The sequence below is a fragment of the Roseovarius sp. MMSF_3298 genome (assembly GCF_030733705.1).
GTDB lineage: Bacteria > Pseudomonadota > Alphaproteobacteria > Rhodobacterales > Rhodobacteraceae > Roseovarius > Roseovarius confluentis.
In genome coordinates this window covers 1-49,414 of the sequence record NZ_JASHIN010000030.1, presented here as the reverse complement: position 1 = coordinate 49,414, position 49,414 = coordinate 1, and the positions used below count along the sequence as shown (strand labels likewise).

Annotated in this window: 46 protein-coding genes and 1 tRNA gene; 10 read left to right on the top strand and 37 right to left on the bottom strand. The window is 63.6% G+C overall.

Annotation, left to right across the window (positions count from 1 at the left end):
- Nucleotides 1-161: 161 nt before the first annotated feature.
- The 3 genes from fusA to rpsL are packed head-to-tail and all read right to left on the bottom strand — an operon-like array spanning nucleotide 162 to nucleotide 3,161.
- Nucleotides 162-2,285, bottom strand: a complete 2,124-nt coding sequence (fusA, locus tag RBB18_RS19890) for an elongation factor G (RefSeq protein ID WP_103762133.1) — start codon at nucleotides 2,283-2,285, stop codon at nucleotides 162-164.
- 21 nt (nucleotides 2,286-2,306) lie between these two features.
- On the bottom strand, nucleotides 2,307-2,777 hold the full coding sequence (rpsG, locus tag RBB18_RS19885; protein WP_057796812.1) for a 30S ribosomal protein S7: 471 nt from the start codon (nucleotides 2,775-2,777) through the stop codon (nucleotides 2,307-2,309).
- Between the two features lie 12 nt (nucleotides 2,778-2,789).
- Nucleotides 2,790-3,161: a 30S ribosomal protein S12 gene (rpsL, locus tag RBB18_RS19880; protein WP_103762132.1), complete on the bottom strand. Its 372-nt coding sequence runs from the start codon at nucleotides 3,159-3,161 to the stop codon at nucleotides 2,790-2,792.
- A gap of 457 nt (nucleotides 3,162-3,618) precedes the next feature.
- Between rpsL and RBB18_RS19875 the strand changes: the two genes are divergently transcribed.
- Nucleotides 3,619-4,446, top strand: coding sequence for a glycosyltransferase (locus RBB18_RS19875; protein ID WP_306112176.1), 828 nt, complete (start codon nucleotides 3,619-3,621; stop codon nucleotides 4,444-4,446).
- Here RBB18_RS19875 and RBB18_RS19870 read toward each other — a convergent pair.
- The 7 genes from RBB18_RS19870 to RBB18_RS19840 all read right to left on the bottom strand — a co-directional run bounded on the left by RBB18_RS19870 (nucleotide 4,379) and on the right by RBB18_RS19840 (nucleotide 12,667).
- Nucleotides 4,379-5,281: a DMT family transporter gene (locus RBB18_RS19870; RefSeq protein WP_103762130.1), complete on the bottom strand. Its 903-nt coding sequence runs from the start codon at nucleotides 5,279-5,281 to the stop codon at nucleotides 4,379-4,381. The two genes, RBB18_RS19875 and RBB18_RS19870, sit on opposite strands and share 68 nt — an antisense overlap.
- Before the next feature lie 47 nt (nucleotides 5,282-5,328).
- Nucleotides 5,329-5,598, bottom strand: a complete 270-nt coding sequence (locus tag RBB18_RS19865) for a hypothetical protein (RefSeq protein WP_103762129.1) — start codon at nucleotides 5,596-5,598, stop codon at nucleotides 5,329-5,331.
- A gap of 157 nt (nucleotides 5,599-5,755) precedes the next feature.
- Nucleotides 5,756-6,547: a 3'(2'),5'-bisphosphate nucleotidase CysQ gene (locus RBB18_RS19860; RefSeq protein ID WP_306112175.1), complete on the bottom strand. Its 792-nt coding sequence runs from the start codon at nucleotides 6,545-6,547 to the stop codon at nucleotides 5,756-5,758.
- On the bottom strand, nucleotides 6,534-7,877 hold the full coding sequence (locus RBB18_RS19855; protein WP_306112174.1) for a TldD/PmbA family protein: 1,344 nt from the start codon (nucleotides 7,875-7,877) through the stop codon (nucleotides 6,534-6,536). The genes RBB18_RS19860 and RBB18_RS19855 overlap by 14 nt, the downstream gene beginning before the upstream one ends.
- 111 nt (nucleotides 7,878-7,988) lie before the next feature.
- Complete coding sequence (locus RBB18_RS19850) at nucleotides 7,989-9,506, bottom strand: hypothetical protein (RefSeq protein ID WP_306112173.1); 1,518 nt, start codon at nucleotides 9,504-9,506, stop codon at nucleotides 7,989-7,991.
- Between the two features lie 10 nt (nucleotides 9,507-9,516).
- Nucleotides 9,517-11,037 (bottom strand): DUF2125 domain-containing protein, encoded by a 1,521-nt coding sequence (locus tag RBB18_RS19845; RefSeq protein ID WP_306112172.1) that lies wholly within the window; start codon nucleotides 11,035-11,037, stop codon nucleotides 9,517-9,519.
- An 88-nt stretch (nucleotides 11,038-11,125) separates the two neighbouring features.
- Entirely contained in the window at nucleotides 11,126-12,667 is a 1,542-nt protein-coding gene (locus tag RBB18_RS19840) for a DUF2125 domain-containing protein (RefSeq protein WP_306112171.1), read from the bottom strand.
- Nucleotides 12,668-12,831: 164 nt separating this feature from the next.
- Between RBB18_RS19840 and RBB18_RS19835 the strand changes: the two genes are divergently transcribed.
- Both RBB18_RS19835 and RBB18_RS19830 read left to right on the top strand, forming a co-directional pair.
- A complete protein-coding gene (locus tag RBB18_RS19835) occupies nucleotides 12,832-13,575 on the top strand; it encodes an SDR family oxidoreductase (RefSeq protein ID WP_306112170.1) in 744 nt (247 codons plus the stop codon).
- Complete coding sequence (locus tag RBB18_RS19830; protein WP_103762122.1) at nucleotides 13,572-14,186, top strand: enoyl-CoA hydratase/isomerase family protein; 615 nt, start codon at nucleotides 13,572-13,574, stop codon at nucleotides 14,184-14,186. Before RBB18_RS19835 ends, RBB18_RS19830 begins: the two co-directional genes overlap by 4 nt.
- 76 nt (nucleotides 14,187-14,262) lie before the next feature.
- On the opposite strand, the gene RBB18_RS19825 is transcribed toward RBB18_RS19830, so the two are convergent.
- The 3 genes from RBB18_RS19825 to RBB18_RS19815 are packed head-to-tail and all read right to left on the bottom strand — an operon-like array spanning nucleotide 14,263 to nucleotide 16,417.
- Nucleotides 14,263-15,645, bottom strand: coding sequence for a multicopper oxidase family protein (locus RBB18_RS19825; protein WP_306112169.1), 1,383 nt, complete (start codon nucleotides 15,643-15,645; stop codon nucleotides 14,263-14,265).
- Nucleotides 15,646-15,702: 57 nt separating this feature from the next.
- A complete protein-coding gene (locus RBB18_RS19820; RefSeq protein ID WP_306112168.1) occupies nucleotides 15,703-16,065 on the bottom strand; it encodes an STAS/SEC14 domain-containing protein in 363 nt (120 codons plus the stop codon).
- A gap of 58 nt (nucleotides 16,066-16,123) precedes the next feature.
- Nucleotides 16,124-16,417 carry an HNH endonuclease gene (locus RBB18_RS19815; protein ID WP_306112167.1) on the bottom strand — a complete coding sequence of 98 codons (294 nt, stop codon included), beginning with the start codon at nucleotides 16,415-16,417 and terminating at the stop codon, nucleotides 16,124-16,126.
- 73 nt (nucleotides 16,418-16,490) lie between these two features.
- Between RBB18_RS19815 and RBB18_RS19810 the strand changes: the two genes are divergently transcribed.
- A complete protein-coding gene (locus tag RBB18_RS19810) occupies nucleotides 16,491-16,673 on the top strand; it encodes a hypothetical protein (RefSeq protein WP_338020418.1) in 183 nt (60 codons plus the stop codon).
- Nucleotides 16,670-17,842, top strand: coding sequence for a TIGR03862 family flavoprotein (locus tag RBB18_RS19805; protein WP_306112166.1), 1,173 nt, complete (start codon nucleotides 16,670-16,672; stop codon nucleotides 17,840-17,842). Before RBB18_RS19810 ends, RBB18_RS19805 begins: the two co-directional genes overlap by 4 nt.
- A gap of 22 nt (nucleotides 17,843-17,864) precedes the next feature.
- On the opposite strand, the gene RBB18_RS19800 is transcribed toward RBB18_RS19805, so the two are convergent.
- Nucleotides 17,865-18,788: a sulfite exporter TauE/SafE family protein gene (locus RBB18_RS19800; protein WP_274592610.1), complete on the bottom strand. Its 924-nt coding sequence runs from the start codon at nucleotides 18,786-18,788 to the stop codon at nucleotides 17,865-17,867.
- A 147-nt stretch (nucleotides 18,789-18,935) separates the two neighbouring features.
- Nucleotides 18,936-19,523, bottom strand: a complete 588-nt coding sequence (locus RBB18_RS19795; protein WP_103762116.1) for a glutathione S-transferase family protein — start codon at nucleotides 19,521-19,523, stop codon at nucleotides 18,936-18,938.
- Between the two features lie 132 nt (nucleotides 19,524-19,655).
- Here RBB18_RS19795 and RBB18_RS19790 point away from each other — a divergent pair, with 132 nt between their 5' ends.
- On the top strand, nucleotides 19,656-20,084 hold the full coding sequence (locus RBB18_RS19790; RefSeq protein ID WP_103762115.1) for a GFA family protein: 429 nt from the start codon (nucleotides 19,656-19,658) through the stop codon (nucleotides 20,082-20,084).
- 6 nt (nucleotides 20,085-20,090) lie between these two features.
- Here RBB18_RS19790 and holA read toward each other — a convergent pair whose 3' ends face one another.
- Genes holA through RBB18_RS19770 form a run of 4 tightly spaced genes read right to left on the bottom strand, consistent with a single transcriptional unit; the run spans nucleotide 20,091 to nucleotide 24,363 of the window.
- Nucleotides 20,091-21,116, bottom strand: coding sequence for a DNA polymerase III subunit delta (gene holA, locus RBB18_RS19785; RefSeq protein ID WP_103762114.1), 1,026 nt, complete (start codon nucleotides 21,114-21,116; stop codon nucleotides 20,091-20,093).
- Nucleotides 21,113-21,604 carry an LPS assembly lipoprotein LptE gene (lptE, locus tag RBB18_RS19780; protein ID WP_103762113.1) on the bottom strand — a complete coding sequence of 164 codons (492 nt, stop codon included), beginning with the start codon at nucleotides 21,602-21,604 and terminating at the stop codon, nucleotides 21,113-21,115. Before lptE ends, holA begins: the two co-directional genes overlap by 4 nt.
- Nucleotides 21,591-24,143: a leucine--tRNA ligase gene (gene leuS / locus RBB18_RS19775; RefSeq protein ID WP_306112165.1), complete on the bottom strand. Its 2,553-nt coding sequence runs from the start codon at nucleotides 24,141-24,143 to the stop codon at nucleotides 21,591-21,593. Before leuS ends, lptE begins: the two co-directional genes overlap by 14 nt.
- A 22-nt stretch (nucleotides 24,144-24,165) precedes the next feature.
- Nucleotides 24,166-24,363 (bottom strand): hypothetical protein, encoded by a 198-nt coding sequence (locus RBB18_RS19770; protein WP_306112164.1) that lies wholly within the window; start codon nucleotides 24,361-24,363, stop codon nucleotides 24,166-24,168.
- On the opposite strand from RBB18_RS19770, the gene RBB18_RS19765 reads away from it, so the two are divergent.
- Complete coding sequence (locus RBB18_RS19765; protein WP_103762111.1) at nucleotides 24,343-25,590, top strand: glycosyltransferase; 1,248 nt, start codon at nucleotides 24,343-24,345, stop codon at nucleotides 25,588-25,590. The two genes, RBB18_RS19770 and RBB18_RS19765, sit on opposite strands and share 21 nt — an antisense overlap.
- A 19-nt stretch (nucleotides 25,591-25,609) precedes the next feature.
- On the opposite strand, the gene RBB18_RS19760 is transcribed toward RBB18_RS19765, so the two are convergent.
- Nucleotides 25,610-26,098 (bottom strand): DUF3576 domain-containing protein, encoded by a 489-nt coding sequence (locus RBB18_RS19760; protein ID WP_103762110.1) that lies wholly within the window; start codon nucleotides 26,096-26,098, stop codon nucleotides 25,610-25,612.
- Between the two features lie 173 nt (nucleotides 26,099-26,271).
- Between RBB18_RS19760 and RBB18_RS19755 the strand changes: the two genes are divergently transcribed.
- Entirely contained in the window at nucleotides 26,272-26,925 is a 654-nt protein-coding gene (locus tag RBB18_RS19755; RefSeq protein ID WP_306112163.1) for a YggS family pyridoxal phosphate-dependent enzyme, read from the top strand.
- Between the two features lie 112 nt (nucleotides 26,926-27,037).
- Entirely contained in the window at nucleotides 27,038-27,193 is a 156-nt protein-coding gene (locus tag RBB18_RS19750) for a hypothetical protein (protein ID WP_306112162.1), read from the top strand.
- Between the two features lie 123 nt (nucleotides 27,194-27,316).
- On the opposite strand, the gene RBB18_RS19745 is transcribed toward RBB18_RS19750, so the two are convergent.
- The 6 genes from RBB18_RS19745 to rplJ form a co-directional block, all read right to left on the bottom strand.
- On the bottom strand, nucleotides 27,317-27,814 hold the full coding sequence (locus RBB18_RS19745; protein WP_306112161.1) for a L,D-transpeptidase: 498 nt from the start codon (nucleotides 27,812-27,814) through the stop codon (nucleotides 27,317-27,319).
- Nucleotides 27,811-29,244 carry an amidase gene (locus tag RBB18_RS19740; RefSeq protein ID WP_306112160.1) on the bottom strand — a complete coding sequence of 478 codons (1,434 nt, stop codon included), beginning with the start codon at nucleotides 29,242-29,244 and terminating at the stop codon, nucleotides 27,811-27,813. Before RBB18_RS19740 ends, RBB18_RS19745 begins: the two co-directional genes overlap by 4 nt.
- Before the next feature lie 126 nt (nucleotides 29,245-29,370).
- On the bottom strand, nucleotides 29,371-33,612 hold the full coding sequence (gene rpoC / locus RBB18_RS19735) for a DNA-directed RNA polymerase subunit beta' (protein WP_306112159.1): 4,242 nt from the start codon (nucleotides 33,610-33,612) through the stop codon (nucleotides 29,371-29,373).
- 91 nt (nucleotides 33,613-33,703) lie between these two features.
- Nucleotides 33,704-37,870: a DNA-directed RNA polymerase subunit beta gene (gene rpoB / locus RBB18_RS19730; protein ID WP_306112158.1), complete on the bottom strand. Its 4,167-nt coding sequence runs from the start codon at nucleotides 37,868-37,870 to the stop codon at nucleotides 33,704-33,706.
- 324 nt (nucleotides 37,871-38,194) lie between these two features.
- Complete coding sequence (rplL, locus tag RBB18_RS19725) at nucleotides 38,195-38,575, bottom strand: 50S ribosomal protein L7/L12 (protein WP_103762105.1); 381 nt, start codon at nucleotides 38,573-38,575, stop codon at nucleotides 38,195-38,197.
- Nucleotides 38,576-38,647: 72 nt separating this feature from the next.
- The gene (gene rplJ, locus RBB18_RS19720) at nucleotides 38,648-39,166 is read right to left on the bottom strand and encodes a 50S ribosomal protein L10 (protein ID WP_103762104.1); all 519 of its coding nucleotides are present in this window, start codon (nucleotides 39,164-39,166) and stop codon (nucleotides 38,648-38,650) included.
- 541 nt (nucleotides 39,167-39,707) lie between these two features.
- On the opposite strand from rplJ, the gene RBB18_RS19715 reads away from it, so the two are divergent.
- Complete coding sequence (locus RBB18_RS19715) at nucleotides 39,708-40,694, top strand: PleD family two-component system response regulator (RefSeq protein ID WP_306112157.1); 987 nt, start codon at nucleotides 39,708-39,710, stop codon at nucleotides 40,692-40,694.
- Nucleotides 40,695-40,763: 69 nt separating this feature from the next.
- On the opposite strand, the gene rplA is transcribed toward RBB18_RS19715, so the two are convergent.
- From rplA to RBB18_RS19660, 11 genes are all read right to left on the bottom strand, one after another.
- Nucleotides 40,764-41,462: a 50S ribosomal protein L1 gene (rplA, locus tag RBB18_RS19710; protein WP_103762102.1), complete on the bottom strand. Its 699-nt coding sequence runs from the start codon at nucleotides 41,460-41,462 to the stop codon at nucleotides 40,764-40,766.
- Between the two features lies 1 nt (nucleotide 41,463).
- Nucleotides 41,464-41,889: a 50S ribosomal protein L11 gene (rplK, locus tag RBB18_RS19705; protein ID WP_103762101.1), complete on the bottom strand. Its 426-nt coding sequence runs from the start codon at nucleotides 41,887-41,889 to the stop codon at nucleotides 41,464-41,466.
- A gap of 283 nt (nucleotides 41,890-42,172) precedes the next feature.
- Nucleotides 42,173-42,706, bottom strand: a complete 534-nt coding sequence (gene nusG / locus RBB18_RS19700; RefSeq protein WP_306112156.1) for a transcription termination/antitermination protein NusG — start codon at nucleotides 42,704-42,706, stop codon at nucleotides 42,173-42,175.
- 191 nt (nucleotides 42,707-42,897) lie between these two features.
- Nucleotides 42,898-43,095 (bottom strand): preprotein translocase subunit SecE, encoded by a 198-nt coding sequence (secE, locus tag RBB18_RS19695; RefSeq protein ID WP_057796846.1) that lies wholly within the window; start codon nucleotides 43,093-43,095, stop codon nucleotides 42,898-42,900.
- Nucleotides 43,096-43,228: 133 nt separating this feature from the next.
- Nucleotides 43,229-44,086: a hypothetical protein gene (locus RBB18_RS19690; protein WP_306112155.1), complete on the bottom strand. Its 858-nt coding sequence runs from the start codon at nucleotides 44,084-44,086 to the stop codon at nucleotides 43,229-43,231.
- Nucleotides 44,087-44,296: 210 nt separating this feature from the next.
- Nucleotides 44,297-45,298 carry a PleD family two-component system response regulator gene (locus RBB18_RS19685; protein ID WP_306112154.1) on the bottom strand — a complete coding sequence of 334 codons (1,002 nt, stop codon included), beginning with the start codon at nucleotides 45,296-45,298 and terminating at the stop codon, nucleotides 44,297-44,299.
- 181 nt (nucleotides 45,299-45,479) lie between these two features.
- A tRNA-Trp gene (locus RBB18_RS19680) sits at nucleotides 45,480-45,555 on the bottom strand.
- A gap of 91 nt (nucleotides 45,556-45,646) precedes the next feature.
- Entirely contained in the window at nucleotides 45,647-46,885 is a 1,239-nt protein-coding gene (locus tag RBB18_RS19675) for a CoA transferase (RefSeq protein ID WP_306112153.1), read from the bottom strand.
- Complete coding sequence (locus RBB18_RS19670) at nucleotides 46,882-47,736, bottom strand: MaoC family dehydratase N-terminal domain-containing protein (RefSeq protein WP_245890441.1); 855 nt, start codon at nucleotides 47,734-47,736, stop codon at nucleotides 46,882-46,884. Before RBB18_RS19670 ends, RBB18_RS19675 begins: the two co-directional genes overlap by 4 nt.
- Before the next feature lie 255 nt (nucleotides 47,737-47,991).
- A complete protein-coding gene (locus tag RBB18_RS19665) occupies nucleotides 47,992-48,648 on the bottom strand; it encodes a CatB-related O-acetyltransferase (protein WP_306112152.1) in 657 nt (218 codons plus the stop codon).
- A 120-nt stretch (nucleotides 48,649-48,768) separates the two neighbouring features.
- Nucleotides 48,769-49,245: a thermonuclease family protein gene (locus RBB18_RS19660; protein WP_146049975.1), complete on the bottom strand. Its 477-nt coding sequence runs from the start codon at nucleotides 49,243-49,245 to the stop codon at nucleotides 48,769-48,771.
- Between the last annotated feature and the right edge of the window lie 169 nt (nucleotides 49,246-49,414).

Below are 49,414 nucleotides of genomic sequence, written 5' to 3'. Positions count from 1 at the left end.
GTCTTGCCGTGGTCAACGTGACCAACGGTCCCGATGTTCACGTGCGGTTTCGAACGGTCAAACTTTTCCTTTGCCATGATGGCCTCCTGTTCCTTTGCGGATGGTGGGTTATCACCCACCCTACGATGATGGGTAGGGCGGGGTTCACCCCGCCACCCGGGTTATGCGTATTTTGCCTGGATCTCTTCCGAGATGTTCGACGGCACGGGTTCGTAATGCGAGAACTGCATGGTGAACTGGGCGCGGCCCGACGACATCGAACGCAGCGTGTTGATGTAGCCGAACATGTTGGCCAGTGGCACGTTCGCGTTGATCGCGATGGCGTTGCCGCGCGGTTCTTGTCCCGAAACCTGCCCACGACGCGACGTCAGGTCGCCGATCACGTTGCCGGTGTATTCTTCCGGCGAGATCACTTCGACCTTCATGACCGGCTCCAGCAGTTTCGCGCCGGCCTTGCGCAGACCTTCGCGCATGCCCATCCGTGCCGCGATCTCAAAGGCCATGACCGAGGAGTCCACGTCGTGGAACTTGCCGTCGATCAGTGCGACCTTGAAGTCGATGACCGGGAAGCCGGCCAGCGGGCCGCTGTCCATCACGCTCTCGATGCCTTTCTCGACGCCGGGGATGTATTCCTTCGGCACGGCACCACCGACGATGCGGCTTTCGAACGAATAGCCTTCGCCCGGCTCGGTCGGCGAGATGATCATCTTGACCTCGGCGAACTGACCCGAACCACCCGACTGTTTCTTGTGGGTGTAGGTGTGTTCGATCTCGTGGCTGATGGTCTCGCGATAGGCCACCTGCGGCGCACCGATGTTGGCCTCGACCTTGAACTCGCGCTTCAGACGGTCGACCAGGATGTCGAGGTGAAGTTCGCCCATGCCCTTCATGATGGTCTGACCGCTCTCCATGTCGGTTTCGACGCGGAAGGACGGGTCCTCGGCGGCCAGACGGGCCAGGCCCTGGCTCATCTTTTCCTGGTCGTTCTTGGTCTTCGGCTCGACCGCGATCTCGATCACCGGATCGGGGAAGGTCATGGTTTCCAGAACCACCAGTTCCTTGGGATCGCTCAGCGTGTCACCCGTGGTGGTGTCCTTCAGACCAGCCAGCGCGATGATGTCGCCGGCAAATGCCTCTTCGATCTCTTCGCGGTTGTTCGAGTGCATCATCATCATACGGCCGATGCGCTCTTTCTTGCCCTTGGTCGAGTTCTGGATCGTGTCGCCCTTGTTCAGCACACCCGAATAGATGCGCGTGAAGGTCAGCGAACCGACGAACGGGTCGTTCATGATCTTGAACGCCAGGCCCGAGAACGGCATGGAATCGTCCGCGCGGCGGGCGATGTTCCGGGTCTCGGTCTCGTCATCGGGGGCAAAGCCCATGTAGTCCACAACGTCGAGCGGGCTCGGCAGGTAATCGACCACGGCGTTCAGCAGCGGCTGCACACCCTTGTTCTTGAACGCGGAACCGCCCAGGACCGGAACAAAGCTCAGCGACAGGGTGCCCTTGCGGATCAGTTGCCGCAGGGTCGGGATGTCGGGCTCGTTGCCCTCGAGGTATTCCATCATCGCGTCGTCGTCCATTTCGACGGCGTTCTCGATCAGCTTGGCGCGCCAGTCGTCGGCCAGCTGCTTGAGGTCGTCGCGAATGGGCTGACGGGTCCAGGACGCGCCCAGGTCTTCACCTTTCCAGGTCCATTCTTCCATGGTCACCAGGTCGATGATGCCTTCCAGCTCGTTCTCGGCACCGATCGGCATGGCGATCGGCACGGCTTTCGCGCCGGTGCGGTCTTCGATCATCGCGACACAGTTGAAGAAGTCGGCACCGATCTTGTCCATCTTGTTGACGAAGACGATGCGCGGCACCTTGTAGCGGTCGGCCTGGCGCCAGACGGTCTCGGTCTGGGGCTCGACACCCGCGTTGGCGTCCAGCACGCAGATCGCACCGTCAAGCACCGCCAGCGAACGCTCGACTTCGATGGTGAAGTCGACGTGACCGGGCGTGTCGATGATGTTCATCCGGAACTTGGTGTCGTCGGTGCCCTCTTTCGTCGGGTCTTCCTGCCACTGCCAGAAGGTAGTGGTAGCCGCCGACGTGATGGTGATCCCGCGTTCCTGCTCCTGCTCCATCCAGTCCATGGTGGCTGCACCATCGTGCACCTCACCGATGTTGTGGGATTTGCCGGTGTAAAACAGGATCCGTTCCGAGCAGGTGGTCTTGCCTGCGTCGATATGGGCCATGATGCCGAAGTTGCGGTAGCGTTCGAGCGGATAATCGCGTGCCATGATGCAAATGCCTCTAGGGTTTTACCAGCGGTAATGGCTGAAGGCTTTGTTCGCCTCGGCCATCTTGTGGGTGTCTTCACGTTTCTTGACGGCGGTCCCGCGCGAGTTCACGGCGTCCAGAAGTTCGCCGGCCAGGCGTTCTTCCATCGTGTTCTCGTTGCGGCCACGGCAAGCGGTGATCAGCCAGCGGATCGCCAGCGCTTCGCGGCGCTCGGGGCGAACTTCGACCGGCACCTGGTAGGTGGCACCACCGACACGGCGCGAGCGGACCTCGACCGACGGTTTGATGTTGTCCAGCGCTTCGTGGAAGATTTCCACGGGGGCGCGCTTGACCTTGTCTTCGACGCGATCGAGCGCGTTGTAGACGATTTTCTCCGCGACCGACTTCTTGCCGTCGATCATCAGGTTGTTCATGAACTTGGTCAGAACCCGGTCGCCATACTTGGCGTCGGGCAGAATTTCACGTTTTTCAGCGGCGTGACGACGAGACATCTCGAATTCCTCTTACTTGGGACGCTTGGCGCCGTATTTCGAACGACGCTGCTTGCGGTCCTTGACGCCTTGGGTATCCAGGACACCGCGCAGGATGTGGTAACGCACACCGGGAAGGTCTTTCACACGGCCGCCACGGATCAGGACCACCGAGTGCTCCTGAAGGTTGTGGCTTTCGCCGGGGATATAGCTGATGACCTCGAAACCATTGGTCAGGCGCACCTTGGCAACCTTCCGCATGGCCGAGTTCGGCTTCTTGGGCGTGGTGGTGTAGACGCGCGTGCAAACGCCGCGCTTCTGCGGGCACCCTTGCAGGTGCATCGACTTCTGGCTTCTTGTTTTCGGCTGCCGCGGCTTGCGGATCAGCTGTTGGATCGTTGGCATAGGGTCTCTTTCCCGTCTCTCAACACATGTGTTTGCACCGGGTCACCCCCGCGCGGTTTCAGTTCCTCGCACATCACGCGTCCGCAATGCGCAAATACCGCAATCGTTTCCATTCCGAGGTAAACGACGCGGCGGGTTCCCAGAGGATCGGGGCACTCAAATGGCCCGGATCTTGTCCACTAGAATTTTGAGTTCGACATTCAGGGCGGCCCCCGAGGTCGAGATGAGCGGCGTATAGGGGGAGTCGGGACGGCTGTCAACACTCCCATCCGCCCGGGATGACGACGCGGTATACCCCTAACAGAAAAGCCCGGATGCGCGGAACAGGAAACCTGTCACCCCGCCGCCGCCTCGGCCTAACGCCCGGCACCGCCTCGGGCAACCCCGGTTTCGCGCTTGCCCGCCTCACGCGCATTTGCAACCATGCGGCCACCACGTCTCGAAGGTGCCCCGCTTCATGCGCGCAATCGGTATATGCCGCTTTTCCTATCCCGCGCTCGGCGGCTTCAAACGCATGCACGACACCGTCGAGGAGCGCGAGGCCTACCTTTACGCGCCCGCGCGGATGGAGCTGCGCTTTCGCCACTTCGAGACGCTCACCCTGCCCTCCATAGCGGCGCAGAAGGACAAGCGGTTCACCTTCATCGTCCTGACCGGAGAGCGGATGCCCAAGCCCTGGTGGGACCGGCTCAACGACATCTGCGCCCCCGTCGAGCAGATCAAGATCGTCACGGCCGAACCGATGAAGCACCGCACGGCCATGCAACTGGCGATCCAGCACGAGCTTGCCCAGGGCGACGACGACGAATCCCTGCAGTTCCGCCTCGATGACGACGACGCCGTCGGCACCAACTTCATTCGCGGCATCCGCCGCACTGCCCGGCTGGCCGGCAAGCTACGCGCCGGGTGGCAGAACATGGTGATCGAATATTCCCGCGGCTATTCGGTCAAGCTGACCCCGGACGGCATCCTCGCCCGCGAGATCCAGGGCCAGTTCCTGGCCTGCGGTCTGGCCGTGCTCTTCCGCCCCGGTGACCCCAAGACGGTGATGAATTACGGCCATCACAAGCTGCACCATTCCATGCCGACCCTGATCGAGCCCGAGACCCACATGTACCTGCGCGCCCTGCACGACGACAACGACAGCCATGCGCGCACCAGCACCAAGGGCCTTGCCCCCCTGACCGCGGATCAGCGCGCCTTTTTCAAGGAACGGTTCAATGTCGACGAGGCGGCTGTGCAAGCGGCCTTTTCCGCCCCAGCTGCGATTCCCGGTAAAGCGTGAACAGCCCGCTGCCCACCACGATCGCAGCACCCAGCAGGGTCAGCGTCGCGGGCCATTCCCCGAACACCACGAAGCCCAGCAGCATCGCCCACAGCAGCCCGGTATAACGGAAGGGGGCGACGAAACTGATCTCGCCCACACGCATCACCATGATCGAAAAGAGATACCCGCCGATGATGAACAACGAGGCGGTTCCGACCAGCCCGGCTTCTCGCATTCCCATCGGCGCCCAGTCGACGCCAAGGCTCAAAAGCCCGAAGATCGTCATCGTCGCGATGGATGTCAGCAACGTGACGAACATCGACGGTGTGTCCTTCGACAGCCGCCGCGTCGACAGGTCCCGCACAGTGACACAGCCCACCGCCAGCAGCGCGTAGACCGCATAGAAGTTGAAGTCGTCCGTCCCGGGCCGCACGATCAGCAGCACACCGGCAAAGCCTATCAGGATCGCCACCATCCGCCGCCATCCCACCGGCTCGCGCAGGAACAGCGCGGCGGCCAGCGTGATGGTCAGTGGCAGGGCCTGCAATATCGCCGTCACGTTGGCCAACGGCATGTTGAACAGCGCCGTCAGAAAGAAATAGGCCGCGCCCACCTCGGCCCCTGTGCGCAGGCCCATCAACCCCCAGTCCCGGCGCGGCAGGCGGGCGCGCAACGCGCCCATGCGCCACGCGATACAGGCCACCAGCACCGTCGTGACCATCCCGCGCAGCAGCAGCAGTTGAAACAGCGGCACGTCCCCCGCCATCGCCTTCATCGCGGTGTCGTTGAACGTGAAGCACGCCATCGACGCCATCATCAGCAAGGCGCCGGTCAGGTTGTCGGAACGGGTCATACCCCGGCTCTAGACCGGCGCCGCACCCGGTACAAGCGCCAAGCGCGTCAGTCCGCCAGCATCAGGATCATCGCCAGGTTCGGCAACACCGCCACGAAGGTGATGAGTGCATATTTCGACGCCGTCACGGCCTTGCCCAGCCGGGTCTCCTTCCGGCTCGCACCCTCAAGGCTGTAGGCCACGGCCATAACCGCATGCCCCCCCGCCTCTCGCCTGCGCCGCTCCAGCCGCAGGCCCGCCATGCTGCGCTCGTAAATCTCCTTCTGACGCAGGTATTCCGCGTTCCGCGCGTCGTGCTCGATCGTCTGTCCGTCCATATCCCGTCTCCCATCTTGGAAACGGGAACCTAGGTCGTGCCGAGCGCGGTTCGATTGCAAGCGGCGAAACGCGCCAATCTGTCGCTCAGCTGGCGTTTCATCGTTCCAAAAATACTCGAACAAAACCAAACCTGCGCGGCGCAGCCGCACACTCGGATCAGATCGCAGCCCCGGGCGCCAGCGCCTCCAGAAGCGCACCATGCACCACCGGGTTGGCCGCCAGAACACCGTCGAGCTTCGGCATCGGGTTGTTGAACCGCAGCGGCCGCCCCGCGCGGTCCGACGTCACGGCACCCGCTTCGCGCAGGATCAAGTCACCCGCGGCGATGTCCCATTCCCACGCGCCGCGCAGGGTCATCATCGCGTCGAACCGCCCCTCGGCCACCAGCGCCAGCCGGTACGCCAGCGACGGGCGGAACCCTCGATCCATCCCGGGCGGCTGTCCCGCGCGCCAGTGCCGCGCGTCGAAATTCGGTTTCGCCGCCAACATGCTGCTGCCGTCCAGCGCCCCGGCATCACTGACTTTCAGGCGTTTGCCGTTCAGTGTCGCCCCCTGCCCGGCCGCGGCGGCATACATCATGTCCCGCATCGGCAGGTAGACCACGCCCGCCACCACCTCGCCCCGCTCGACCACCGCCAGCGCGTGCGCCCAGGTCCGCGTGCCCTCGATGAAGCTGCGCGTGCCGTCGATGGGGTCGATGATGAAAACCCGGTCGCGCGCCAGCCGCTCGGGCGTGTCGGCGCTTTCCTCCGACAGCCAGCCATACTCGGGCCGGGCGCCGCGCAACTGCTCGGCCAATACCTCGTTCACGGCCAGGTCGGCCTCGGTCACCGGCCCCGCGCCTCCCGGCTTGTCCCAGACCCGCGCCTCGGGCCCGGTATATCGGCAGGCAACCTCGCCCGCCGCCCGCGCCGCCGCGATCAGAAGGTCCAGCTCAGTTGCCGGCAAGGGTCAACCCTTCGACCAGCAGCGACGGCACCACACGCGACTTCCAGGGACGCGCGTCGTTCGCCGGGATAATCCCGCGCAGCATGTCCGGCAGGCTGCCCGCGATGGTGCATTCGTTCACCGGGAACGCGATCTCGCCGTTCTCGACCCAGAACCCCGACGCCCCGCGCGAATAGTCGCCCGTGTTGGGATTGATCGTCGAGCCGATCATCGACGTCACCAACAGGCCCGTGCCCATCTCCGCCATCAACTCTTCGCGGCTCTTGTCGCCCTGCGTCAGCGCCACGTTGGTCGACAGCGGCGACGGCACCGAGGACGGCGCCCGCCGCGCATGACCCGTGGACGGCAGCCCCAGCTTGCGCCCCGTCGACAGATCGAGAATCCAGGATTTCAGCACGCCGTTCTCGACCAACGCCCGTTTTGCCACCGGCAATCCTTCGGCATCGAAAGGCTGCGAGCCAAGCGCGCGCGGGCGCAGAGGATCGTCGATCAGCGACAGCGCCTCGGGCAGCACGGGCTCGCCCATCCGGTTCATCAGCCACGACGCCCCGCGCGACACCGCGCCGCCGTTGATTGCCGCCAGAAGGTGTCCGATCAGGCTCGCGGCCACGCGCTCGTCATACAGCACCGGATAGGACCCGGTATAAGGCTTCTTGGCGTCCAGCATCGCAGCGGCACGTTCCCCCGCCCGCGTCCCGATCTCCTCTGGCGTCCGCAGGTCGGCGGCGAACACGCGCGTATCCGCGTCATAGTCGCGCTGCATCCCCGTGCCCTGCCCCGCGATCGCAACCGCGCTCAGGCTGCGGGCGCTGCTGGTGAACCCGCCGGAAAAGCCGTTGGTCGCCGCCATGTGCATATGCTCGACCTCGTGATCGGCCGACGCCTGAACCTGCGTCACGCCATCCACGGCCATCGCGGCGGCCTCCAGCGCCAACGCGGCCTCCTGCATGTCGGGCGCTGCCGGTTCCGAACCGGGGTCGTGCAGTTCCAGCGCCGCGACGTCCCAGCTCTGCGCCAGCTGGTCCGGGTCCGCCAGCCCGGCGAACGGATCCTGGGGTGCCTCGCGGGCCATGGCCACCGCGCGCTCCGCCAGCATCACGAGGGTTTCCTCCCGCGTGTCCGACGCACCGACGCAGGCCTGCCGCTGCCCCACGAAGACACGCAGTCCGACTTCGACGCTTTCCGACCGCTCCGCCTGTTCCAAGGTTCCGGCCCGGACACCGATGCTCTGGGATCGCCGCTCGACGGCCACCGTATCCGCCGCGTCGGCCCCGGCCTTGTGCGCCGCCGCCAAAAGCGCTTCGGTCAGATTTTCCGGTGTCACGGGCATAAAGCTCTCCTGTGTGCTGCGCGGGTCTGACGCCGCGCAGGCGTGTGGATTTTTGTCAGGGTCCGATCTACTGCGCTGCCGAAACGGGCGCAAGCCATGGGCGCAAGGCGTTCAGCGCAAGCGCTGCCCGTTCACAGTCACCTGTCCGTCCGGCTTGATCTCGAATTCGGCGCGCACCGCGTCGTCCTCGCCATCCACCGGTGCGGTGAACATGCCCATCATCATCCGCGCCGACATCGCGTCATCGGTCGTCAGAACGCCGGCCTCTGTCAGACGGTCAAGCAACCCATGGACGCCGGTCAGTTCGAACGTGGCGTCCCCTTCGGTCGCCGGGAACCCGTCGAAGGTGCGTCGCGCGCCGTGATCGAACCGCACCGCAGCCTTTCCCGTCAGTTCCGCATCCCAGAACCGGGCTTCCAGCGCCCTGAGGTCCAGCGTTTCGATCGACACCGGCAAGGGCCCGTTGAATGATTGGCCCAACGCGGCAAGGTCGAACAAAGTCTCCAGAAGAATCGCCTTGCCGCCCAGATCGACCTTCAGGTCCGCCGTCTGCCGCGAAAGCGCGTCGGATATGAAGAAAGCGGACCAGGTTTCTTCGGACAAACTCAGCCCGTCCAACTCGAATCGCAGCGCGTAATCCTGCGGTTCGATCGCGCGCAAGACCGGCACCGCCAAATCCATCAGGACCCTTGCCGCTTCCACATCCACTGTCAGTCCCAACAGTTCGTCCGTTATCTGCATCTCGGCCGCGTCCGAATCCGAAACGACACGCAAACCATCGCCCGATAGCGTGAAGATGCCCGTGATGTTGGTCCACCGGGTCTCACCGGAAGAGATCAACTCGCCGGCATACCATTCGTCGTCTTCGTCGTGTCCTGACTTGGCCGCTGCCTCGTGCCGGAACATCATGCCGGCCTCTGCAAGCTCCGGCAGGCCGTCCAGCGTAGGCCCGCCACGCGGCAGCCGCAGCTCGGTCAGGGTTTCGACCTCGTCGCGTCTCAACGTACCGGCGAGGCCCTCCGTGCTGGTGTCATCTCCATATCCGTAATCGATCACCACCTGCCCGGCCACGCCGCGGCGCGTGAAGTCCAGCCAAGCATCGTCGATCCGGCTGGTCTGCGTGATGTCGAAACCGGATTGAACGTACCGGTACTCAGCCGGAAAAGGCTGACCGCCAATACCGAACTCGGTCATGTCGATCTCGAAGCTTGTCCCGCTCCAGCGGGTCTCAACGCCGGCGTCGGTCTGCCGCATCCGCACGCCGACATCCTCCATCCGCCAGGCGAACGCACCGGACGAGGTGAATCCCTCTTCCGCGTCGCCAATCGCGGCCACGCTGAAGGGCATGGCCTCGGAGGTGGGCAGCTGCACCGCTACCTCCCCGGCATCGGGCACGAAACGCGGGCCGGGCAGTTGCAGGTTCATCTCCAGCGGAAGCCCGGGAAACTGCATCGACAGAAAGATCGGCCCCACCGCCAGCGCATCGCCCTCGGGCACCGCTTCGGCCTCCCAGTCGAGGCCCAGAGCCTCGAACTGGGCCGTCCAGACACCCCACGCCTCCTCGACCGTCAACTCGGCAAGCGCGGCCTGCGGCGCACACAGCGCCGCCACCGCAAGGACCTGCCGCATCCTCATCGGCTCACCGCAGCCGCTGGCCGTTGGCAAGCACCTGGCCATCCTCGGTCACCTCGATGGTCGAGGTGATCACGTCCTCGCCCTCGCCCGGCGTGCCGAACATGCCCAGCATCATGCGGGTGCCCATGGCCTGCTCCTCGGGAACAAGGCCCATCGCGACCAGCGTGTCGATCAGGCCATTGGCACCGTCGACGCGCAAATCGACGCTGCCATTCGGCGCGGGCATGCCGGGGAAGGTCTCGTAATCCTCGTTATCGATCTCGAAAGCTCCGCTGCCGGTGACCTCCGCGCCCACGGCGCGCACCGCCAGTTCGTTCAGCTGAACGTTCTCGATCCGCCCAAGTGCCTCCTCGGTCGGGGAGACTTCCATCATCCGCATGATATCCAGCGGATCACGGCTCAGCGCGGCTTCGCCAGACAGATCCAGCACCACCGTCATCGGGTCACGCGGCAGTTGTTCCTGCGCATCGAACAGGGCCCAGATCGCCTCGTCCAGCGTCACCTCTTCCAGCGTCATGCGCAGTTCCACCGGCACCGCGCCATCGGTTTCGGTCACCGGCGCGGTGATCTGGCCTTCACTGCGTGCGATCTGCCCCGCGATGGGAAAGGGCATCTCCGATGGCATCACGAACTCGAACCCGAAATCGGTATAGACGCCGCCTACCGACAGCCCGTCTTCGCTCAGCGCGACATCGCTGCTCTCCATGGTATAGGCGGTGGTCTGGCGCATCTCCATGTCCTCGACCTTGGTCACCGTGGTGCCGTCCACCTGCATGCCGCCGGTCTTGGCCACAAGCATCAGCCCGGCGCGCAGCGCGTCGTCCAGGTTCAGCAGGTCAACCTGCCCGGCCGGGATCGCCATTTCCACTTCCGAAGTCCCGCCCGTCATCTTTTGCTGCCCGCTCGACACCGCGCCTTGCGGATCGCTGAATTTCGTATCGAAGGTCATGCTGTCCGACGTGGTGGACATCGACACCTTCACGATATCCCCCTCGATGATCTCGTATTGGCTGGTCCCGGTCAAAGTGCCTTTGACCGACACGTCCAGCACGCCTTCGTCCGGCACGGTGAAGTCGGTCAAGGCGAACCGCGCATTCTCGAACGACCCGTCATAGGTCACCTGGCCCGGCGTTCCGGTCGCAACGGTTGGCGTGTCGAAGCCTTCGTAGGACAGCGTCGCGGACATCACCTCGCCCTCGTCGGGCAAAGTGAAGGTGACCTCGGCCGTCATCCCGTCGGAATAGTTCAACGCGACGCTGCCGTCGCCCTGTTCGGTCAAGGTGAACCCGTCCGTGCTCAGCCGCGCCACACCCGCATCCATCGGCAGCGCATAGGTCATGACCATGCTGTCGACCCGCAGGCTGTCGCCTTCGCGCACCGGCTCGGCAGTGACCTCGAAGCCAAAGGCCCGGGCCGGGGCCATCATGTTGGTCAGCACGTCCTCGGCCGTCACATCGGCCAACGCCGCCACCGGCGCGACGGCCGAAGCACTCAGGATCACGGGGAAAACACGGGAATACGTCATCAGGCTCACCTTTCATCAGAGCTCAATCGTCAAAAGCACGAAGGGCCGGATCATCCGGCCCCCGCAAATGTCCTCGCCTCGGTCGGGTTCAGCGCAGACGCTGCCCGTTCGCCAGGACCTGTCCGTCGCTCTTGACCTCGATCGTCGAGTTCAGCGCGTCCTCTCCCTCGCCGGGAACCGCGAACATGCCCATCATCATCCGCACGCCCATAGCCTGTTCCTCGGGGACAAGCCCCATGGCGATCAGCTGGTCCAGAAGCCCGTTCGCGCCGGTCAGACTCAGGTCGACCGACCCCTCCGGTGCCGGCATCCCGTTGAAAGTCTCCAGATCGGAATTGTCGAAGGTGAACGCGCCTTCACCGGTCAATTCCGCACCTGCGGCACTGACCGTCAGGGTGTTGATGTCCAGCGTGTTAAGCTCGCCCGGCACACCCAGCTCGCCGGTTTCCGCCGCTTCCATCTGCTCGGGGTCGAACAGGTCGAAGAACAGCTTGGCCGTCCCGGTCAGATCGAGGTCGATCGTCGCCGGGTCATGCGGCAACTGGCCGGCGGGGTCGAAAATGCCCCAGATCATGTCCGACATGGTGAAATCGCCCAGCGTCAGGCCCATGGCGAAATCCTGTTCGTCCTCGCTCTTGGCGACAGGCATGGTCAGGTTGAACGCGGCGGTGCCAAAGGCGACCTCGACCGGCAGCGGGATGTCGCCCCCGGCCATGTTCAGGTTCATGTTGCTGGCCGACAGGTCATAGGTCAGCCCATCGGCGCCCAGCGCAACGGTAATCTCGCCCCCGTCCGAACTGGTGGTGCCTTCGGTGGTTTGCGGCGGATCGACGAACGTGAACTCGCTCGACCCCTCGGAATAGGTGACCGTCGCGTCCACGTCGAAGCCGTTCTCGATCGACGCCCCCATGTTGGCGGGGTCCATTTCCAGCGGCAGCGCCCCGTTGGCCGCGACCGTCATGCCGGCGAACTGACCTTTCAGCATCATCTCGCCGCCACCGCCTTCGGGCTCGTCGATATCGACGGTATAGGTCACCGGCCCCGTGGTCATCTTCTGTTCGGAGGTGCGCAGGTCGCCGATTTTCATCGTCGTCGTGCCGCTGACGTCGGCGATCCGGAACTCGACAGTGCCAAGGTCCATCGTCTCGCCTTCGACCGTAACGTCGTTCAGGATCACGGCGACTTCATCTGCCGTGTAATTGTAAAGCAGGTCGTCGGGGTTGCCGGACGCCGTCATTTCCAGACTTGTCGTGTCGTATTGCATACCAACGCTGAAATCTTCCGCAGCGGGCGACGAGACCATCACGTTCATCGGCATCGACGCCGGCAATGCGATCGAAACCGTGCCATCGCCGTTATCGGTAAACGTCAGCTCGCCCATGTTGACCGAAATCGTCGTGTCTTCCTCGGGGATCGCCATCGACATCGTGATATTGGACACCGTCAGCGCGTCGCCGGACTGGTTTTCTTCGCCGCTGACCTCGTAACCCGATGCGGCCAGATATCCTTGCCAGTCCGCCCAGACATCCGCCGGCGTCACATCCGCCTGCGCGCTGCCTGCCGCAAGCGCAAGCCCGATCGCCGTCGCGGTTCCAAACCGTGCGCCGTCCGTCATGCCAAAAACTTTCATGCAGAATCCTTTCGTGTTCAAATTCCCAGCTTTGCTCCAGCTTCCGCCGTCGCGCAATCGGGGTCAAGGGGGGGAATCCCGGCCTTGCGCTGGACCTCGCCAGTTCAAGGCGATAGCTCTGGCGTGAACATACGTCACTGCAGAGCTGAAAAAGGTTCAATCCCATGCAAGACAAGACTGTCCTCGTCACCGGCGCCAGCCGCGGCATGGGCGCCGCCGCCGCCCGCCATTTCGCGTCGCTGGGGGCCAATGTGGTGCTCGCCGCCCGCAGCGCCGATGCGATACAGGAGATCGCCTCGGAAATCGGTGATCGTGCGCTGGCCGTGACCTGCGACGTCAGCCGCTACGACGACGTCAGCGCCGCCGTGGCCGCCGCCCACGACCGCTTCGGCGGGCTCGACGTGCTGATCGGCAACGCCGGCGTGATCGAGCCCATTGCCCATCTCGCCGACGTCGATCCCGACGCATGGGACGAGGTGATCGACATCAATCTCAAGGGCGTTTTCCACGGCATGCGCGCCGCCCTGCCGGTCATGAAACAGGCCGGATCGGGCACCATCATCACCATCAGTTCCGGCGCCGCAACCAGCGCGCTCGAAGGCTGGAGCCACTACTGCGCGTCCAAGGCCGCGGCACTGATGCTGACCCGCGCCGCCGACAAGGAAAACCGCGATCACGGCATTCGCGTCATGGGCTTGTCGCCCGGCACGGTGGCCACCGACATGCAACACCAGATCAAGGCCAGCGGCATGAACCCCGTGGCTCAGCTCGACTGGTCCGACCATATCCCGCCCGACTGGCCCGCCCGGGCGCTGGCCTGGATGTGCACGGCGGAGGCCGATGGGTGGCTCGGCCAAGACATAAGCCTGCGCAACGAGGATATCCGTCTCGCGGTAGGGCTCAAATGATCGAGCTCGACAAATCCGACGACGGCCTCTGGACCGTCACCCTGAACCGGCCCGACAAGGCCAATTCCCTGACCTACGCCATGCTGACCGAGTTGGCCGATATCGCCGAGGGCGCCACCGAGGCCCGCGCACTGGTCCTGACCGGCCGCGGCAAGGCGTTCTCGGCGGGCATGGATCTCGAGGCCGCCAAGTCCGGCCTGCCGACCGACCCGGTGTGGGAACGCCTCTCGGCCGCCCTCTCGGCGCTGCCCTGCCTGACCATTGCCGCGCTCAACGGCACCGTCGCGGGCGGGGCCATGGGCATGGTGCTGGCCTGCGATCTGCGCATCGCCGTGCCGGGCACCAGGATGTTCTATCCGGTGATGAAACTGGGCTTCCTGCCGCAACCTTCCGATCCGGGGCGGCTGACGCGGCTGATCGGCCCGTCGCGGGCCAAGATGATCCTGATGGCGGGACAGAAGATCGACACGGAAACCGCGCATCACTGGGGCCTCATCGACGAGGTGACCGAGCCCGATGCCCTGCTCGACACCGCGCGCACCCTGGCCGCCGACGTGCTCGGCGCAGCCCCCGACCACACGGCAGGCATAAAGCACCTCTGCCGCTCCTGATCGGGCCGGAATTTTTGAAAATTCCGGGCTAGAAAATACGTATTTTCTATTCCGTTTTCCGCGTGGAAAACGGCGCCTACGTGATCCGTATCCAGTTCATCATGCCCGACATCTGGTGCGCGGCCATGTGGCAATGAAACATCCAGTCGCCCGGGTTCTCGGCGACAAAGGCGATCTCTCGTGTTTCGTCTGGATGGATCACCAACGTATCACGCCACGGACCCACACGGCCCTCAGGCAGTACTTCGCGGAAATGCTGCCCATGCAGATGCATCGAATGGGAGAAAGCCGTCCGGTTTTCCATCGGCACCCGCACCGTTTCGCCCAATGCAGCCTGGATCAGCGGCTCCCCGTCCATCCCGGCCTGCCCGTTAAAGGCCCAGAACTGCCCCGCCTCATAGAGCGCCCGCGCCTCCATCTTCGATCCTTGCCACATGACGCGCTCCGGCAGGCCCCGCATCGCGCCGCCCTCCATGACGAGCGGCACCTGCCGCGCGCCCTCGGCCTCAAGCACGGGCAGGTCGTTGGGGGGCAATGCTTGCGGCGCCTCCCGCACGGCCTGTTCCGCGCCGTCGACCGACACGGACACCGTCGCATAGGTGCCGTCCCGCTCCACCGATCCGATGATCGCCTCTTCGCCCGTCTCGGCAGTGATATCGACGATCAGGCCCACCCGCTGCGCCGGCCCGATCTCGACCTGTTCGATCCGCTCCGGCGCCTCGAGTGGCATCGCGTCCAGCGCCACCACCGAGGCGTTCATCCCCTGGAACACCAGCCGGAACACCCGTGCCGTCGCCGCATTCACCAGCCGCACCCGCAGCCGCGCGCCCTTCGGATAGCTGCGCCGCAACTCGCCCGCGCCGTTCACGGTGATATAATTCCCCAGCCGCCCGGCATGGGACATGTCGTGCCGGTTGCCGAATTCCGGATGCAGTTGCGCGTCCTCGGTCAGCCGCCAGTCGTCCAGCACCAGGATCTCCTCGGCATCCACCTCCGGCGGCTCCGCCTCGTCCACCACCAGCACCCCGGCCAGCCCGCGCGAGATCTGCTCCAGCGAGTTGGCGTGCGGGTGATACCAGAACGTCCCGGCATCCCGCAGGGCAAAGCGATAGTCGAAGCTCTCGCCGCGTCGCACCGCCGCCTGCGTCATGCCCGGCACACCGTCCATTTCGTTGGGCAGGCGCACCCCGTGCCAATGCACGGTCGTCTCTTGCTCCAACCCGTTGACCAGCCGTGCCTCGAACATCTCACCCTGCCGCTGGCGCAACACCGGCCCCGGCACCTGCCCGCCGTAGGACCAAACGCGCGTCTTCGGGAAATCACCGGGCGCCAGCTGCACTTCGGCTGGCGCCGCGGTCAGAACGCGACCCGGCTCACCGGCCCACACCGGCCCCGGCACTACCTGCGCCCCGGCCAGTCCGCCCGCCAGCGCCAACACCTCCCGCCGTGTCAGATCCATCTTGCCCTCGCAGTTTGCCACGCCCGCAAGAGTGGCCCATCCCGCCCCGTGGTCAAGTCACTCTGCCGCGATCCATTCCCGCGCCTCGTCCAGATCGTCCAGATCATAGGTCCGCAGCTTGGTCGACATCAGCGCCCCCGCCGCCTTGGAGACCGGCCCGATCCAGCCGATATCCGACACCACCGCCACATGGCTGATATGGCGCAGGTTCCTGAAATCGAACTTGATCCCCGGCCAGATCACCGAGGGCTCGAACCCGTCGAGGCTCTCGATCACCTCGATCAGCTTCACCGTCCCATGGGCGTCGATAAAGCCCTGCATCCGGTCGACGATCCGGTCGTAATCCTCCCGCGTGACCTTTCCCGACACCGTCAACTCGACGGTCTTCGTATCGGCATCTTCGATATATTTGACTGTCATGGTAAAATCCTCCCGCACCAAGCATTCCGCATCCCGGCACGCCCCGCCTTGCGCAGGATCAACGTTTCCGTCGCCCACCCGGTGTTTTCGAATGAAACCCGGGCGGGCGCTTGGCGACCCATCGGATGAACTTCTCCAAGCGCGGATGTGCCCGCAACGCCTCGACCGTGGCATAGTCCCGCGCCAGCTCCGCCTCTGTCAGCGTGGCGTGGATCTCGTTATGGCAGATCTGGTGCAACAGCACGACCGGCCCGCCCTTGCCGCCTTTCAGCTTGGGCACCAGGTGATGCAGGCTCTGCTTGGCTTCGGGCGGGATGGACCGCCCACACAGCGGACAAACCGGATCGTCCATCGCTTTTCCTTGATCTTTTTGCCACGACAGGCAAGAGGATGGAGGCACCACGAAGAATGGCAAGGGAGCTGCCATGGATTGGGACAACCCGCCCGCGTTTGTCGCGCAAGGCATCGACGACGGCAAGAACCGCTTCACCCCGCAGGTCCTCTTCGCCATCTGGAACGCGCTCAAGGCGCATGACATCGAAATTCCCTTCCCGCAGCAGGTCGTGCACCACAAAGGCCTTGGCGCGGCGACACCCCCCGGCGCATGACCGACGCGCTGGTCATCGGCGCGGGGCCGGCCGGTCTCATGGCCGCCGACGCACTCGCCTCGGCCGGTGTGCCCGTCACCATGGCCGAGGCCAAGCCGTCCCCGGCCCGCAAATTTCTCATGGCGGGCAAATCCGGCCTCAACCTCACCAAGGCCGAGGATATGGAAACCTGCCTCGCCGCCTATGCCGAAGCCGCGCCACAGCTGCGCCCGATGCTTACTGCCTTCGGGCCGGACGATGTCATCCGCTGGGCCGAGGCGCTGGGCCAGCCCACCTTCATCGGCACAACCGGCCGCGTCTTTCCCACCGCGATGAAGGCCTCGCCGCTCCTGCGCACGTGGCTCTCCCGCCTCGAAGGGCTGGGTGTGACGCTGCACCGCCGCTGGCGCTGGACAGGCTGGAATGGCGATGCGGTAGAGTTCGACACGCCGGATGGCCCGCACCGGCTGACACCCACGGTCACCGTGCTGGCCTGCGGTGGCGCCAGCTGGGCGCGCCTCGGCTCCGATGGCGCGTGGGTGGCCCGTCTGCCGGGCCAGACCGCTCCGTTCCAACCCGCCAACATGGGCTTCACCGTCGACTGGTCTTCCCATATGCAGCGCCATTTCGGCCAGCCATTGAAGAACATCGCGCTCCAAGCCGGCACGCATGTGTCTCGTGGCGAGATCGTCCTGTCCGCCAAGGGCATCGAAGGCGGCGGACTCTACGCCCTCTCCCGCCCGCTACGCGAAGGCGCGGCACTCACGATCGACCTGCGCCCGGATCTATCACTAGAAGCTCTCCGAAAACGCCTGAGCCGTCCGCGCGGCAAAGCCAGCCTGTCGAACCACCTGCGCAAAACCCTGCGCCTCGCACCCGTGGAACAAGCCCTCCTGAACGAATGCGCCCGGCCCCTGCCCGACGACCTCGCCCCGCTGATCAAGGCCCTGCCGGTCCCGCTCAAGGCCCCACGCCCCATGGACGAAGCGATCTCGACCGCCGGCGGCCTGCGCTTCGACGCCCTCGATGAAGACTTGATGCTGACATCCCACCCCGGCACCTTCGCCGCCGGTGAAATGCTGGACTGGGAGGCACCCACCGGCGGCTACCTACTGACCGCGTGCCTGGCGACAGGGCTTTGGGCGGGCCGCGCCGCCGCACGTTTCGCAGAAGGCGTAACCGGTTCTTAGGCCAGCCGCGTCTCCACGGCGCTCAGCCCTCGCGCACGCTGGCGATCGAGAAAACGTTCGACGGCTCCAGCACCAGATCAAGGCCCAGCTTCAGACCGACGGCCAGCACCAGCAGGGCCAAAAGAATGCGCAATTGTTCCGCCTTCAGGGCCTGCCCGATCATGCTGCCGAACTGCGCGCCGACCACGCCACCGACGATCAGCAGCGCGGCCAGCACCGTGTCCACCGTCTGCGTGGTATAGGCGTGCATCATCGTCGTATAAGCCGACACGAAGATGATCTGAAACAGCGAGGTGCCGATCACCACCTTCGTCGGCATTCCCAGGATATAGATCATCGCCGGCACCACGACGAAACCGCCACCGACCCCCATGATCGCCGACAGAACGCCGACGCCGAACCCGACCATGAGCGGCGGGAAGACCGAGATATAAAGGCCCGAGGTCCGGAACCGCACGCGCAGCGGCATGGAATGCACCCAGTCGCGCCGCGTGCGCTGCGGCCGTCGCTTCGGCCCCTGGACCTTGGCGCTGCGCATGGCGCGCAGGCTTTCGATGAACATCAGCGTTCCGATCAGGCCCAGGAAGACGACGTAGAACAGGTTGACCAGCAGATCGACCTGACCCAGCTGCCGCAGCAGGCTGAAAATATAGACCCCCACGGTCGACCCCACGAGCCCCCCGGCCATAAGCGCGCTTCCCATGCGGAAATCGACGGTGCGGCGTCGCATATGCGCGAAGATGCCCGAAAACGACGAGGCGACGATCTGATTTGCGGATGTCGCGACCGCGACCGCTGGCGGAATGCCCAGGAAGAACAAAAGTGGTGTGATCAGGAACCCGCCGCCCACTCCGAAAATTCCCGACAGCAGCCCCACGACAAGACCGACCGACAAGAGCAGCGGGCCATTGACCGAGACCTCGGCGATAGGCAGGTAAAGTTGCATGGCGCGGGGTTTCCTAACCGGGCATGATCCGCACTTACGCCCATCCCCCGAGACCTGCAAGGCGGCGGCCTGTGATCCCACCCCCGCAACATTGCGTTCCACGGCCCGTAGGGTGGGTGAAACCCACCACTCGAACCGGCCGCTCTCTTACCCCATCTCCGAAACCTTGCGGAACGCCTCACGCGCTTCCAGCCGCGCCCGATACGCCCCAAGCAGCTCGCCGGGGCCGGGAAACTTCGCGATCTCCGCCCAGCGCAAACAGTGTACCAGCAGAATATCCGGCACCGTCATCTCCCCGCCCATCAAAAATGGTCCCTCCAGTGCCTCGGACAGTCGCGCGATATTGGCCGCGTACTCCCATTTCAGCGTATCCTTGACCGCCGCCACCCGCTTGTCCTCGGGCAGGACAAACGTATGCCGCGCCGCCATCCACAGGCTGCAATCAACGTCATCGAGGATCTGGTGCGTCAGCGCATCCTGCCGCGCCCGCTCCAGCGTGCCCGCCGGATGGGTCAGCGCCCCGTGCCGGTCGGCCAGATACGTCATGATCGCCACCGACTCGGTCACGACCGCCCCGTCCACCCGCAACGCGGGGATCTTGCCCGACGGGTTCGCCGCCACCGCCTCGGCGCTGCGCGGCCCGGCAGGCGTGTGGTCGTAATCGACGCCCAACTCCTCCAGCATCCACAGCACGCGGAACGCCCGGCTGGCCTTCGATCCGATCACTTCGTACATCTCGCGTCTCCCTCGTATGTTGCCTCACGCTCGCCCGCGTTCAGGCTCTGCGCAACGAAATTCCACTCCACTGCTGACATTTGCGGTCATACTGATCGCCTATCTTGCCCCAGCCTGGAGTGGAGACCCATCATGCACAAATCCGGAACCTGCCTTTGCGGCGCCGTGACCCTCGACATCGCCAACGCCCCCGACGCGACCGGCGCCTGCCATTGCGGGATGTGCCGCAAATGGTCCGGCGGCGTCTACCTGGGACTGCACGTCAAGGCAGGCGATGCCACGATCACCGGCGCGGACAACATCACCGCCTACACCTCGTCCGACTGGGCCGAGCGCTGCTTTTGTGCCACCTGCGGTACGAACCTCTTCTACCGCGTCACCGCACCGGGCCCGATGCAGGGTGATATGCATGTGGGTCTTGGCCTTCTGGACGATCCCTCCGGCATCAGCCTGTCCGAGGAAATCTTCATCGACCGCAAGCCCGACGCCTACGCGCTGGCGGGCGACCACAAGCGCATGACCGAGGCCGAAACGCTGGCCATGTTCGCAGAGATCTCCTGAAACAACCTACCGCTGCGCCAGCGTCGCCAGCCGGATAAGCGCGCGCTCCACCAGCGCCATGTCCGGCGCCGTCTGCCCCGCCGAGCGCAGGCGCAGGTCCGTGTCGGTCAGCACGCCCAGCGCCTCTTCAAGCTTGGCCGCACCCCAATGCGCCGCCTGCCGTTGCATCCGGTCACGCCGGGGGCCAAAGACCGGCGGGCGCACCCGCGCGATGCCCTGCCCCGGCCCACCCGGATCGCTGGCCGCCGCGAACAGCGTTCGGAAATGACGGTTCGCCGCCATGCACAGGCCGACCGGCTGCACCCCCTGCGCCCGCAGCCGCTTCATCACCGGCCCGATCTCGCCCGGCTTGGCCTCGGCCACAAGATGCAGCACGTCATCCAGATCCGCCTCGACCGACACCGGCGCACAGGCGGCGATGTCTGCGGCGCTCAAGGGCGTGTCATCGCCCCGCTTGTACAGCGCCAGCTTGTCCATCGTCTGGCGGAAATCGCCCGGGTCCAGCGCGCGGGCCAGCGCATTCAGGTCCGCCATCGCCTCGCGCGGGATATCCCGCAAACCCGCCTTCGACAGGATCGCCTCGATCTCGGCCCGGCCCGGCGGCTCGTCATAGATGGCTGCCGCATAGGCGTTCCTGTGCCCCTCGAACAGCTTGCGCAGCTTCGATGTCGCCTTCAGGCTCCCGGCGGTCACCACCACCTGCGCATCCCCCGGCTGCCAATCCTCCAGCGCCGCCGTCACCACCGGCGCCACGGTCTCGTTGGCGTCCTCGACAAAGGCCACGCGCGGGCCGGGAAAGAACCCCTGCGCCTTGACGGCATCCATCAGCATCGCCGGGTCCTTGCGCAAATCGCCCGCCGGGATACGCGTCAGCCGCATCTCTTCCTCGCCCTGCGGTCCGATAAGGGCCGCAATCACCTCCTGCCGCTTCAGCGCCACGCGCATCGCGTCGGTGCCATAAATCAGCAGGCCGGTCTTGTCGGGATCGGGCCGTGCGAAATAGGCCGGCGCATCGCGGGGCGACAGCTTCATGCCGGCAGCTTGCCGGCCTCGGCCGTCAGCCGGTTCAGGATCTGGTCCGCCAGGATCACCATCAGCCGCGCCTCGGCATCGCGCTGCGCCGCCTGCGTCGCCACGGTGGTGCCCGAGGCCGAGTACGAGGTAAAGCTGTCCGCCTGCCCGCTCAGGACGACCGCATTGCTGCGAAGATCGCGCAGCGCGTATTTCACGTTGCCCAGCAGGTTGTACCGCGTCGTCACGTTGCTGCGCGAGATCGCCACGGCCTCTTCCGTCAGATTGATTGAATAGCCCAGCCCGTAAACCTGCCGCTCGCCGCGCCCCAGCCGTTCCTCGATGTGGCGGGTCAGCAGATAGCCCGGCCGACTGTCCGGCGCATCCACCAGGACGGCATCCTGCAACCCCTGCGCCGCACCCCCCGGGCCATAAGCCGGCGCAAAGCCGCAGGCGGCCAGCCCGGCGGGCAGGCCCAGCAACACGAAACGACGGTTAAACGACGACATTCACGATCCGCCCGGGGACGACGATGACCTTCTTGGGCTGGGCCCCATCCAGCGACCTTGCCACAGCTTCGTGCGACAGAGCAATTTTTTCAACCTCTGCCTTGTCCATGTCCTTGGGCACGCTGATCTCGGCCCGGCGCTTGCCGTTGATCTGGATCGGCAGGGTCACGTTGTCATCGGTCAGCATCGCCTCGTCGGCCACCGGCCACGGCGCCTGCGCCACCAGCCCCTCGCCGCCCAGCGCGGACCAAAGCTCTTCGGACAGGTGCGGCGTCATCGGCGACATCAGCTGCGCCAGAACTTTCGCCGCTTCCTTCTTCGCCTCCGCACCCGCGCCGGACTTGGCCAGCGTATTGGTAAAGCCATAAAGCTTGGCAATCGCCGCGTTGAAGCCAAAGCTTTCCACGCCACCCGTCACGTCATGAATCGCCCGGTGCATTTCTTTTGCCAGTGCCTCATCCTCGGACGCATTGGCCGGGCTGGTATCCCCGGCAATCTCCGACACGATCCGGTACACCCGCGCCAGGTGTTTGTAAGTCGCCTCGGCCCCGGCGGCGGTCCATTCCACGTCCCGCTCCGGCGGGCTGTCGGACAGGACGAACCACCGCGCGGTGTCGGCACCGAAGGCCTCGATAATGTTGACAGGGTCGACCACATTCTTCTTCGACTTCGACATCTTGGCCGAGGGGATGATCTGAACCTCGGTGCCATCGGCCAGCTTGCCGTCGGTCACGTCCTCCGGCAGGTGATAGACCGGGCGGCCGTTGGCGTCCTTCGTCTGGTAAATCTCGTGCGTCACCATCCCTTGCGTGAACAGCGCGTCAAACGGCTCGATCGCCTTTTCCGGCAGGTGCCCGCAGATATGCATCGCCCGCGCGAAGAACCGGCTATACAGCAGGTGCAGGATCGCGTGCTCGATGCCGCCGATATACTGGTCCACGTTCATCCAGTACTCGGCATCCTCCATCCGCGTCGGCGTGTCCGCATCCGGGGCCGTGAACCGCGCGAAATACCAGCTGCTGTCCACGAACGTGTCCATCGTGTCCGTCTCGCGCCGCGCATCCGCGCCGCAGCTCGGGCATTTGCACTCCCGCCACGTCGGATGCCGGTCCAGCGGGTTGCCCGGAATCGAAAAATCAATCGGCGTGCCACCCTCATCATAGGGCAGCTCGACCGGCAGGTTTGCTTTCTTCTCCGGCACCACGCCGCAGGCCTCGCAATGCACAACCGGAATGGGACAGCCCCAATACCGCTGGCGGCTCAGCCCCCAGTCGCGCAGGCGGTACTTCACCTGCCCCGTGCCAAGCCCGTTTTCCTCGAACCAGTCGATCGTGGCGTCGATGCCTTCCTGGCTGGTGGCCTCACCCACACCTGCGAAATGGTCGATATACACCACCGTCTCGGTCTTGGCGGGCACCAGCGCCTCGGTCTCGACATCCTTTTCCTGCCCGGGCAGGTAAAAGGCATTGCGCACCTCAAGCCCATACTTGCGCGCGAAATCAAGGTCCCGCTGGTCATGCGCCGGACAGCCGAAGACCGCGCCGGTGCCATAATCCATCAACACGAAATTCCCGACCCAGACGGGCAGTTCCTTGTCGGGCCAGACCGGATGACGCACCGTGATCCCGGTGTCGATGCCCTTCTTCTCGGCCTTCTCCATCGCGGCCTCTGTGGTGTCCATCTTGCGCGTCTCGGCAATGAACGCCGCCAGTTCCGGATTGTCCTTCGCCAGCTCACGGCTCACCGGATGCTCCGGCGAAATCGCGATGAAACTCGCCCCGCGCATCGTGTCGGGCCGGGTCGAGTAACAGATGATCGGGTCGCCCGCATCCGTCCGCGCGAACGGAATCTCGATGCCGCGCGACTTGCCGATCCAGTTCTCCTGCATCAGCCGCACCTTCGCGGGCCAGTTCTCCAGCCCGTCCAGCGCCTCGAGCAACTCGCCCGAAAAATCGGAGATCTTGAAGAACCATTGCGTCAGCTCACGCTTCTCGACCTCGGCACCAGACCGCCAGCCCTTGCCGTCGATCACCTGCTCGTTGGCAAGCACGGTCATGTCCACCGGGTCCCAGTTCACGACCGCGTTCTTGCGGTAAACCAGCCCCTTTTCCAGGAAATCCAGGAACAGCGCCTGCTGCTGGCCATAGTATTCCGGGTCACAAGTGGCGAACTCCCGGCTCCAGTCAAGGCTGAGGCCCAATGGCTTCATCTGCCCGCGCATGTCGGCGATGTTGCCATAGGTCCAGTCCTTGGGATGCCCCCCGCTCGCCATCGCGGCGTTCTCGGCGGGCATCCCGAAGGCGTCCCATCCCATCGGGTGCAGCACGCTGTGCCCGGTCGCCAGCTTGTAGCGCGCGATCACGTCGCCCATTGTATAGTTGCGCACGTGCCCCATGTGGATGCGCCCCGAGGGATAGGGGAACATCTCCAGCACGTAGTATTTCGGCTTCTCCTGCGACCGCGCGGCCCGGAAAATCCCGGCCTCGTCCCAGGCCTTTTGCCATCTTGCTTCGATATCAGCGGCGGAATAACGCGACATGACCCGATCGGCCCCTCGTTTCTCAAACTCCAAAGCGTGATAGGGCCCCGCGCCCGCAGGGTCCAGTGCGCAGCAGGTAAAAATCGAACGCCACCTGTTTCTTGCAAGAAATCGGACCGGAAAATTCAAATTTTCCGACGCGGAATTTTGCAAAATTCCGCCCCGCAGCTATAAGCCGGAAAAACGCGCAGGCATTTGCATGAAAATCCTCTTCATCCATCAGAATTTTCCCGGCCAGTACAAACACCTTGCGCCGCTTCTGGCCTCGCGCGGGCACCAATGCGTGGCGCTGACACTCAAGGTCGACAAACCCGCCAACTGGAACGGCGTCCGCATCCTGCCGTACAAGCTGCCCAAGCGCGACGGCCAACGCCTGCACCCCTGGCTGGTCGACCTCGATACCAAGGTCACCCGCGGCGACGCGTGCTACCGCGCCGCGCGGCAGCTCAAGGAAAAAGGGTTCGAGCCGGATCTCATCCTCGCCCACCCCGGCTGGGGCGAATCGATGTTCCTGCGCGACGTCTGGCCCCAGGCGCGCCTGGCGATCTATTGCGAACTCTATCACCTCGCCGACGACACCCATCTCAACTTCGACCCCGAGTTTGCCAAGGGCGACCCCGGACCGCAATCTCTGCGCATCCGCCTCAAGAACCTCAACAATCACCTGCATTTCCCGTTCGCGGATGCCGGCATCAGCCCCACACGCTTTCAGGCTGACACGTTCCCGGCAGAGTTTCGCGACAAGATCACCGTGTCGCATGACGGCATCGACACGCTCAATGCCTGCCCCATGCCGGATGTGCGCCTTGTCATCGACGGCCAGGTCGACGTCACGCGCGCCGACGAGGTCATCACTTTCGTCAACCGCAACCTGGAGCCCTATCGCGGCTACCACATCTTCATGCGCGCCCTGCCGCGCATCCTGCGCGAACGTCCCAATGCAAAGGTGCTGATCGTCGGCGGAGACGAGGTCAGCTACGGCGCCGCGCCGCCCAAGGGCCAGACGTGGAAGCAGATCTTCCTCGACGAGGTACGCGGCCAGATCCCGGACGCCGATTTCGCCCGCGTTCACTTCCTCGGGCGCATTCCTTACGACCAGTTCCTGCGCCTTTTGCAGGTCAGCCGCGTGCATGTCTACCTCACCTACCCATTCGTGCTCAGCTGGTCGCTGCTGGAGGCGATGTCCTGCGGCGCGGCCATCATCGCCAGCGGCACCGCGCCGGTGCGCGAGGTGATTCGCCACGACGAGACCGGCCGACTGGTGGATTTCTTCGACGGCGAAGCTCTGGTGGACGAGGTCTGCGCCCTGCTCGACGACGAAACCGCGCGTGGCAGACTGGGTGCAGCCGCGCGGCACCTGATGCGCGACAAGTACGATCTGCACACGATCTGCCTGCCGCGTCAGCTCCGCTGGATTTCGGCTGTCATGGATAACGCGCCCGTCTGACGGGCGCGCAGATGCCGGATCAGAACCGGCCTGCCTGCGTCCGCAATTGCCGCGCGCGGGTCAGGATCGCGTCCTCGATGGCGCGCTGCGTGCCCGCCGCAACCGGACCGCTCTGCGATTGCAACGCCACGTTCAGCGCCCGCGCATCCAGCGCCGGATCGCTGATCAGGACGGTCGCGCGATAGGCGCGCCCGCCGCCCGGCGGTCTGCCGTAGCCGGTCGAAATCACGCCGGTGAACGGGTCCGCGCTTTGCACCGGAAGGAAATCAAGAACCTCCAACGACGCGGTCCACAGGAAACGGTTCACCCGAATACCGGCAGAGCCGTCGCTCTTGAACGCATCGAACAGGCTGGTGCCCCCGGTCGCGGACGTCGGTGTCTGGTTCGGCCCGCCTTCTACGCGGTAGGCCTCGGGATCCAGCTTGCCATTCCTGAACGCACTGCAAGAGGCCAGAAGCCCCACACTCGCCAACAGCACAACCGCGCTTTTCAAAGGGGATTTGAACATTCCACCACCCGTTCCAGTTTTCCCTTCATTATCCAACCATACCAACATCGGCAAGGTTGTTTCCCGGTCCAGTGACCGAATGGATCGCAACTGTGGTCCACGGGCGTGCGGATTTGCGCAAGCGCCGCACCTGTGGCACTAAGCGGGCAGCCGAAATCACCCGGAATCCCATGATGAGTCTGCATGACATCCAAGCCCGCATCGCGACCGCAGAAAAAGACGCCGGGCGCAACCCCGGATCGGTTGAACTGATCGCCGTTTCCAAGGTCCAGCCGAACGAACGGATCACTGCCGTGCTGGACGAAGGCCACCGCATTTTCGGCGAAAACCGCGTTCAGGAAGCGGCCGGGAAATGGCCGGATTTCAAGGAACGGTATGAAGGTGTCGAGCTACACCTCATCGGCCCGCTTCAGACCAACAAGGCACGGCAGGCGTTCGATCTGTTCGACACGATCCATTCCGTAGATCGGCCCAAGCTGGCCAAGACCATCGCGCGCCTGGCGCAGGAGGAAGGCCACTGCCCCGGCCTCTTCATCCAGGTCAACACCGGCGAAGAGGACCAGAAGGCCGGTATCATGCCTGCCGATGCGGACGCCTTCATCGCCGACTGTCGTGCGCTCGATCTGCCGCTCGAAGGGCTCATGTGCATTCCCCCCGTCGACGAGGAACCCAGCCTGCATTTCAGCCTCTTGGCCAAGATCGCCGAACGCAACGGGCTTTCGGGTCTGTCGATGGGCATGAGCGGCGATTTCGAGCGCGCCATCGCGCTTGGCGCCACGCATGTCCGCGTTGGCAGCGCAATTTTTGGCGAACGCGACTACGACTAAACGCAGGTTACGACCCCTGTCCTGACCTGTGCTGGTCTCCGTCACCAGGACCCAACACAGTTTCGTGGGCCCATTCGGGTCCGTTTTTACCGCCGTCGCGATTTAGACCAGCATGGCTACAGCCGAGTTCACCATCAGCTTCGACTGGGGCGCCCTCCCGCACGGCGCCTCGGGCCGCCCCAACATTGTCGGCAGCCCGGCCTTCGTGTCGCGCGGTGTGCCCGCCGGGACCGCCACCGCCAAGGCACGCCGCGAATACCCGGAGTAACGCCGGGACCAAAAGTCTTTCAAAGACTTTTGACAATTTCCTTTCAAAGGAAATTGCCGCGCCGATGGCACCGACGCGTTGCCACCCGGATACCGACGCGATACCGACATGCGTTTCGCGGCGTCACCCCGGCACGACCAGCCGCGTCCCCAAGGTAATCCTTCCCGCGATCCAGCGCAGGTGATCCGGCCGGAACGCCACGCATCCCGCCGTCGGAAACCCCGGCCGACGCCAGCGATGCAGAAAGATGCAAGACCCCTTGCCGCGCTCTGCCCGCGGCCAGTTCCAGTCGGTGACGATCACCAGGTCATAAAGCGGATCGCCCCGCCGCAACACCTCGTGCGAATGTGGGTAAGGTCTTGAAACCATGAGGTTGTAATCCTCGTGCCCGGGATCATCCGACCACAAATCACCGGGCCGGATCGGCACCGCCCAGTCCGCGGGCCTTGCCATCCGGTCGGGACGATAGAGTATCCCGACGATCCGGTGCGTGCCCACCGGTGTCGCGCCGTCCCCCTCGCGCTTGTCGCGGGACAGCCCGCCACGCCCGATCGTGCAGGGAAAGCGGCGCCCCATGAAGCGCACACCCTTCGGTGTCAGAACCAGATCCTCGGGCGTCATTGCGCAACCCCTCCGGGACGTTTGACACCGGTCAGGAACAGGTCCGGCACCATTTTTTCATACAGATAAGCCGCCTCGAAAACCCGCGCATCGTCAAAGGTGGGCCCCACGATCTGCATCCCCGTCGGCACCCCGTGCCGGTCCTGCCCGGTGGGCACCGACATGACAGGGCAATTGTGCAGCATGTTGAACTGATGCGTCAGGACCCAGCCGTATTCCGGGTCAACCTCCTGCCCGGCGACCTCGAAACCGGGGCCTATCGGATCATGATCCGCCCGCACGCAGCCCACCGATAAGGTCGGGCAGATGAACACGTCCGCCGCGTCGAGGATCGCACCCATTCGCTGGTACATCTCATGCTGCGCCTCCCAGGATCGCGCCACATCATCCGGCCCCAGCCGCGCCGCCGCCTCTGCGGTGGCGATGGCGTAATCCGTCATCCGGTCGCCGTATTCCTCCAGCGCCCAAAGTGGTGCACGCCCGAAATGTATTGCCAGGTACCACTGCATCGCGGCGCGGTCGACGCGTTGATCCCAACCCAACTCCACCGGCGTCACGTCACAGCCCGCCTGCCGGAAAACATCCAATGCCGCCAGCGTGTTGTCCCGCACGTCGCCGTCGATCGGAACATATCCAAGATCCATCGAATATGCGATTTTCATCGGTCGCCCGCGCCCTTCCAGCGGCAGCACCACGCGGTCCCTCAGGCTGTCGTGATCCCGTGGATGCGGGCCCGAAACGATGTTCTGCCCCAATGCGCAATCCGTCACGCTCCGGCTCAGGAAACCGCAATGATTGTAGCGGTCGAAATTCGCCGGCGGCCCGTCCGGATTGCGCCCGTGCGGCGGCTTGTACCCCACCAATCCGCAGGCGCTGGCCGGGATCCGGATCGACCCGCCGATATCGGTGCCCGTGGCCAGCGGTACCATCCCCGCCGCCAGCGCCGCCGCCGACCCGCCCGAAGACCCGCCCGGGCTGTAACCAAGGTTGAAAGGGTTGCGTGTCACTCCGAACCTCTCGGACCGGCAGACGCCCGACAGGCAGAATTCCGGCGTGGTGGTGCGGGCCGGGATGATCGCTCCCGCCGCCAACAAGCGCTCGATCATCGGATCCGACCGCGTTTCGACCTCGTGCCCCATCGACCAAGACCCTTGCGTGGTGCGTTGTCCCTGCACTCGCTGCGCATCCTTGACCGCTACCGGCAACCCCTCAAGCGCGCGGGCCTTGCCGTTCGCATAAGCAGTTTCGGCACCGCGCGCCGCGTCCAGCGCGTCGTCGAAAAAGGCTTCGGTATAGGCGTTCAGGTCGGGATTTACGGCCTCGGTCCGGACAATCAGCGCCTCCAGATACGCAACCGGCGACAGGTCGCGCGCCTTGAACCGGGCCAGGACATCCCTCGCGGAAAGATAGCAAAGATCATTTTCGGTCATGGCGTCTCCCACACGGTCACCATGTCGAAAACCGAAGACGGTTGAAAGCCCGACGAAGCAACCGGCATCCCTGAAACGAAAAAGGCCCCGCCAGTGACGGGGCCTTTCTCAATTCTGTTGCGCGGATCAGTCCTCGCGGCTCTCCGGTGTTTCGACCAGCGTGTCGAACTCGTCGCCACCGACCACGTCGTCCACCGGGGCGGCCAGCGCGGCGGCCGCTTCGGCCTCCTCGCGACGCGCCTCGATCACCACGTTGTCACGCTGTTGCGCGATCTGGCGCATGTTCAGCGTGGCACCGCCGGTACCGGCCGGGATCAGACGACCCACGATGACGTTTTCCTTCAGGCCCACCAGCTTGTCGCGCTTGCCCTGAACCGAGGCTTCGGTCAGAACCCGCGTCGTCTCCTGGAACGAGGCCGCCGAGATGAAGCTGCGGGTCTGCAAGCTCGCCTTGGTGATCCCCAGAAGGATCGGCTCGCCCTGAGCCGGGCGCTTGCCACGGGCAATCGCCTTCTCGTTGGCCGCGTCGAACTCTGCCTTGTCGACATGCTCGCCCTTCAGAAGCGTGGTTTCACCCGAATCCTGGATCTCCCACTTCTGCAGCATCTGGCGCACGACAACCTCGATGTGCTTGTCGTTGATCTTCACACCCTGCAGGCGATAGACGTCCTGAACCTCGTCGATCATGTAATCGGCGAGCGCCTCGACACCCATGATTGACAGGATGTCATGCGGCGCCGGGTTGCCGTCCATGATGTAGTCACCCTTCTGGACATAGTCACCTTCCTGAACCGGAATGTGCTTGCCCTTGGGCACCATATACTCGACCGGCTCCATCGACTCGTCGGCAGGCTCGATGCTGATACGGCGCTTGTTCTTGTAGTCGCGCCCATAGCGAACGTAGCCGTCGATTTCGGCGATGATGGCGTGGTCCTTGGGGCGGCGCGCCTCGAAAAGCTCGGCCACACGCGGCAGACCACCGGTGATGTCCTTGGTCTTGGCGCCTTCCCGCGGAATACGCGCAACCACGTCACCCGCATGCACTTCCTGACCTTCTTCGATGGACAGGATCGCATCCACCGACATCGGATAGGTCACCGGGTTACCCGCGTCATTGCGGACCGGCTCGCCATCCTTGTCGGCGATCAGGATCTCGGGCTTCAGCTCGTTGCCCTTGGGCGCTGCACGCCAGTCGGACACGATCTTCTGCGTCATGCCGGTGGCATCATCGGTCACGTCACGCACCGACACACCCACGGTCAGGTCGACGAACTTCGCCGTACCGCTCTTCTCGGCCAGGATCGGCAGGGTATAGGGATCCCACTCGAACAGCTTGTCGCCACGTGCCACGCTGTCGCCGTCCTTGACGAACAGCTTGGTGCCATAGCCAACCTTGTGGCTGGCCAGTTCGACATCCTTCTCGCCCTTGATCAACACTTTCATGTTGCGGCCCATGACCAGCGTCTCGCCGCTGGAGTTTTCCAGTGTCTGGGCGTTCTCGAACGCGATCTTGCCGCCTTGGCTGGCCTCCAGGAAGGATTGCTGACCACCCTGAGCGACGCCGCCGATGTGGAAGGTCCGCATCGTCAGCTGCGTGCCCGGCTCACCGATCGACTGCGCCGCGATGATGCCCACGGCCTCGCCGGTGTTCACCATCGTACCGCGCGCCAGGTCACGACCATAGCACATCGCACAGACGCCATCTTCGGCCTCGCAGGTCAGCGGGCTGCGGATACGTGCGGTCTGCACGGCGGCCTGGTCGACAGCGTCCGACAGACGTTCGTCAATCAGCTGGCCTTCGGCCACGATCACTTCGCCCGACACCGGGTTCACGATGTCCTCGGCCGCGACACGGCCCAGCACACGTTCTGCCAGCGACGCCACGATCTCACCGTCGTTGACGGCAGGTTCCGCAGTGATCGCGCGGTCGGTGCCGCAATCATGCTCGCGCACGATGCAATCCTGCGCCACGTCCACCAGACGCCGGGTCAGGTAACCCGAGTTCGCCGTCTTCAACGCGGTGTCAGACAGACCTTTCCGCGCGCCGTGAGTCGAGTTGAAGTATTCAAGAACGGTCAGACCTTCCTTGAAGTTCGAGATGATCGGCGTCTCGATGATGTCGCCGTTCGGCTTGGCCATCAGGCCGCGCATGCCGCCCAGCTGTTTCATCTGCGTGACCGAGCCACGGGCACCCGAGTGCGCCATCATGTAGACGCTGTTGGGTTCCGCAACGGCGCCACTTTCGTCCTTCACCTCGGCCGAGATGGAGCCCATCATCGCCTCGGTGACCTGGTCGTTACATTTCGACCAGGCGTCGACCACCTTGTTGTACTTCTCGCCCTGGGTGATCAGGCCGTCCATGTACTGCTGTTCAAAGCCTTTGACCTGCTCACGGGTTTCTTCCACGATGCCCCACTTTCCGTCGGGGATCACCATGTCGTCCTTGCCGAACGAGATGCCGGCGCGGAACGCTTCCTTGAAGCCCATGCTCATGATCTGGTCACAGAAGATGACCGACTCTTTCTGACCGCAATAGCGATAGACGGTGTCGATGACCTGCTGCACCTCTTTCTTGCGCAGCAGCTTGTTGACCAGCTCGAACGGCGCCTTGGCGTTCATCGGCAGCAAGCCCCCGATACGTACCCGGCCCGGCGTGGTCTCGAAGCGTTGGATCACCTCCTGCCCGGTCTCATCGATCTGGGGCAGACGTGCGTTGATCTTGGCGTGCAGGTGCACCTCGCCGGAATCCAGCGCGTGCTGCACCTCGTCGACCGAGGCAAAGCTCATGCCTTCGCCCTTCATGCCTTCGCGCATGATCGAGGTATAGTAGAGCCCCAGGACCATGTCCTGCGACGGCACGATGATCGGCGCGCCGTTGGCGGGCGACAGAACGTTGTTCGTCGACATCATCAGAACCCGCGCTTCCAGCTGTGCCTCAAGGCTCAGCGGCACGTGCACGGCCATCTGGTCACCGTCGAAGTCGGCGTTGAAGGCCGAGCAGACCAGCGGGTGAAGCTGGATCGCCTTGCCTTCGATCAGCGTGGGCTCGAACGCCTGGATGCCCAGGCGGTGCAGCGTCGGCGCACGGTTCAGCATGACCGGGTGCTCGCGGATCACCTCGTCCAGGATGTCCCAGACTTCGGGGCGCTCTTTTTCCACCAGCTTCTTGGCCTGCTTCACGGTGCTCGACAGGCCCTTGGCCTCCAGACGCGAATAGATGAACGGCTTGAACAGCTCGAGCGCCATCTTCTTGGGCAGGCCGCACTGGTGCAGTTTGAGCTCCGGCCCGGTCACGATGACCGACCGGCCCGAGAAGTCGACGCGCTTGCCCAGAAGGTTCTGGCGGAAGCGGCCCTGCTTGCCTTTCAGCATGTCCGACAAAGATTTCAGCGGACGCTTGTTGGCGCCGGTGATCACACGGCCACGACGGCCATTGTCAAACAGAGCATCGACGGATTCCTGAAGCATCCGCTTTTCGTTACGCACGATGATATCGGGCGCACGAAGCTCGATCAGCCGCTTCAGGCGGTTGTTCCGGTTGATCACCCGGCGATACAGGTCGTTCAGGTCCGACGTCGCGAACCGGCCACCGTCCAGCGGCACCAGCGGGCGCAGTTCCGGCGGAATGACCGGAATGACCGTCATAACCATCCATTCCGGACGGTTGCCGGACTCGATGAAGCTCTCGACGACTTTCAGACGCTTGATGATTTTCTTCGGCTTCAGCTCGCCCGTGGCCTCGGCCAGGTCGGCGCGCAGGTTCTCGGCCTCGGATTCAAGGTCGATATTCGCCAGCATGTCGCGGATCGCCTCGGCGCCGATATTGGCGGTGAAGGCATCCATGCCATACGCGTCCTGCGCATCCATGAATTCCTCTTCCGTCAGCATCTGGCCATAGGTCAGGTCCGTCAGGCCCGGCTCGATCACCACGTAGTTCTCGAAGTAGAGCACGCGTTCCAGATCGCGCAGCGTCATGTCCAGCATCAGGCCGATGCGGCTGGGCAGCGACTTCAGGAACCAGATATGCGCGCAAGGAGCCGCCAGTTCGATATGGCCCATCCGCTCGCGGCGGACCTTTTGCAGGGTCACTTCCACACCGCATTTCTCGCAGACGACGCCGCGATACTTCATGCGCTTGTACTTGCCGCACAGGCACTCGTAATCCTTGATCGGGCCAAAGATACGCGCGCAGAACAGGCCGTCACGCTCGGGCTTGAACGTGCGGTAGTTGATGGTTTCCGGCTTCTTGATCTCGCCATACGACCAAGACAGGATGCGTTCCGGGCTGGCCAGCGACACCTTGATTTCGTCGAACACCTTCGCCGGTGCGGCGGGGTTGAACGGGTTGTTTGTCAGTTCTTGGTTCATTTCGAATTCCTAAAAAAGAGGAGCGTAGGAGGGACGACGCGAGGGTTTCACCCACCCTACGATTGGCCCGTAGGGTGGGTGACAACCCACGTTATTCCGCCGCGATGTCGGAAGACGGGTCTTCCTCGTCATCCTCCGCGTCCAACAGCTCCATATTCAGGCCCAGGCCACGGACTTCCTTCACGAGCACGTTGAAGCTCTCTGGCACACCGGCCTCGAAGTTGTCCTCGCCCTTGACGATCGACTCGTAGACCTTGGTCCGGCCTGCCACGTCGTCCGACTTGACGGTCAGCATCTCCTGCAGGGTGTAGGCGGCGCCGTACGCTTCCAGCGCCCAGACCTCCATTTCCCCGAAACGCTGGCCACCGAACTGCGCCTTGCCGCCCAGCGGTTGCTGGGTCACCAGGCTGTACGGCCCGGTCGAACGCGCGTGGATCTTGTCGTCCACCAGGTGGTGCAGCTTCAGCAGGTACTTGACGCCAACGGTCACCGGACGCGCAAACTGCTCGCCCGTGCGACCGTCGAACAGGACGGACTGGCCGCTTTCGTCGAAACCGGCCCGCTTCAGCGCGTCGTTGACGTCAGGCTCCTTCGCGCCGTCGAAGACCGGCGTCGCGATCGGAACACCGCGCGTCACGTTGCCCGCCGCCTCGATCAGCGCCGCCTCGTCCATGTTGGCGATGCCCTCGTCATAGACATCGTCACCATAGGCGTGGTGCATCGCTTCGCGCACAGGCGTCAGGTCACCGGTGCGGCGATAGTCCTGCAGCGCCTCGTCGATCTTGATGCCAAGGCCGCGCGCGGCCCAGCCCATGTGGGTTTCAAGGATCTGACCGACGTTCATCCGCGACGGCACACCCAGCGGGTTGAGGCAGAAGTCGACCGGCGTGCCGTCCGACAGGAACGGCATGTCTTCCATCGGTACGACCTTGGAGATCACGCCCTTGTTGCCGTGACGGCCAGCCATCTTGTCACCCGGCTGAAGCTTGCGCTTCACGGCGATGAAGACCTTGACCATCTTCATCACGCCCGGCGGCAGGTCGTCGCCCCGGCGCACCTTCTCGACCTTGTCCTCGAAACGTGCATCGAGAGTGCGTTTCTGCGCCTCGTACTGCTCGTTCAGGGCCTCGACGATCTGCGCGTCCTTCTCGTCCTTCAGCGCAAGCTGCCACCATTGGCCACGGCTCAGCGTTTCCAGCAATTCCTCGGTGATTTCCGAGTTCGCCTTGACGCCCTTGGGGCCTTTCACGGCGGTCTTGCCGAGGATCAGCGATTTCAGACGGGCATAGATGTTGCGATCCAGGATCGCCAGCTCGTCGTCGCGGTCGCGCGCCAGGCGCTCAACCTCTTCACGCTCGATCTGCAGCGCACGCTCGTCTTTTTCGACGCCGTGACGGTTGAAGACGCGCACTTCCACGACGGTGCCGTAGTCGCCCGGCTTCACGCGCAGCGAGGTGTCGCGCACGTCCGACGCCTTCTCACCAAAGATGGCGCGGAGCAGTTTTTCCTCCGGCGTCATCGGGCTTTCACCCTTCGGCGTGATCTTACCCACAAGGATATCGCCCGGCTCCACGTCGGCGCCGATATAGACGATGCCCGCCTCGTCGAGGTTGCGCAGGGCTTCCTCGCCGACGTTCGGGATGTCGCGGGTGATCTCTTCCGGTCCCAGCTTGGTGTCGCGGGCGGCCACTTCGAATTCCTCGATATGGATCGAGGTGAACACGTCATCCCGTGCGATCCGCTCGGAGATCAGGATCGAGTCTTCGAAGTTGTAGCCGTTCCACGGCATGAACGCGACCAGCACGTTCTTGCCCAGCGCCAGTTCACCCAGGTCGGTCGACGGCCCGTCGGCGACAACTTCGCCCTTCTGCACCGTGTCGCCCACCTTCACCAGCGGCTGCTGGTTGATACAGGTGTTCTGGTTCGAGCGCTGGAACTTCCGCATCCGGTAAATGTCCACGCCCGGGTCGCCGATCTCCAGGTCCTCGGTGGCCCGGATCACGATCCGGCTTGCGTCCACCTGGTCGATCACACCGGCACGACGCGCCAGAACCGACGCGCCCGAATCGCGGGCCACGACGCCCTCGATCCCGGTGCCGACCAGCGGCGCCTCGGAGCGTAGCGTGGGAACCGCCTGCCGTTGCATGTTCGACCCCATCAGGGCGCGGTTGGCGTCGTCGTTTTCCAGGAACGGGATCAGCGAGGCCGCGACCGACACCAGCTGTTTCGGGCTGACGTCGATCAGGTCCACGTGATCCACCGGGGCCAGCATGTATTCGCCGGATTGCCGCGTGTTGACCATCTCGTTGACGAACTTGCCGCTGTCATCCAGCGTCGCGTTGGCCTGCGCCACGGTGTGCCGCATTTCCTCGGTCGCCGACATGTAGGTCACGTCGTCGGTCACCTGCCCGCCTTCGACCTTGCGGTAAGGCGTTTCGATGAAACCGTACTTGTTGACCCGCGCAAACGTGGCAAGGCTGTTGATCAGACCGATGTTCGGGCCTTCCGGCGTCTCGATCGGGCACATCCGGCCATAGTGGGTCGGGTGCACGTCGCGCACCTCGAAGCCCGCGCGCTCGCGGGTCAGGCCGCCCGGTCCAAGCGCCGACAGGCGGCGTTTGTGCGTCACTTCCGACAGCGGGTTGGTCTGGTCCATGAACTGGCTGAGCTGCGACGAGCCGAAGAACTCGCGCACGGCAGCGGCAGCAGGCTTCGCGTTGATCAGGTCCTGCGGCATCACCGTGTCGATCTCGACCGATGACATGCGTTCCTTGATCGCGCGTTCCATCCGCAGAAGGCCGACGCGGTACTGGTTTTCCATCAGCTCACCGACCGAGCGGACCCGGCGGTTCCCAAGGTGGTCGATATCGTCGATGTCACCCTTGCCGTCGCGCAGTTCCACCAGCGCCTTGACGCAGGCCACGATGTCCGACCGGTCCAGCGTGCGCTGCGTGTCCGGCTTGTCGAGGTTCAGCCGCATGTTCATCTTCACCCGGCCCACGGCGCTCAGGTCATAGCGCTCGGAATCGAAGAACAGCGTGTCGAAGAGCGCGCTTGCGGCTTCCTCGGTGGGCGGCTCGCCCGGGCGCATGACGCGGTAGATATCCATGAGCGCGGTTTCGCGGTTCATGTTCTTGTCCTGCGCCATGGTATTGCGCATGTACGGACCAACATTGATGTTGTCGATGTCCAGCACCGGGATATCGGTGATGCCCGCCTCGATCAGCTCCTGCACGGTGCCGCCGATGATCTCGCCATCCTTGTCGCGCTCGATCGTCAGCTCGTCCCCGGCTTCGACATAGATCGCGCCGGTTTCCTCGTTGATGATGTCGCGCGCCACGAACTTGCCCGCGATCTGCTCGTAAGGCACCAGCAGTTCGGTGACTTCGCCTTCGTCGATCAGCTTCTTGACCGCGCGCGGCGTGACCTTCTTGCCCGCCTCGGCAATCACTTCTCCGGACTTGGCGTCGACAAGGTCATAGGTCGGACGCGTGCCGCGCACGCGCTCGGGGAAGAACTTGGTGGCCCAGCCCTTTTTTTTCTTCAGCTTGTAATCGACCGTATCGTAATAGGCCGTCATGATGTCTTCCTGGTCCAGCCCCAGCGCATACAGCAGGGTGGTCACAGGCAGTTTGCGGCGGCGGTCGATCCGGGCGAACACGATGTCCTTGGCGTCGAACTCGAAGTCCAGCCAGCTGCCGCGGTAGGGAATGATGCGGCAGGCGAACAGCAGTTTGCCGGACGAGTGCGTCTTGCCCTTGTCATGGTCGAAGAACACACCGGGCGAACGGTGCATCTGGGAAACGATCACGCGCTCGGTTCCGTTGACCACGAAGGTACCGTTGGGCGTCATCAGGGGCATGTCGCCCATGAAGACGTCCTGTTCTTTGATGTCCTTCACGGACTTGGCGCCGGTGTCCTCGTCCACGTCGAACACGATCAGCCGCAGCGTCACCTTCAACGGGGCGCTATACGTCATGTCGCGCTGCATGCACTCCTCGACGTCGTATTTCGGCTTTTCCAGCTCGTAATCGACAAATTCGAGAACCGCGGTCTCGTTGAAATCCTTGATCGGAAACACCGACTGAAAGACGCCCTTGATGCCTTCGCCGTCCATGGGCTCGGGCTGGTCGCCGGATTTCAGGAAAAGATCATACGAGGATTTCTGCACCTCGATGAGGTTCGGCATCTCCAGAACTTCACGGATTTTGCCATAATATTTACGAAGACGTTTCTGGCCAAGGAAGCTTTGCGCCATGTGACAAGTCACCTTTCATTTCTCACCGGTCCTGCACGCTGTCGGGCCACAGCGGCAGAGCCACCCGAGAGAGGCGGGAACGATCCATTCTTGGCCCCAATCCCACAAGGGGCCACCCGATCGTTGAACCTCGCCTGAGAGAGGGTCTCGCCCGAACATGTCGTGGCGCGGCGCAAGGCCCTCTCTGAGACAGGTTCGGCTGGACCGGGATTTTGCCCGGTCCAGCCTGTTTTCATACGATCCCGCCGCGGATTTGATCCGGGACGTCGTCACATCGGCGAGAGATCCCGGATCAGGTCCGGGATAATCCCGCCGACGCCGGGATCACTTGAGTTCGACTTCGGCGCCAGCTGCTTCCAGCTTGCCCTTGATGTCGTCTGCTTCGGCCTTGTCGACGCCTTCCTTGACGGCTTTGCCGCCGGCTTCGACCAGGTCTTTCGCTTCCTTGAGGCCCAGGCCGGTGATGGCGCGGACTTCCTTGATCACGTTGATCTTGGAGGCGCCGGCCGACTTCAGGATGACGTCGAATTCGGTTTGCTCTTCGGCCGCGTCGCCGCCGCCTGCATCCGCCGGGCCCGCCATCATGACAGCGCCGCCGGAAGCGGGCTCGATGCCGTACTCGTCTTTCAGGATGGTTTTCAGTTCTTGTGCTTCGAGAAGCGTCAGACCAACGATCTCTTCAGCAAGTTTTTTCAGATCAGCCATTTTTCAGCTCTTTCCGTTCTAAGATGTGTTCCAACGTCGGTATTGCAACCCGTACGCAGGACTTGCAGTTGCTTACGCTGCTTCCGCCTTCTCTTCGATGGTCGAAAGGATGCTCGCGATGTTGCTTGCAGGTGCGCCGATCGCACCGGCGATGTTCGAAGCGGGTGCGCCAAGCATGCCGGCGATGGTGGAGATAAGCTCCTCGCGCGACGGCAGTTTCGACGTGGCTTCGACACCGGCCCGGTCCAGGGCCGTCTCACCCATGGCGCCACCAAGGATTTCAAACTTCTTGTTGTCCTTGGCGAAACCTTCCGCGACCTTGGCTGCTGCCACGGGGTCTTCGGAAAAGGTGAGCACGGTCATGCCCGAGAGGTAATCCGCAATGCTTGCGCACGGCTTGCCCTCAAGGGCGATCTTTGCGAGCCTGTTCTTGGCAACGCGAACAGATGCTTCGGCCTCGCGCGCACGGGCGCGCAGGTCTTGCATCTCCGCAACTGTAAGGCCTTCGTAGTGGGCAACCACAACGACGCCAGAGCTTTCGAAGATCTGGCCGAGTTCGTCGACCACTTTCTCTTTCTGGGCTCTATCCACAGTTTCACTCCAAATTTGGGGGTGTCCCCCGGCTCAGTACCACCGGGCCACTCACGACCCGGCAAAGGGTCCGCTAACGGGGCTGAGCCAGCCGGGGCACGCCTTGATACCAAGGAGAACCTCGAGAATTCTGGTCTTTCCCGTCTCAGGCAGGATTTATGACCGGCATATCCCGGTCACCCACCGTCTCGGACGAAACGCAAATGGCCCGACGAATCGAGCCATACGCGCAAGGCCGGTGTTTATGCCGCATGGCGGCAAATGCCAAGAGGGAAATTCATCGCCTGCCACGACAGGCAAACTTGCGCGGCCGGATACGATCTCATGCAGCGTGGGCGACACTCTGACACGCCCGCGCCCGACGCGCAAGTCTCGACCCGAAAACGCCGCGTCACCCGGGCCTCCGACCCGTACCGAGAAAAGCAGGCGTTGAAATATTAACGATTTCCTGCCTCGCTCGCGCCTTCTTTCTCCTTCTGATTGTACCAGTGCTCCCGGTGCGCCGATTGCCCGGGACCAAACGCTTGATATGAGGCACGACATGCACCTGCTCGCAGTAGATGACGAACCGGCTATCCTCGACCTGCTGGAACTTCTGATCACGCAGGACGGCAGGCACACCCTGTCCAAGGCCCCCTGCGTGGTCGACGCGCTCGGCGTGGTGGCCGACCCGGACGGTCAGCCGATCGACTGCTTCCTCGTCGACATCCAGATGCCCGGAACCAACGGCATAGATCTATGCCACATCCTGCGGGACCGCCCCGACCACCAACTGACACCGATCGTCATGCTGACCGCGATGTCAGACAAGGCATCGCTCGATCAGGCCTTCGCGGCTGGCGCGAGCGACTTCATCCCCAAGCCCTTCGACATCGACGAACTGCGCCAAAGGATCGCCCAGATCGAAAACCTTGTCGCCAAGTCCGAAATGCCGTCGACCGACACGACTCCGCCAAACGCCGAAACCATTGCGGCGGGAGGCGACGACCTCCTGCCCCTGGACGTACCGTTCCACCCGCAAGACATCGACGGCGTGATCGATCATCGCGCGCTGCAAAATTACGTCGCCGTCATGGCCCGCAAGAAGGTTTTCGGTTCGGCCGCCTTCGCCATCGGCATCAACGATATCGCCGACCTTCACGCCCGGTGCACCGCCTACGAATTCGAATGCCTCGTAACCGATATCAGCGAAGCGATTTCGGTTCTGCTCGACGGGCACCAGTTTTTGGTCGCATATACCGGAAATGGCGAATTCCTCTGCGTGGTCGAGGACGGATGGCGATCCGGCTTCGACCAGATCGGCCAGAGATTGCAAGCCATCCTCCAGCGCGTCGATTCGCATTTCAACGATGGCAGGCCGATGAACGTCACGGCCGCCATCGGCGACGTGACCCCGTTCGAGTGGAAGCCCGGCAGCAACGGCACCGAGGCGCTCGTCGCGGCGCTTGAAAGCACCCGACGGAAACGCCTGGATGAGCATGACGCGCCGGAAGAAAGCTGGCCCGGCAAGGGCAGTGCATCTGGCTGACCACCCTGCTCCCAACGAAAAAGGCCCCCGAAACTCTCGGGGGCCTTTTCAATCTCGAAACGTGTTCGCTTACTCGGTCACGGCGCTTTCAATCGCGATGCTGACGCCCGGACCCATGGTCGAGCTCAGCGCCACCTTCTTCATGTAGGTGCCTTTCGCGCCGGCGGGTTTCGCCTTTTGCACCGCGTCGATAAAGGCGCGGACGTTCTCGACCAGCTTGCCTTCGTCGAACGACGCCTTGCCGATCCCTGCGTGCACCACACCGGCCTTCTCGACCTTGAACTGCACTTCACCGCCCTTGGCGGCTTTCACGGCGTCGGCCACGTCCATCGTCACCGTGCCGACCTTGGGGTTCGGCATCAGGTTGCGCGGGCCCAGCACCTTGCCCAGACGGCCCACGATGGGCATCATGTCCGGGGTCGCGATGCAGCGGTCAAAGTTGATCTCGCCGCCCTGGATGGTTTCCATCAGGTCCTCGGCGCCGACGATATCGGCCCCGGCTTCCTGCGCCTCGTCAGCCTTCGCACCACGGGCGAAGACGGCAACACGCACGTCCTTGCCGGTGCCGTTCGGCAGGCCGACGACGCCACGGACCATCTGGTCGGCGTGGCGCGGGTTCACACCCAGGTTCACGGCGATCTCTACGGTCTCGTCGAATTTCGCGCTGGCGTGGTTCTTGACCAGGGCGACAGCCTCTTCGACCGTCACGTTAATCTTGTCCGCAAAGGCTTCGCGGGCGGCGCGGGTACGTTTTCCAAGTTTCGCCATCTTACTTCACCTCGATGCCCATGGACCGCGCGGACCCTGCGATGATCTTCATCGCGGATTCTACGTCGTTCGCGTTCAGGTCTCTCCACTTCGCTTCCGCGATCTCGCGCAGCTGCTTGGGGCTCACCGTGGCAACGCTTTCGCGACCCGGGGTCTTGGAGCCCGATTTCAGCTTTGCAGCCTTCTTCAGGTAGTACGACGCCGGCGGCGTCTTGATGTCCATTTCAAAGGACTTGTCCTGATAGTAGGTGATCACGGTCGGGCACGGTGCACCGGGCTCCATCTCCTGCGTCTTGGCGTTGAACGCCTTGCAGAATTCCATGATGTTGATGCCGCGCTGACCCAGCGCCGGACCAACCGGCGGGGACGGGTTCGCTTGTCCGGCAGGCACCTGAAGCTTCATGGTGCCGGCAAGTTTCTTGGCCATTGGCCTTCTCCTTTTCAAACAGCCTCGGGGCGCGCCCCTAGGCCTATGTTGATGTGGTCAGGTCCGACGATCGCGACCGCCGCGCCTCCCACATGGAAAGCACCTCGGCCCGATCCGGGCAAAGGTACGAGGGCGCCGCGTACACCCTCTCTAGACTTTTGACAAGCCCCCGCTTTGCTTGCCGGGCTATTCTTCGCGGCGATAGCGCGTGTCCAGTCTCCGCCAACGAAAACGGCCGCGCAAGTTGCACGGCCGCGAATTCGTCTCTTTGAACTGGCGTGTGTCAGGCCTGCTTGGTCACCTGCGCGAATTCCAGTTCGACCGGGGTTTCGCGGCCGAAGATAGACACCGTCACCTTCAGGCGCTGGTTGTCGTCGTCCACTTCCTCGACCATGCCGTCGAAATCCTCGAACGGGCCGTCGTTGACCTTGACCTTCTCGCCCACCTCGAAGCTGACCAGCAGTTTCGGCGCATCCTCGCCTTCCTGCACGCGGTTCAGGATCTGGTTCACCTCCGCGTCGCGCATCGGCATCGGCCGCCCCTGCGGACCCAGAAAGCCGGTGACACGGTTGATCGAGTTGATCAGATGATAGCCCTGGTCGGACATTTCCATATGCACCAGCACATAGCCCGGCATGAAGCGCCGCTCGGCGGTGACCTTCTTGCCCCGGCGCACCTCGATGACCTCTTCAGTCGGCACCAGAACTTCGTCGATATCTTCCTCGAGGCCCTGTTCGGCCACGGATTGCCGGATCTGCTCTGCGATCTTCTTTTCGAAATTGGAAAGAACGCTGACCGAATACCACCGTTTCGCCATGCTGAGCACCATCCCTCGTTGCCCGGGTCGCGCCCGGAAAGTTCATATTCCGAAGGGCCTTTCCGGCCCAAACCACCTTCCAGAAACAAATCAGCGCGCGGGCTCGAATCGCCGCGCGCTGCTGGAAGTGTCGGGTCAGTTACCGCCCTTTGCCCTTCATTTCAAGGCTCAAGCGCCAAAATTCGCGCGACTCAGCCGAAGAGGCCAAGCAGACCTTCCAGGCCGCTGCGGATCGCCAGGTCGACCAGCGCGAAGAAAACCGCCGTCAGCGCCGCCATGATGAACACCATGACCGTGGTCAGCAGAACCTCGCGCCGTGTCGGCCAGACGACCTTGGCGACTTCCGCACGGACCTGCTGAATGAACTGAAGCGGATTTGTAACGGCCATCGGTGCGCGACTTTCTTCGTTGGAAACCTCGTGACGCGCGACATACGCCGCACGCGGCACGAATTCAAGAGCCGAGACCGCCTGCGACGATCCCCGTGCACGTGCTGTGGCCTTCCCGCCCTGCGGCGGATCGTCAGGTCTGACGCGCCTCGGCGGCCAGCCGGTCGAACGGGTCGGGCCTGTCGTCGTCGCCCTCCTGCGCCCCCGAGAAATCCGGCAGCGCCAGCCGCTCGGCCCAGGAGTCCGGCAGCCAATCCAGCAGCCGGTCGAACTTCTCGGCAAATCGGTCGGCCCGCTGCCGTATTCGCTCGGCCAGTTCCGGCTTGCGGGCATGCAGCCGCTGCCACGCCCCACCGAGAATCTCGCCCCAGCGGTCGGGGCCCAGCGTCAGGTAGGCGATCAGCACCAGCCATACCAGCAGCAGCGCCACGAGCGGCACCATCAACGGCCAGTAGATCACAAGCCCGGCCAGCACGGCCAAGACGATGTGCTTTTTCGTCGGACGGTAATTGCGCAGCCACTCCGGCAGGCGCCGCGTCACACGCGCGTGCAGCGGCACCGCAATCCCGGTTGCCGGCGCCGACCCGTTCGCGTTTTGCCTTTTGTCCGCGACAGGACTGCGGCGCAATGTCAGCCGCGGCAGGCGCACGCGCGGCACCCTCAGCCATCTCCGGCGGCGCCGCGTCACTTCGGGCATGACGGCCCGCTCGGCCTTCAGAATCTGCGCAATCGATTCCCGCACCGGTTCACGCTGTTTTTCGGGCTCTTTTGCATCACGGCTCAGGACCTCTTCCTGCGGCGCGATATCGGGCAGCCGCTCGGGCATTGTGCGGCGCTTCTCCTCGATCAGAAGCTGCCGAACCAGATTATCTGCGTTACTTTCGATACCCTGCGGGTCCTTTGCATCCACCGCCGGCGTCCCCGGCAGTTCCTCGCTGCGGATGTAAAGATCGTTCTGAAGCGCCTGATGGCGCATATCTGTCGTGGTCATGGCAACACTCGTTCAAGGTTCCACGCCCCCACGTGGTGACCGCATCGCGTCCTTCCCCCAAGGGTCCGCATTGCGATTCATGGGCTAGGGCTGAACTGTGGCCGCAAAATGACTTTGTCGGGGCAGAAAATTGGCAGAAACACCCCGGCGTTGCGCGCCACCCGCGCTGCGTCAATGCGCAGCGCGGGATCTGCCGTGTTTACCGAAGAGTCACTCGACCTTGTTCTTGGCGCCGCTGCTCCGACGGAAAACTCCGTCCTGCACTTTCGAAATCGGCGGCAACGTCATGTTCTCGCTCGACCCAAGGGCGCCGACAAAGCGCCGGATCAGGCCGATGGCGACATCTGGCGCCAACATCCGCTTGCTCGACAACGCCGCCACTTTCAGTTCCAGTTCGCCGGGCGACAGTATGTCGTGCGCGGCCTCAAAGGCCCCGAACGCGTCCCGGATACGCGCTTGCAAAAGGTTCGGCACGATATGGTTGCGCACCACGACAAGGCAGACGAACTTGCCGAAGCCCACATAGGAAAGCGAGGCACCTCTGGCCGGAAGGGTCTTTCCGATGATGTTCGCCACCGCCTCCACGATATCCAGGAAATCGCCCTGACCCAACCGCGCGCCCAGCTTCTCGATCCCGTCGATCTCGATCGACAGAAGCGTCATCGCATAAGTTCCCTCGCTCAGTCTCAGAAGCCTGTTTTCCAACTGGAAGTAGTCGCGCATGTTGGGAACATCGGAATAGGTGATCCGCATCGAGGGATCGAACTGCCCCGCTTTGGGCGAAGTCCGCAGCGCGGCCTTCAGCGCGCTGCGGCTCTCGGCCTCGCTCTTTAGCGTCTCGACCAGCAGCATCGCGATCTGGATGCGCACCCGCAGGTCGATATGCTCGATGGGCTTCATCATGTAATCCGTCGCCCCGGCATCGAAGGCCTCGTGCATGTGCTGCTTGGCCGCGGCCGAGGTGATCATGATGATCGGCGCAATCCAGTACTCGGGCATCTCGCGGATTCTCGAACACAGATCGATTCCATCCATGCCGCCCATCTTGACGTCCAGCAGAAAGCAATCGAAAGGACTGTCCTGCGCGGCGATGACCTCCAGCGCCTCTTCGCCCGATGCCGCCGTGGTAACATCCTCGAATCCCATCTCCTTCAGGTATTCCGCAAGCAGCGCAACTATGATTTCTTCATCGTCCACGACCATGATTTTCATGGGTCACGTCCCCTCATTCACAAGTTTTCACCATCTCGGAAACAATTGCAGGGTGAATGGGGTAACTTTGCGACGTGCTAGGGTTAATTTCGTGATGCGCTGGACATGTGGCCAATCTCTGACGGATTGCCAGCCCAACAAAAGGCGCGATGCCGGACAGCTGCAATGTCATGAAAGCGAATGGCAGGGGCAGCAGGGCTCGAACCCGCGACCTACGGTTTTGGAGACCGTCGCTCTACCAGCTGAGCTATACCCCTAAGGCCGACGCCTCAGGTACGGCACATGGGCGCCGGAATCAAGTCCCCTTTCCCGCTGCCCGCACGGATTTTTTCGCCCCGCGTCCGGCCCTCAGGCGGCGGATTTCTTGCGATAGTCCGGGCTCGCCACGATCCCGTCGTCGAAGAGCTTCGAAATTTCCGTATCGCTCATCCGTGCCACGTCGCCCAGCACCTCCTCGGTGTGCGCGCCCAGTGCAGGCGCGGGCGCGGGCCGCACGCGACCATGGCTGCCGAATTCGGCCGGATGCCCCGGCACTGGGAATCGACCCATCCCGGGCTGCTCCGTCATCGAGAACATCGGGTTCGCCTCACCGAAATCCGGATCCTCTTGCACGGCCTCCCGCGTGCTGCGGAACACCGACCACGTCAGGCCCATCGCGTTGAAGTCCCCGGCGAATTCCTCGATCCGCCGCTCCGCAAACCATGGCGCAAGGATTGTTGTGATCTCGTGGCGCAGCGTCCAGCGCACGCCCTCGTCACTCATGTCCACCTTGTGCCGCTTGGCCAGCATCGTCATCTGGTCATTCTTGCCCGTGGCATTGACCAACCCTTCCCATTGCCGCTGGGTCAGCCCGATCACCATCACGCGTCCGCCGCAGGCACAGACGAAATCCTGCCCGTATGCCCCGTAAAGCGCATTACCTGACTTGCCCCGCTCATTATTGTTTAGATGCACGTCTCCGACCATACCCAGATGCGCCATCGTGGCCGCCGCGACGTCCTTCAGGGTCAGGACAACCTCCTGCCCCGCGCCGTGGCGCAGCCTGTGCCGCTCGGCCGCCAGCAGGTTCGACACCGCGAGGTTGCCGGCAATCAGATCCCATGCGGGCAGCGCACTGGCCACCGGGTCCTCGCGTCCCTCCGGGCCCGTCATGTGTGGCACACCGATGGACGGGTTCACCGTGTAATCCACCTGCGGCCGCCCCTCGCGGTCTCCCAGCAGGCTGACCATCACCAGGTCGCTGCGCCGCTTGCTCAGGGTCGCGTAATCCATCCAGCCCCGCACCCGCAGGTTGGTCAGAAACATCCCCGCATCCGGCCCCGGCGCAGTGATGATCCGGCTGATCAACTCGCGGCCCTCGCGCGACCGCATGTTCACCGCGACCGACTTCTTTCCCTTGTTCAGCCCCGCCCAGAACAGGCTTTGCCCATCCGGCGCCAGCGGCCAGCGCCCGAAATCCAGGCCGCCTTCCAGCCGGTCGAACCGGATCACCTCGGCGCCCATCTGCGCCAGTGTCATCCCCGCCAGCGGCACCGCGACAAACGCGGAGCCCTCGACCACCCTCATGTCTTTCAAGATCTTGTTCACGTGGTTTCCTCCCATGTGGCGGTGGCCTGCATGCATTGATGCCCGGCCTGTCCGGTATGTAATGTCAGCCCGCGCGCCTCCTCCGACGCGCAGGCGGCAATCGTCATCTCCCCGCTTTCCCCGGGGATCAGCAGCATCGGATGCACGCCCCTGAAAGCAAAACTGTCAGGCGCCCGCCCCTTCACATCCGTCGCCGCCCGCATCAGCCACGCGGCCTGCATCGGCCCGTGAACGACAAGGCCCGGGTAATGCTCGACCTCTTGCGCATAGGGCAGGTCATAGTGGATGCGATGCGCGTTGAAGGTGATGGCCGAAAACCGGAACAGAAGCGCCTCGTTGACAGGCTGGGCCCAGTGTCCGACCGTCTCCTCCGGCATCGGCTGTCTCAAAGGCGGGCGAAATTCGGTCGGCAGGTCCAGGTAAACGATGTCCTGCCGCTCCTCGATCACCACCGCGCCCTCCGCGCTCAACTGATGGTCGACCGACACGAAGACCATGCGCCCGGTTTTCCCGGCCTTCTCGGTCACCCCCGCGATGGTCGATCGGCTGGCAAAGGGCACCCCGACGCGCAACGGCGCGCCGAAACTAAGCTTGCCTCCGGCCCACATCCGGCGCCCCAAGGGTACCGGCGGCAGGAACCCTCCCAGCTTCGGATGCCCGTCCGTTGCCAGCTTCTCCAGCGGGCAGACGGGCGGGAAGGCGCACCAGTGCCAGAGCGGCGGCATCGCCTCGCCCATCTTCGGCGCGTCACGTGCCGTATCGCCGATGGTCGCATGGATCTGTGCGGCCTGCGCCGGGGCGATCACGCCTTCGCGCGTCTCCGTTCGTCCTTTCCATGCCGACAGGTTCACTTGGTCCAAGGCGTGCTCCTCCATCCGAGAAGAATTGCGCCGCCTTAAAAAAATGTCAATATTTCAATACCTTAACGGAATACTACGGTATGCCACGCCGATGCTGCAACTGCAGAAACCCGGCCTAGCGCTTGATTTCACAACAGTTTCCCACCCTGCTTCGGCCTACCCCTTCGCCCGGAACCGTGAGAAACCGGCTTACCGGGGCTCGGCCCGCTCTGTGGCGGATTGCCTCATGGGGTTCGACAATCGCCGTTACGGCGCAGCCTGCTCCAGCGCATTCATGTCCGCGCCGCAGATCGCCGCCTCATGCTTCAGGATACGGTCGATGGGCCAGTGCCACCACGCCAGCGCGTTCAGCCGTGCGATGGTCTCCGCGTCGAAGCGCATCTTCACCACCCGCGCGGGGTTGCCGGCCACCACCGCGTAATCCGGCACGTCGCCCCGCACCACGGCCCCCGCCGCCACGATCACGCCGTTGCCAAACCGCGCCCCCGGCAGCACCCGCACATCCTTGCCCAACCAAACGTCATGCCCCAGCACCGTGTCCGGGCCCGACCACTCCGGCAGGCTGGGCCGGTTCGCGGCCGTGGCATGGTCGAACACGGCGAATGGAAACGTCGAAAACCCGTCGCGCCGGTGGTTGGCCGAGGCGGTGATGAAAACCACCCCATCCGCGATTTGGCAGAACCTGCCGATCACCAGCCTCTCGTCCGAGACCGGAAACAGATACGGCGCAAGATGCGTCGCCCAGTCGTCGGGCGGATGCGTGGCACTGGCATAGCTGTAATCGCCCACGATGAACCGCGGATGATCGATCACCGCTTTCAGAAATACCGTCCCCGCATGGGCGGATCCATCGGGCAGGATCAACGGATTGCGCGTGTCCGGGGTGGGAAACGGATATGCCATGCGCCTTGATCTCACCCCAGCCCGAAAAAGAAAAGGGCGCCCGTTCTGGACGCCCTTTCGACTTTGTAAGAGAGATCCCGGATCAAGTCCGGGATGACGCGTGGTTGTTTCAGTCTTTGGTCATTCTGCGCGTGATTTCGCGAGTTCACACCAGTCGATGTCCGGCCACCCTTCTTGCCAAGCTTCAGCCATGTCACTGTCCACCATCTCCTTGGCGAAATAAAGCCAGCGATCCGACCTATATCTTCTGATATCGGCAACTGCGCGACCAAAACTATCAAGCTCCACGTTTTCAATTCTAATCTCTGTACCGGGACCGTAGAGCCGTTCCGCTTTATCCCGAGCCTCCTCGGCCCAAGTTTTTTCCGCTGGGCAACCAGCACCACGCAGCTCAGGTGCATCAATGTCTTTGGCACGAACGGAATAAACTGCTTCAAGTCCGGGCCATAGTTCCAAACGAACAACTATCGTATCACCATCAATCACGCGCTCTACGACGCCATAATACTCTGAATAGGCCGACGGGATGTCCTGGCTGATCGCAGGAAAAGTTGTAGTAGCGAGCAATAGAACCGCGGCCTTTAGTTTTTCAAACACAGTCGAGTCTCATCTGAAGTTTCAAAGTGTTTGAATAATTACATCAAACGCAAAAAAGGCGGAGGAAAGATTTCCCCCGCCTTGTACTTTCAGCTTTGCCTCAGATCACTCGACGATCTTCGACACGACGCCGGCGCCGACGGTGCGGCCGCCTTCGCGGATGGCGAAG

Coding starts and splice junctions, on each gene's coding strand:
- fusA (WP_103762133.1), bottom strand. CDS start 2,285: ATGGCACGCGATTATCCGCTCGAACGCTACCGCAACTTCGGCATCATG.
- rpsG (WP_057796812.1), bottom strand. CDS start 2,777: ATGTCTCGTCGTCACGCCGCTGAAAAACGTGAAATTCTGCCCGACGCC.
- rpsL (WP_103762132.1), bottom strand. CDS start 3,161: ATGCCAACGATCCAACAGCTGATCCGCAAGCCGCGGCAGCCGAAAACA.
- RBB18_RS19875 (WP_306112176.1), top strand. CDS start 3,619: ATGCGCGCAATCGGTATATGCCGCTTTTCCTATCCCGCGCTCGGCGGC.
- RBB18_RS19870 (WP_103762130.1), bottom strand. CDS start 5,281: ATGACCCGTTCCGACAACCTGACCGGCGCCTTGCTGATGATGGCGTCG.
- RBB18_RS19865 (WP_103762129.1), bottom strand. CDS start 5,598: ATGGACGGACAGACGATCGAGCACGACGCGCGGAACGCGGAATACCTG.
- RBB18_RS19855 (WP_306112174.1), bottom strand. CDS start 7,877: ATGCCCGTGACACCGGAAAATCTGACCGAAGCGCTTTTGGCGGCGGCG.
- RBB18_RS19850 (WP_306112173.1), bottom strand. CDS start 9,506: ATGCGGCAGGTCCTTGCGGTGGCGGCGCTGTGTGCGCCGCAGGCCGCG.
- RBB18_RS19845 (WP_306112172.1), bottom strand. CDS start 11,037: ATGACGTATTCCCGTGTTTTCCCCGTGATCCTGAGTGCTTCGGCCGTC.
- RBB18_RS19840 (WP_306112171.1), bottom strand. CDS start 12,667: ATGAAAGTTTTTGGCATGACGGACGGCGCACGGTTTGGAACCGCGACG.
- RBB18_RS19835 (WP_306112170.1), top strand. CDS start 12,832: ATGCAAGACAAGACTGTCCTCGTCACCGGCGCCAGCCGCGGCATGGGC.
- RBB18_RS19830 (WP_103762122.1), top strand. CDS start 13,572: ATGATCGAGCTCGACAAATCCGACGACGGCCTCTGGACCGTCACCCTG.
- RBB18_RS19825 (WP_306112169.1), bottom strand. CDS start 15,645: ATGGATCTGACACGGCGGGAGGTGTTGGCGCTGGCGGGCGGACTGGCC.
- RBB18_RS19820 (WP_306112168.1), bottom strand. CDS start 16,065: ATGACAGTCAAATATATCGAAGATGCCGATACGAAGACCGTCGAGTTG.
- RBB18_RS19815 (WP_306112167.1), bottom strand. CDS start 16,417: ATGGACGATCCGGTTTGTCCGCTGTGTGGGCGGTCCATCCCGCCCGAA.
- RBB18_RS19810 (WP_338020418.1), top strand. CDS start 16,491: ATGGATTGGGACAACCCGCCCGCGTTTGTCGCGCAAGGCATCGACGAC.
- RBB18_RS19805 (WP_306112166.1), top strand. CDS start 16,670: ATGACCGACGCGCTGGTCATCGGCGCGGGGCCGGCCGGTCTCATGGCC.
- RBB18_RS19800 (WP_274592610.1), bottom strand. CDS start 18,788: ATGCAACTTTACCTGCCTATCGCCGAGGTCTCGGTCAATGGCCCGCTG.
- RBB18_RS19795 (WP_103762116.1), bottom strand. CDS start 19,523: ATGTACGAAGTGATCGGATCGAAGGCCAGCCGGGCGTTCCGCGTGCTG.
- RBB18_RS19790 (WP_103762115.1), top strand. CDS start 19,656: ATGCACAAATCCGGAACCTGCCTTTGCGGCGCCGTGACCCTCGACATC.
- holA (WP_103762114.1), bottom strand. CDS start 21,116: ATGAAGCTGTCGCCCCGCGATGCGCCGGCCTATTTCGCACGGCCCGAT.
- lptE (WP_103762113.1), bottom strand. CDS start 21,604: ATGTCGTCGTTTAACCGTCGTTTCGTGTTGCTGGGCCTGCCCGCCGGG.
- leuS (WP_306112165.1), bottom strand. CDS start 24,143: ATGTCGCGTTATTCCGCCGCTGATATCGAAGCAAGATGGCAAAAGGCC.
- RBB18_RS19765 (WP_103762111.1), top strand. CDS start 24,343: ATGAAAATCCTCTTCATCCATCAGAATTTTCCCGGCCAGTACAAACAC.
- RBB18_RS19770 (WP_306112164.1), bottom strand. CDS start 24,363: ATGGATGAAGAGGATTTTCATGCAAATGCCTGCGCGTTTTTCCGGCTT.
- RBB18_RS19760 (WP_103762110.1), bottom strand. CDS start 26,098: ATGTTCAAATCCCCTTTGAAAAGCGCGGTTGTGCTGTTGGCGAGTGTG.
- RBB18_RS19755 (WP_306112163.1), top strand. CDS start 26,272: ATGAGTCTGCATGACATCCAAGCCCGCATCGCGACCGCAGAAAAAGAC.
- RBB18_RS19750 (WP_306112162.1), top strand. CDS start 27,038: ATGGCTACAGCCGAGTTCACCATCAGCTTCGACTGGGGCGCCCTCCCG.
- RBB18_RS19745 (WP_306112161.1), bottom strand. CDS start 27,814: ATGACGCCCGAGGATCTGGTTCTGACACCGAAGGGTGTGCGCTTCATG.
- RBB18_RS19740 (WP_306112160.1), bottom strand. CDS start 29,244: ATGACCGAAAATGATCTTTGCTATCTTTCCGCGAGGGATGTCCTGGCC.
- rpoC (WP_306112159.1), bottom strand. CDS start 33,612: ATGAACCAAGAACTGACAAACAACCCGTTCAACCCCGCCGCACCGGCG.
- rpoB (WP_306112158.1), bottom strand. CDS start 37,870: ATGGCGCAAAGCTTCCTTGGCCAGAAACGTCTTCGTAAATATTATGGC.
- rplL (WP_103762105.1), bottom strand. CDS start 38,575: ATGGCTGATCTGAAAAAACTTGCTGAAGAGATCGTTGGTCTGACGCTT.
- RBB18_RS19715 (WP_306112157.1), top strand. CDS start 39,708: ATGCACCTGCTCGCAGTAGATGACGAACCGGCTATCCTCGACCTGCTG.
- rplA (WP_103762102.1), bottom strand. CDS start 41,462: ATGGCGAAACTTGGAAAACGTACCCGCGCCGCCCGCGAAGCCTTTGCG.
- rplK (WP_103762101.1), bottom strand. CDS start 41,889: ATGGCCAAGAAACTTGCCGGCACCATGAAGCTTCAGGTGCCTGCCGGA.
- nusG (WP_306112156.1), bottom strand. CDS start 42,706: ATGGCGAAACGGTGGTATTCGGTCAGCGTTCTTTCCAATTTCGAAAAG.
- secE (WP_057796846.1), bottom strand. CDS start 43,095: ATGGCCGTTACAAATCCGCTTCAGTTCATTCAGCAGGTCCGTGCGGAA.
- RBB18_RS19690 (WP_306112155.1), bottom strand. CDS start 44,086: ATGACCACGACAGATATGCGCCATCAGGCGCTTCAGAACGATCTTTAC.
- RBB18_RS19685 (WP_306112154.1), bottom strand. CDS start 45,298: ATGAAAATCATGGTCGTGGACGATGAAGAAATCATAGTTGCGCTGCTT.
- RBB18_RS19665 (WP_306112152.1), bottom strand. CDS start 48,648: ATGGCATATCCGTTTCCCACCCCGGACACGCGCAATCCGTTGATCCTG.